The organism is Geminocystis herdmanii PCC 6308, assembly GCF_000332235.1.
Classification (GTDB): Bacteria; Cyanobacteriota; Cyanobacteriia; order Cyanobacteriales; family Cyanobacteriaceae; genus Geminocystis; species Geminocystis herdmanii.
The window spans coordinates 4,215,889-4,263,418 of sequence record NZ_CM001775.1 but is presented as its reverse complement, the minus strand read 5'-3'; the positions used below and the strand labels follow the sequence as shown (position 1 = coordinate 4,263,418).

The window sequence follows — 47,530 nt, the reverse complement described above, 5'->3', positions numbered from 1 at the left end:
AAGAGGTTTTAAGTAACTTTAATTTAGAGATTAGTTATGGAGAAATTTATGGCTTATTGGGGGCAAATGGAGCAGGAAAAACTACCACAATTAATATTATCTGTGGATTGTTAAATTATGATTCTGGAGAGATTTTAATTAATGGGCAAAAATTAAGTAAAAAATCTAAATCTTTATTAGGAGTTGCACCTCAAGAAAATTTACTTTATTCTCAACTTACCTGTGAAGAAAATTTAAGATTTTTTGGGCAAATTTATGGCTTAAAAGGCACTCAATTAAAAGCGAATATTTATGATAAACTAAAAGCCGTTAATTTATTAGACAAAAAAGATTCGATCGTATCGACATTAAGCGGAGGAATGCAAAGAAGATTAAATATAGCCATTGCCTTAATACACAACCCCAAATTATTAATTTTAGATGAGCCAACTACGGGATTGGATATAGAATCTAGGTATGAAATTTGGCAATTAATCTTAAAGTTAAAACAAGAAGGAATTACCATCTTATTAACAACTCATTTTCTCGAAGAAGCCGAAAAATTGTGCGATCGAATTGGTATCATGAAAGAAGGTAAAATCATCCAAGAAGGTACTTTAAACCAATTAAAACAAATCATTCCTGCTAAAGAATTAATTGTGATTAAAACCCTAGAAGAAGAAAAAGCCATTAGACAAGGAAAAAAACAAGGTTTTACTTATTCTTATTATCAAGATGAATTAGTCTTTTTAACAGCGGAAATATTAGATTTATCAGAAATAATCAAAGGTTTTGAGGGGGTAAATTTAACTTCTATCACCAAAAAACCCATTAACTTAGAATATATTTACCTCAAATTGACAAAAACCCAAGGTTAAAAATGAAATTTTTTTTTTCGGAAAAACCCTTGACATGACTTGACAAAAATGTTAAATTTATTATAATGGGAATATTTTAATTTTTGCAAATAGATACAAAGATTCCCATTATGATCTTTATATTTTCTATTATTACCAATTAATGATCAAAAGTCAAGGAAAAAAGCAAAATTTTTCATTGGCTTATAATCGTATCCGTTTTTCTTCTGTGTTTCCTAGTGAACAATTAATTTCTGTTACCTATATAACTTTTTTCATTTTTTTATTAAATCTTCACAAAATCTTCACAATTGTTCGTTCTAATGGAAATATCAACAAAAGATTTTAATGAAAATAAAGAGAAATGGCAAATCAAACACACTTAGAAAATATTACGTCATTATCAGCTGCGGAGTGGAATACTTGGAGACAAGAAAATCCTCATATTGTACCTGATTTAAGAGGTGCGGATTTAAGTGGTTTAAATTTGAGTCATTTCAACCTTAAAGAAACGAATTTAATCGAAGTTGATTTGAGTCAAGCGACTTTGATTGAAACTAATTTATCGAAAGCTAATTTGATGAAAGCTAATTTGACAAGAAGTTATGGTAGAGATGCCAACGTTAGTTTAGCTAATTTGCAGGATGCTAACTTTTATGGTGGTTACTTTACGGGTTCTGATTTTAGCAGATCATGTTTATTAGGGGCAAACTTTCAGGAAGCCAACTGCTCAGAATCTTTCTTTATCACGGCTAATTTAAGTTATGCTAATCTTTCTCGTGGTATTTTTCGGGGTGCAAGTTTCATGGAAGCCAACCTTAATGATGCGGATTTGAGAGAAACGGCTTTGAATCAAGCGGATTTAACTTTAGTCAAGGCTTATAATACTAATTTCAGTAAAGCCACCCTAACCGATGCAATTATTGAAAATTGGCAAATTAATAATGAAACTAAATTCGATTTTGTTGTCTGTAGTCATGTTTTCCTGAGTTATCAACAAAAAATTAGTACTGAAAATCAACTTTTTCTGAATACTGCTAAATTTTTAGAGTTTGTAGTTGCCTAAACTGTTAAACATTTATTACACATCTGGAAAAAATGAAATTTTTGATGTCTAAAACTATTGTAGAGAGGTAAAATTTTGCGTCTTTATCGAAATTATTGGGGATGTCTATCATTATTGTAATTAAATCCTGATACCTGATTCCTGCTACCTGACACCTATATTATTATCGGAAGACTTTTTCATCATAACCTAGATAATCCTAGTATCGATCGACAGATTGCTATAAGATTGATCAAAATATAAAAAAGATTTATAAAAGCAATAATGATCGATTTTTTAGTAGATTATATCTGGTTAATACCCCTTTACGGTCTATTAGGTGCAGTATTTAGTTTACCTTGGTGTTTTCGATTTATTCGTAAAACTGGACCGCGCCCGGCGGCATATATTAATATATTAATGACACTGCTATCTTTTGTGCATGATAGTATTGTTTATACCCATATTTGGGGAAAACCTGCCCAAAGTGTTGTTTTTCCTTGGTTTAGCATTGCTGATTTCGATTTATCTTTAGCGATTGAAATTTCCCCTGTGAGTGTCGGTGCTTTACAATTAGTTACAGGGATTAGTTTAGTTGCCCAAGTATTTGCGTTAGGCTACATGGAGAAAGATTGGGCGTTAGCTCGTTTCTTCGGGATGATGGGATTTTTTGAAGCGGCTTTAGGAGGTTTAGCTTTAAGTGATTCTCTCTTACTTAGCTATGGTTTATTAGAGTTACTCACCCTTTCTACTTATTTATTAGTGGGCTTTTGGTATGCACAACCTCTCGTTGTCACCGCCGCCAGAGATGCTTTTTTGACGAAACGGGTGGGAGATATTCTTTTACTTATGGGCATTGTTGCCCTTTCTAGCGATGGTGCGGGTTTGACTTTCTCTCAATTGCAAAGTTGGGCAGAAACTTCCCCATTACCCTATTCTACCGCAACTTTGATCGGTTTAGCCTTAATTGCTGGTCCTATCGGTAAATGCGCTCAATTTCCTTTAAATCTCTGGCTTGATGAGGCGATGGAAGGTCCAAATCCTGCTAGTATTATGCGTAACTCGATCGTGGTGTCTGCTGGTGCTTATGTACTAATTAAGTTAGAACCAGTTTTCTTGTTATCTCCTGTGGTAGCGGATACTTTAATTGTTATCGGGGCAATTTCTGCCATTGGTGGTTCATTAATTGCCATAGCACAAATAGATCTCAAGCGTACATTGTGTCATTCTACTAGCGCTTATCTGGGGTTGGTATTTATTGCGGTGGGTTTAGGTCATGTGGACATCGCCTTTTTGATATTATTTAGTCATGGGGTGGCAAAGGCTTTACTTTTCATGAGTGCTGGTTCTATTATTTTAACTACCAGTGGTCAAAATATCACAGAAATGGGGGGAATTTGGTCAAAAATGCCTGTCACAACCCTTTCTTATATGACGGGAAGTGCTGGAATTGTGGCTTTGTTACCCTTGGGAATGTTGATGACTTTTTCTCGTTGGTTTAATGGTAGTTTTACCGTGTCATGGTGGTTGTTAACGATTCTTCTCATCGTCAATATTGTTAATGCCATTAATTTTATGAGGGTTTTTCGTTTAGTCTTTTTAGGTAAACCCCAAGCAAAAACTCGTCGAGCGCCAGAAATCCCTTGGCAAATGGCTGTGCCTATGGTAAGTTTAATTATCCTTACCCTTGTTACTTCTTTTGTACCTTTAAACTATTCTCTGTGGTTAAGTCCTAATTCTCCTATACTTGAGAATGATTCGATCGTGATTGACTATGGTATCTATTTAATCATTGCTTCTGGTTTTATCGGTTGTGTCATCGGTGCATTTCTGCCTTTGCTTCGTGGTTGGAATCGTCCGATACAAAAACCTATTCGTATTATTCAAGACATCTTAGCTTATGATTTCTACCTTGATAAAATTTATCAGTTTACGATCGTGGCTTTTGTCTCTAATTTAGCTAAACTTACCACATGGTTCGATCGATATATCATTGATGGAGTAGTAAACCTAGTCAGTTTAGCGACAATTTTCAGTGGTAGCGCCCTTAAATATAACACCTCTGGACAATCACAATTTTATATCCTAACCATTATTATCGGCGTAAGTTTATTAATGTGGTCAATATTAAGTGGACAATGGGAAAATATTATCAATTATTGGTCACTTTATTAATTGATAATGGAAAATGGAGAATGGAGAATTAATAACTATGATTTTTAGGTATTTCTCCTTTCTCCTAGCCTTATCAAAATACTTTTTAAGCAACCTTTAATTAATAACAATGTTAAGTTTATTTATTTGGATTCCCATAGTTTCAGCTATAATAATTTGTTTTTTACCTAGTTTTAAAAATACTTTAATTTATCGCAACATTACTTTAATAATTGCAGGAATAATCTGTATTCTCAATATTATTTTAGGGATTAATTTTCAAACAGACATTATTGGTTTACAATTTACAGAAAATTTTACTTGGTTAACATGGTTAGGTTTAGGCTATGACTTAGGAGTAGATGGTTTATCTTTTCCCCTCCTATGCTTAAACAGTTTATTAACCTTAATTGCCGTTTATATTACCCCAAAAGATATACAACGCCCTCGCTTTTACTTTGCCATGATTTTATTTTTAAGTGGTGGAGTTGCAGGGGCATTTTTAGCACAAAATTTACTCCTCTTTTTCCTTTTCTATGAAATAGAAATCGTGCCGTTATATTTCTTAATTGCCGTATGGGGTGGTGCAAAAAGAGGCTATGCCTCCATGAAATTTTTAATTTATACTGTCACCTCTGGATTTTTTGTTTTAGTCTCTTTCCTCGGCTTGGTGTGGTTAAGTGGGGAGGAAACTTTTGCTTTTGAGCCTTTAAAATCCCATTCTATCCCCTTAAATAGCCAATTATTACTATTAATACCCCTTTTAATCGGTTTATTTATCAAAATCCCTATTTTTCCCTTCCATACTTGGCTACCTGATGCCCATGTGGAAGCGAGTACTCCAGTATCTGTACTTTTAGCAGGAGTATTATTAAAATTAGGCACTTATGGTTTACTGCGGTTTGGGGTTGGTTTTTTCCTTGAAGCATGGCAAATAGTTGCGCCCTACTTAGCATATTTAGCCGGAATTAGTGCGTTATATGGTGCTACTTGTGCGATCGCCCAAAAAGATATGAAGAAAGTTGTCGCTTATTCTTCCATTGCCCACATGGCTTATGTGTTGTTAGCGGCGGCGGCGACTACCAGACTCAGTTTAAATGCGTCTATTTTGCAGATGATAAGTCACGGTTTAATCTCCGCAATGCTATTTATTCTGGTAGGTATTGTTTATAAAAAGACTGGCAGTCGAGATGTCAATTATCTTAGTGGTTTACTTAACCCCGAAAAAGGTTTACCCATAACGGGTAGTTTGATGATTTTAGCAGTAATGGCTAGTTCTGGTATCCCCGGCATGGTAGGATTTATCTCAGAATTTCTGGTATTTAGGGGGAGTTTTCCTATTTTCCCCATTCCTACTTTACTATGTTTAGTGGGTACTGGATTAACGGCAGTTTACTTTTTACTCATGGTAAATCGAGTCTTTTTTGGGCGTTTAACTCCAGAATTGAGCAATTTGCCGAAGGTTTTATGGAGTGAGAGGATTCCTGCTTTGGTGTTGGCATTTTTGATTATTCTCTTTGGTTTACAACCTAATTTGATGATTCGTTGGAGTGAAACTCAAGGCACTGTCGTTTTATACAGCAGTCCTAATAATGTAGAATCAATTATTGATCATACTTAGGAATTAGGAAGATAGGGGAATTTAACAATTCTCAACTCTCCATTCTCCATTCTCCATTCTCCATTAATTATTGTGTTCGATCGAATTGTAGAATTAGAAAATATCGGGTTAATTAGCTATAAAAAAGCATGGGAATATCAACAAAAATTAGTCCAAGAAAGACTAGATAATCCCGATTTACCTGACAAATTATTATTAGTAGAACATCCAGCAGTTTATACCCTAGGTACAGGCTCAACCCTTGATAACCTCAAATTTGACCTAAATTCTTTTTCAGGGGAAATATATCGCACAGAAAGGGGGGGAGAAGTCACATTTCATTGTGAGGGACAAATAGTTGTTTATCCTATTCTAAATCTACACTATTATCAAAAAGATTTGCATTGGTATTTAAGACAATTAGAAGAAGTAATTATTCAAGTATTAGCCGAATATAATCTTAAATCTCACCGTGTGGAAGGGTTAACGGGAGTTTGGATTGGAGATGCAAAAATTGCAGCTATTGGTATTAAAGTTAAACGCTGGATTACTATGCACGGTTTCGCCTTAAATGTGTGTTGTGACTTATCAGGCTTTGAAAAAATTATCCCCTGCGGTATCAAGGGTAAATTTGTGACGACAATATCCCATCATAATCGTAATATTAATATTATAGAGGTAAAGAAAATGTTAGTCAAGATTTTTGCTGAAGTTTTTTCTGTTTCTATTAAATAGGCGTTGCTGAAAAAGTCTTTTGGTGATGGTAGTAGATAGGAGTTAAGAGACAGGAGATAGGAGAAATACTGAAACATCAAGGTTTTGATGCTGTTAATAGATAGAATAAGTATAGTTGTATTTTAAAAAATAAGGTTAAAAGTGTTGAATTTTTGAATAAAAATTCTTAAAACTGCACACTTTTTGGTGAATGTATTATGTCTAAACCTTTGATTTTTATAGCTTTCTGATTTATTCAGCTACCTTTAATATTCTGTCATCAAAATCTTCTATCTTTTTAGTAGTAAATTTTATCTGACTTTGCCTCAATTAAATCATAATAGTTGAGAGTTAAAAAAATCCATAATGGTTTTACTTCTAACCTTTTTTGTAAATTTTCTAGGGGGTGCAATGTCCAGAAAAATCTTTATTTATTATCATAACTTTTAAATATTCAAGAAAATAAAACTAATTTCTCTGATAAATACTCTCTTAATTTAACGATCGAAATTTTTAATTGTCAATAGTTGTTAAAAGTTGTTGTAAATCTTGACAATTTAGGTAAATATCTTCAAATCTGCAGTCAGGATACAACAGTTGATGAAAATGCTTACTACCCATAATTTCTCCTGTTAAATAATAGTAGTCTAAATTGACTAAATTACTCACTAACCAATAGCAAGGATAAACATAATTAGGGGCAAAAATTTCGATCACTTTAGTATTTGGTTGGCAAAAAACAAGGTTACTTAAACCGCTTCCATGGGGAGAAATTACTATTTTTGCTTGAGATAATAATTCAGCTTGTTTTGCTACGGTTAATAATTCTAAGTGGATAATTTCAAAACCATATTTTAAGAGTAAATTTATTACTTCTATCTCATTAATTATACGACGATTGCTCGATCGAACTCGACTAATATAAATCTTTTTTTGGGGATTTTTAACTATGGCTTTTTCTCCTAAAATTTTGTCTTTTAGATATTGACAACTCCAAGAAGGCATCCAAGCGATCGAACCGGGAAAAGAAGGTACAATTAAATTAGTTGCTTGTATATGTAGGGGAAAAGATAAGGGTAAAATTTTATGGGAAGGAATACCAAAAATTGCTAAAGTTTCTTGCTGAAAATTTGTCCTATTATCTACTAAGAAATAGTCTATATCTTGAAAATTAATGTTAGCTAATTCTAATAATTTAATTAAAGCACTTGAAGTTTCTACTCGTTTCCAACCATATTTAGATTTTAAGCGACTAATCCATTGAGGATGAGCTTTATCAACTAAATGGTATCTTCCGTTTTCTGCTTGATGAACTAATACATCTGAACCGGGGCAAAAACCACCGTCAGCGTGAAAAACAGCACCACTTTCGGTACGGATAAAGAGAATACTTCCACTTTTACCGATTACTCGCCCTAAAGTATAGTCTCCCCATTCTATTTGTTCACCACCATTATAAGTATCATGACCTTCTAACTGACTAATTAGGGTTTTAGTGTCAGAGTTAGATGTTTTGTCCTTTTTGATGCTAGAAGCCTCAACGGAAGTAACACCAGCACTAAGAAACAATCCAGCACCGATGACGGACAAGTATTGAATATTTTTTAAATTCATGATTTACCTTTGCTTTATTATTTGTTTTATTTATGGTTTTCTTATTCACATGATACTAATTTTTAGCAAAAGGTATTCAATTATTTTTTAAAATTAAATAATATCCCTCAAAATCACCTGAGTTCGACATAAAATGTTGGGTGCTGTAAAGGTATAGTTTTTTTTATTCTCCATTCTCCATTCTCCATTCTCCATTCTCCATTCTCCATTCTCCATTCTCCATTATTTTGCGACTCCTCTTAATTCTTCGGTTTCAATGGGTTTAATCAGGTATAAACAAATTAAATTCCAGAAGATAGCAATTTGTAAGGGTAATTTACGGAAAAATTTAACGATCGAACTACTATTACTTTCACTAATTTTAGATAATTGTAAATTATAGTCAGAACATCTTTCTAAACGAGGGAAAAATTCAGGATGTTCGGTATCTAAGATGACAGGAAAGGCTTTAGCGGATGTGCTATTAGTGTTTCTGGTAACGGCTCGATCGTACTCTTGAGCATCTAAACCGACAGATTCGTAAAAATCTGCTCTTTCATGAACCGTTAAAGTATGGGTAGCAAACACAGATAATAAGAAAAATCTTGACCATAATTTCGCTTTCCATCCCTTCCACATAGAAGATTGCGATCGAAGTAGAGCGTTAAAAATATCACCGTGACGGCTTTCATCTTGACACCAATGCTCAAATTTTTTGAAAATAGGATAAAACTGATATTGAGGATGGCGTTCTAAATGACGATACATGAGAATATAACGCCAATAACCGATTTTTTCTGAAAGATAAACCGCATAAATAACCCATTCAGGCTTAAAGAAAGTATAAACACGATGTTTTGTCAGATAACCCAAATCAAGGGAAATATTAAAATCACTCATTGCCTTATTAATAAAACCAGCGTGACGAGCTTCATCCCTTGCCATCAAATGAAAAATCTCCGCTAACATGGGATTACGATCTTTCAATTGACGAGATAATTCTTTAAACAGGATAAAACCCGAAAATTCTGAAGTACAAGACCTTTCTAAAAAGTCAATAAAAGCTGTGCGAGTAGTTTCGTCAATATTGCTCCAATCTTTCTCAAAATCTTCATCTCTGACAAAATGATTGCGATTGTAGTCGTTCTTCATTTCTGCAATCATCGCTTTTAATTCTTCCTCCTGACTAGACAAATCCATCTTTGCCATAGCATCAAAATCCGTAGTGTAGAATCTAGGAGTTAAAAGGGTTTCCTTTACGGCGGTTTTCTTAATGGGTTTAATTGCTACTGCTGTCATCTTTTATCGCTTAATAGTTATATTGCTTTTCACTATTTTATACATTAAAGAAATGATCTGCAAGAATTTTTACATTACTTAACTTTTAACGATTCTTGATTCAAAATTATTTTTAGTTGTATATAATTTTCTTTCACGAAGTGGTGCGATTGTGATCGAATAATCTGAATAGGCTGAAACATTACATTTGTTGTTACCCCCATAATTGGGGGAGCAAGGGAGCAGATGCCTAAGTATTATACTTATTCAGCAACGCCTAATTACTAAAGAACTCTAATAATACTAGGGATATTTTTAATGGCATTTAAACTGCGGATTTCTTCGATCGCACTTCTAAAGTTACCTTCTCTAACTTTATGGGTGACAACCACAATTTCTGCTAAATCTTCTTGGAAACCAATTTGTACCACAGATTCTAAACTAACACTATGATCTCCAAAAGCCATACCTAAATGACCAATTACCCCGGGTACATCGGCACAAAGGAAACGGGCATAAAAACGAGTATAAACATCTTCAATGGGAGTGACAACACAATAGTTTTGAGGGGAACAGCTTAACAAAGGATCAAGGTTTTCTGCTTTTTTATTGCTATGGAGAACCCCCACTATATTCATTATATCCGCTACTACCGCACTGGCAGTAGGTCCTGAACCTGCTCCGGGTCCATAAAACATTACTTGCCCTAATGGTTGCCCTTCAACCAAAATGGCGTTATTTACCCCGTTAATATTTGCTAAAGGGTGAGATTTGGGTACAAAGGTGGGATGAACTCTTAATTGTAATTTTTCCGTATCTGGTACTTTATGGGCGATCGCTAAAAGTTTGATGACAAAGCCGAGTTTTTCGGCGTAACTAATATCACTGCTAGTAATTTTTGTGATACCTTCACAATAGACATCCTCCCGTTTTACTTTACCGCCAAAGGCTAAAGAGGCTAAAATGGCAATTTTATCGGCGGCATCTAATCCTCCTACATCGGCAGTGGGATCGGCTTCGGCGTAGCCTAATGCTTGGGCTTCTTTTAATACCTCTTCAAAATCGACTCCGTTTTGAGTCATTTGAGTGAGGATATAGTTAGTTGTGCCGTTAACAATTCCAATGATATTTTCAAAACGGTTTGCGCCTAAAGATTGTTTTAAGGGTTCGACAATGGGAATACCACCGCCAACGGCGGCTTCTAAGAGTACATATACTTTTGCGTTATTGGCGGCTTCGTAGATTTCTGGACCAAATCTTGCCATGACGGCTTTATTAGCCGTTACAACGTGTTTGCCGTGTTCGATCGCGCTTAAAATAAGACTTCTAGCGGGTTCTAAACCGCCGATTAATTCGACTACAATATCAATGTCTGGATTAGTGACGATTGCTTCTAAATCAGTGGTAAAAATGTTTGTAGGGAGTTCGATCGATCGTTTCTTCTCTAAAGACTTTACCCCGATTTGTTCGATCGTTATATCTTGGATAAGGGGGTGTCTGCCTTCAGGATTTAATAATATTTCTGCTGTACCTGTACCTACAGTTCCAAGTCCTAATAAACCGATTTTAAAAGCCACAATATCTATCCTTCACAAATTAATCTTATTTTGGCTATTGTACAATAATTGTTCGCAATTAGGAATGAGAAAGTTTGTAGTGATGGCTTTAGCCATTAAGAAAGTTAAAATTTACGAACTTATAGAAGTAATCGTTTACCAGTTGCTAGTATCAAATTTCTGGGGAGGTTTTGGTTGAGATTGTATATATTTTTCTCGAAACTTAAATAATAAATCATCTACTTCGTATTGATGCAAAATAAATCCTTCATAATAAATAGTTGAAAGACATTTTCTAAACTGATTAGGTAATAAAGATTCGTCTAATAATTTGTTAAATAATTTAGGATAGGAAATTTTACCATTATCCATTAAGCGTTTTTTTGCTAAACCTGTGGGAGAAAATAAATAATGGTAGGTGAATATTTGACTATCGGATTTTTCTGAACAAAAGAAAGCTAATAATAAGATAAAGAAAGGGATAACAATGGGATTTTTTTCCACGGTATCTTTAACAATTTCTTCTACTTTTAGTCGATGATAACCAATATTACTATAATCTTCTGTGAGAATTTTATCTAAAGTAACGGTTTCTTCTGAGTCAGGAAATTTGATAATCATTCCTTGGGCATTTAAGCCTAAAATTAAATTTTGCCACTTGTCAAAAGTCAGATTATCTGTATTAAAATGTCGATCGCAATAGTTAACAATATCCTTAATAGCATCTTCAAAAGTTTGGGGAATAATAATATTATCAAACTTGTATAAATCGTCAGGAATAGGAGGAATAAAATAAGTTAAAAGTAAAATTTTGTGAGTACTTGGAGTTAAAAATCCCACGTTTAAAAGCTCTACTAACTTCTCAATATTAAAAGGAAACTTTTTGAAAGATAAGAAAATTTCTCCGCTTATTTCTTTTATAACAATAAGGGTTTCTGCTGGTTGTAAGTTAAAGGATTCCCGATAAATTTTTTGTTTTAAATTCTCTTTATGAATAGCAAAACTGTCTTCTAAAGACTTTTCAATAAAGGGAGCAAAATCCGTTTGTGGTTCGCTAAAATCTAACTCATATAAATTGACAATATATACTGGTGTCCAAATACCTGTTTCTATTTGTAAATTCAGTAAAGATTTTTCAAATTCGTTGATGATTTGTCTTTTTCTTTCTACTTGTAATTTTCTTTGTTGCTCTATAGAAAATTTATTCTTTTTCGGGACAATTTCTGTCTTGATTTGTTTATCATCAGCCTTTGAAGTCTCAGACAAAGTAGGAGTATTCTTAAATCGTTTACCAAAAAGTTTATCAAACATTTAACTGATCCAAGATAGATGATATAGATTATTGACACATTATAGAACAAACTTAAATTTTTTTGATACGCTGTAGCGAAGATATTTTGGTGGTTGAATTTTAAGACAACAAATAAAGATGATACTTAATACTGAAACTTGGTAAAGTACAAAAACTTTGCGTCTTTGCGTGAAAATTATAACTATTTAACCAAACCTGAATATTAGGGAGAGAAAAACCTCTAGGGGTAGAATATTATTTTAACCCTAGGAAAACAGAAAAAATAGACAAATGCTTGATTCTGATAGACAATTAATAACTGAACTTAATCATAAAATTTTCTTGATAATGAAACCAATTATATTTAGTATGGGAATAATTCTCGTGTGTGCAGGATTTTTGATTATTTCCCTGATATTTAATAATAGTAAACCAGAAGCGATCGCTTCAGAAATAAGTACAAATAATGTTACACTAACTCAGAATGTATCTGAAAAGTCAACTTTGATAGCAGATGCAAGTAAATTAAAACCTCAAGGAAATATGGACATAGATTTATCAACAGCGCAAACCTCCTCCACTGGATTAATGTATATTGAAACCACCGCAGGAGAAGGAGTTACTCCCCAAAGAGGGCAAAAAGTAACAGTACATTACACTGGTTATTTAGCAGAAGAAGGCTTTAAAAGAGGCAAAAAATTTGATAGCTCTCTCGATCGAAATCAACCTTTTACCTTTACCATTGGGGTAGGGCAAGTAATTAAAGGATGGGATGAAGGAGTAGCGAATATGAATGTTGGTACAAAAAGTACTTTAATCATTCCTCCCGATTTGGGCTATGGAAGTAGAGGTGCAGGAGGTGCGATTCCCCCCAATGCGACTTTAATTTTTGACGTAGAATTATTAGGAATTAAGTAAGTAAAGAGTAATAAGTAATAAGTAATAAGTAATGAGTATAGTTAATTCTACATGGGTTTTAGCTTATCTCCATTCTCCATATGAATTAACACTTTATTCCTCATTCCTTCGGTTGATAAATTTTGCTCAAATTATGGGAAGTGAAAAAAAAGCACAACATTGGCGATATTGGTTTGTTTTACCCCTTTACCCTTATCAAGTGCGCCCCACGGTGAGGGAAGAAATTATTAAGGATACCCTTTGGACATTTGAGCAACCTCATGGTTTATTATATGCTGTTGTGCCAATTCGTATGACGATCGTCAAATTAGCACAGGGTGGTTTATTGGTGTATTGTCCGATCGCACCCACTCCCGAATGTGTTAACCTTGTGAGAGAATTAGAAAATCAACACGGAAAAGTTAAATATATCATTCACTCTACCAGTTCAGGGCTAGAACACAAAATATTTGTAGGTCCTTTTTCTCGTTATTTTCCCACCGCCGAAGTTTGGAGTGCGCCGAGTCAGTGGAGTTTTCCTATCAATTTACCCTTATCATGGCTTGGATTTCCTGCCCAACGCACGAAAATTTTACCCCTTGATTATCGAGAATCTCCCTTTGCAGATGAATTTAAGTATCAAATTTTAGATATTGATTTAAGTCAAGGTTCGTTTGTGGAAGTTGCTTTATTACATCAAAACTCTAAAACTTTATTGTTGACAGATAGCCTGATTAAAATACCCTCATCGCCACCGAAAATTATTGAAATTAATCCCTTTCCCTTACTGTTTCATAGTCGAGAATCGGGGTTAGATAATCCTGAAAATACCGAAAAAAATCGTCTCAAAGGATGGTACAGAATCTGTTTATTTGCCCTTTATTTCCGTCCTAGCATGATTGATACAACCCCCCTCAAACAACTAATTCAAGAGGCATTCAGGGCGATCGATCGAACCCCTCGTAACTATTTTGGCTTGTACCCTTTTCGATGGAAAAATCAATGGCAAAAATCCTTTGAAGCCATTAAAGAAAGATTATTAGTTGCACCCATACTAGAGACTTTAATTTTACCTCAAGCCCCAAAAGAGGTGATTAATTGGGCGAATTATATTGCAACGTGGGATTTTGAGCAAATTATCCCCGCCCATTTTAGTGCCCCCATCAAAACTACTCCTTCAGAATTTCGTCAAGCCTTCTCTTTTTTGGAAAAAAAATCTCTTTATCCCAGTGGCAATGAGCAAATTTATCAACAAGATAGCCAGTTTATCAAGCAGTTAGAAAGACAACTCATTAAATTACGCATTGCAAAACCACCAAAAGAATGCAGAATTGAGAATTGAAAATTACTTATTACTCATTACTTCTTACTCATTACTCTTTACTTCTTACTTCTTACTCCTTACTCCTTACTCCTTACTTCTTACTTCTTACTCATTACTCCTTACTTCTTACTTCTTACTCCTTGCTTATTCCCTATCTGCCGATGCCAACGTAACGGAAACCTGCTTTTTCGATCGAGGTGCGATCGAGGAAATTACGACCGTCAATCATGAGAGGATTTTTCACTAAAGCATTCAGTTTATGTAAATCTAGTTTCAAAAATTCTTGCCAATCGGTGACTAAAACTAAGGCATCGCAACCATCCGCTAACATTTCGGCATTACTTTCGATGATGACTCCAGAAAGTCCATGACTTAAACCACTTTGAGAAACAATAGGATCATAAGCCTTCACTTTAGCACCAAGACGATTTAATTCGTGGATAATATTTAAAGCAGGGGCATCGCGCATATCATCGGTGTCAGGTTTGAAGGTTAAACCTAATAAACCAATCACTTTACCCTTGAGAATTTTTAACTCCTGTTGCAGTTTTTCAATGATAATTACCCGTTGACGTTCATTTACTTTCACGGCGGCATTCATTAATTCTGTTTCGTAACCGTAGTCATGGGCAGTATGAATTAAAGCCGACACATCTTTAGGAAAACATGAGCCTCCCCAACCGATACCTGCTTGTAAAAATTTACTGCCGATACGGGAATCTAAACCAATACCTTTAGCTACTTGGGTAACATCAGCACCGACTCGATCGCATATATTCGCTACTTCATTGATAAAACTAATCTTCGTGGCAAGGAAGGCATTAGCGGCATATTTGATCATTTCCGCCGAACTCAAATCTGTTACGACTACTGGCACTGGTGACATAGTGCTATCATGGGCAAAGGTTCGCTCGACCAAAGGTTCATATAATTCCTTCATCATACCGATAGCCTTGTCACTGCTACCTCCTAAGACGATTCGATCGGGATTAAAAGTGTCATAAACTGCACTACCTTCTCGCAAAAACTCAGGATTACTCACCACATCAAACAAAGGAGAAATTTCTTCCGTCATCACGAATCCTTCCCCTTGAATTTGAATTTGTCTTTCCTTAAAACCATCTAAAACAACCATTCTCACCCAATCTCCAGAGCCGATGGGTACAGTTGACTTATTAACAATTACTTTATAACCACCATTAAGGTTATTCCCAATACCCCTAGCCACCGCTTCCACATAACGGGTATCGCTTTCTCCCGTAGGTAAAGGAGGAGTACCCACAGCGATAAATAAAATTTCTCCATGATGAACTCCCGAAGCTAAGTCTGTGGTAAAATTCAACTTACCGTTGTTCATACAAGAGTGCATTAACTCTGACAATCCGGGCTCGTAAATAGGGGATTGTCCTTGTTTCATGAGCTTAACTTTTTCTTCGTTATTATCCACACAAATAACATCATGACCGATATGGGCTAAACAAACACCAGTAACTAATCCTACATATCCAGTACCGATGACACAAACTCTCATAAACATCTCCTCAATAATAAATTGTCAATATTTTAATGCCTTTCTTGACAGAATGTATATTATTATTTCAATTGTTGGTTTTATCCCATTAGAATTATCATGATTTAATTCTGAAATAATAAATTGGTATGACTTGAAAAGAAATATGTTTAATAAAATAATTCGTTTTTTATTTTCAATGATTTACCTGTATAATTTGTTGTTAAATTAATTGGAAATTTAACTTTTTCTTTTCATCTTCACCCCTTAAATTCGATTCTTTTTTTATTTCATCATGAGTAACAATATTGAGCAACCGTGCGATCGAGAAATACAAAAATTACATCAATTAATGACTTATGGAAGATGGATAGCTGTAGTTAGCGCATGGATTTTAATTGTACCTTTTGCTTTATGGGATATGCGGGAAACCATTCAATTATGTATAGATTATTGTACATGGTCAAGCATTCGTTTAGGATTAGAATTTCATCCCCTGTCAGCTTTGGGATTAAGTTTTTCTGTAGGGTTTGCCCTTTCGGTTTTAGTGTGGCAAAGTATTAATATTCTTCAAGGGGGAATTTCTGACAAACAAAGGTACTATCTTAGTCAGCAAGTACAAAAAATTCGTCAAAAAGGCAAAAAACATTGGCTTTATCGATGGGTTATTGATTAAATTCCTGATTTTTCATTATTCATACCATTAAAACAACAATTAATAAAATAACCCGCTTCGCAATAAATTGAAATCGCTAACAGCGAAAATCTCTCTTAGCGATTTCATAAATATCTTTTAAAATGATAAAATACAAAAAAAACACTTTAATCTCTTAAAATTAGTCGCTTTAGCCGACTTATGCTATGAATTCCATGAAATTTATTTCTTGGCGGTTTATGATACAATACCACCTCAGTGAACCATAAAGAAAATGATGAAAACTAGACAGGTAGACAAGTGGACAAGTGGACAGGTAGAAAAATTCCCAATATTTGTGGGTTTTAAAAATAATTTTATTGACTCAAAAAAACACAATCCTCCTGTCTGCCTGTCTGCCTGTCTTCCAAGTCACTCCTCACCTATTTTTATATCGAACTCAGGTAATACCTGACACCTACCCTCTTCAAAAGACGATGAGGCAACCCCTGATTATTAAAGGTGTTTGCGGAATGCTAAAGTTACGTTATGTCCACCAAAACCGAAGGAGTTGGATAAGGCAACCTCTACATTAACCTGACGACTTTCTTTTGCTACATAATCTAAATCGCAATCTGGATCAGGATTTTGTAAGTTGATTGTAGGAGGCACTCGATCGTGATAAATTGCCAATACTGTCGCCACTGCTTCGATCCCCCCAGAACCCCCTAGAAGATGTCCTGTCATGGATTTAGTGGAACTTACGACAATTTTATAGGCGTTGTTTCCTAAAGCCCGTTTAATGGCTTTTGTTTCTGTAGTATCATTTGCGGAAGTACTTGTGCCATGGGCATTGACATAGCTAATTTCATCAGGGGTTAAGTTACCGTCTTTTAAGGCTAGTTCGATCGCTTTCGTTGCCCCTAATCCTTCGGGTACAGGAGAAGTCATATGATAGGCATCGCAAGTCATGCCATAACCTACCATTTCAGCGTAAATTCTTGCTCCCCGTGCCATCGCGCTTTCTCTTTCTTCTAAAATGAGAATACCTGCACCTTCTCCCATGACAAAGCCATCTCGATCGACATCAAAAGGACGACTAGCAGTTTCAGGGCTATCATTACGGGTGGATAAAGCCTTAGCCGAAGCAAAACCTGCCATAGCTAAAGGAGTTATCGCTGCTTCTGTGCCACCGCAAATCATGGCTTTGGCATAGCCTCCTTGAATAAGACGAAAAGCATCCCCAATGGCATTTGAACCCGCAGCACAAGCCGTTACAGCACAGGAATTAGGACCTTTTGCTCCCACATGAATAGCAGTTAAACCTGCTGCCATATTAGAGATCATGGTTGGTACTAAAAAAGGGGTAACTCGCCCTGGCCCTTTAGTTAGTAATACTTCGTTTTGCTCTTCCATGACACTTAAACCACCAACTCCCGTACCGATGACGATACCCACATCATCGGCGTTATCATCATTAATAACCAAGTTGGCATCTTTAAGCGCGTCAACACTGGCAGCTACTGCAAATTGGGAAAATCTTGCCATACGTTTGGCTTCTTTACGTTCCATGTATGATAAGGGATCAAAATCTTTTATTTCTCCGGCAATTTTACAAGCATAATCTTTTGTATCAAAACAAGTAATCATACCGATGCCGTTGCGTCCTTCTTTTAACCCTGTCCAATAAGATTCTAATGTATTACCGATGGGGGTTATCGCTCCCATGCCTGTAACTACAACTCTTTTTAGTTGTCTATTACTCATAATTTTAAAAAAATAACTATATATATGCTGTTCGTAACAGCTATAATCCAGTGATAAAATGCAGAATTTAGGATTAAAATTTTTAAGTTCGATCGATAATTTTAAACACTTTTTTCAATTAGACACTTTACCACTAGGGGATTTTGTCCCTGATAACTTAATTAATTTGAATATGTTGTTAAGACTATTTTTCTATTTTTATTAGTAGAAATTAAGTCTTTATGGGATAAATGGAAACCAAGAAAAATTTAGTTTATCAGTATTAATTGATTGACAAATTATTTTCTTGCCTCCTGTTTGTAGTCTATTTTCCTATCCTTATCAGCCAGTTTTGAGGAGAATTAAGCTACTGCTTGAGTTTTCGCTTCAATATGATTTACAGCTTCCGCTACGGTAGTAATTTTTTCGGCTTCTTCATCAGAAATTTCAATCTCGAAAGCCTCTTCTAAAGCCATAACTAATTCCACTACATCGAGGGAATCAGCATCTAAATCATTAACAAAATTAGCATCAGGAGTTACTTTGTCGGCGGTAACGTCTAATTGTTCGACGACAATTTCTTGTACTTTTTCTAATATTTCTTGGTTCATATTTCTTTTAATATCGATTTTAACTATTAATCCGTTTGTTATTTTGACTTAAATGAGTAACAAAAATCAAGACAGACTATTTTACTGTTTATTAGTTTACATTTTTTTGGTAATTATCAATTATCAATTTAATTAGAGAGACAGGAGTTAGGAGAGAGGAGTTAGGAGGAGAAGAAGAAAATTTGATGATTTTAAATTCTCCATTATCCATTCTCAATTCTCCATTATTTGTGGTTATAGTTCTTTTTTTACTTCGGCAACGCTATCTAATTTACCTTGTTGTTCATAAATATTTTTGGCTGTTTCTAGGACTTGTTTGGCTTCTGCGGTTCTGCCTCTTTGTTTTAATAGTAAGCCTAAACGATGATAACCATAGGGATTTTGTGGGGCTAATTCAATAAAACGACGATAAGCAACGATCGCACGAAAATCATCTTGTTTTTGTTCTAAAACTCTAGCAATGCCCCCGTAGGCTTGTATGGAATTGTTATCAAGGGCGGATGCTTTTTGGTAGGCGGTTAAGGCTTTATCTAAATCTTGTTGTTGTTCATATACCATCGCCATTTTTAAGACGATTTTAGGATTATTGGGCTGGTTATCTTCTAAAATTTTGAGTTGTTGTAATCCTTCGGCGGATTTTTCCCCTTTAAAGTAAGCGGTGGCTAATTTTAATCTTAAATCACTGTTGTCGGGGAATTTTTCGATCGAACTCTCTAAAAAGGTGATAGCTTCATCATTTTTATCTTGTTGATAAAGAGCGGTTGCCATCATATCATAGGCAGTTTCATTCTTGGGATCGATAGATATAGCCCTTCGATAGTAATTTTCAACTTGTCCATACTGTTTATTTCTTAGTAATAATACCCCTAAAGCGGTCAAATTATCGGCATTATTAGGTTGTAGGGCGATGGCTTTTTCATAGGATTCGATCGCCTTAGCATTGTCACCAATTTGAGCAAAAGTATAACCTAAAGCCGAATAAAAATCTCCATTATCAGGAGCAAGAGTGAGAGCTTGTTGATAGGCATTGACTGCCGAGGGAAAATCACCTAAAGAGGCATAAAGATAACCCATGCCCGAAAATATTTTGGGATTATCACCGTCTAAAACTGCTGCTTGACGATAAATAGATAAAGCACTATTCCAATCCCTGATGGAAACATACTGTTTACCTTGTTGAAGTAAACTATATAACTGTTGTCTTTGTTGGGGATTCAATCTAGTGGCAACGGTTTGAGACGTTTGAGCCTGTGCCGTCAATGCTACGGGAAATAACCCCATACCTCCTAAAAGTAAAGAGATAATTATTTGAGGGATAATGTGCTTATACACTCGGTTTTCAACCTCCATTAAACTTAAAGAATCTTAATGATAACATCAAAAGGGCATTTTTACCGCAAGAAATGTTGAATAATAGTTCAACTGATTTGCTACCTTTTGTTGAACCTTTTCCCTCAATGTCTCAAGAGTTTTTGAATGTCAATCAGGCATATTTTTTACTTCCAAGAATCAGTTGATTTTTATAGTGATTTTATGGGGGGGTAATAACTACCCTATTACTACAAACTGATAAAACATTTTTTTCAGGTAAAATAATAATTGTAAGAAAGTTATACCACCGTTAAATATGGGCAATAAGCCAACCATCGCCGTATCTCATTTAGGATGTGAAAAAAATCGTATTGACTCTGAGCATATGCTAGGGTTACTCGCTCAATCTGGTTATCCCATCGATAATACTGAAGAATTAGCCGATTATGTCATTGTCAATACTTGTAGTTTTATTGAGTCTGCTCGTCAAGAATCCGTGAGAACTTTAGTCGAATTAGCAGAAAACCAGAAAAAAATTATTATCTCTGGTTGCATGGCACAACATTTTCAAGAAGAATTATTAGCAGAATTGCCCGAAGCCGTGGCGATCGTGGGTACAGGAGATTACCAAAATATTGTCGATGTGATTAAACGAGTGGAAGCAGGGGAAAGAGTCAAAGCGGTTTCCGCTACCCCAACTTTTATCGCCGATGAGAATATACCCCGTTATCGTACCACCACCGAAGGGGTTGCTTATCTTCGAGTGGCAGAGGGTTGCGATTATCGTTGTGCTTTTTGCATTATTCCTCATTTACGAGGTAATCAACGATCGAGAACCATCGAATCCATTGTAGCAGAAGCTCAACAATTAGCAGAACAGGGAGTACAAGAGTTAATTTTAATCTCTCAAATTACCACTAATTACGGTGTTGACTTATATGGTGAGCCGAAGTTAGCAGAATTACTTAGGGCTTTGGGTAAAGTTGATATTCCTTGGATTAGAATACATTATGCTTATCCTACGGGTTTAACAGATAAAGTTATCGAGGCAATGAGAGAAACTGCCAACGTTTTACCCTATTTAGATTTACCGTTACAACATTCTCACCCTGACATTTTAAAAAGTATGAATCGCCCTTGGCAGGGTAAAGTTAATGATGAAATTATCCACAGAATTAAACTAGCTTTACCTGATGCAGTAATGCGTACAACTTTTATTGTGGGCTTTCCGGGTGAAACAGAGGAGCATTTTGAGCATTTATTGCAGTTTGTGAAAAGACATGAATTTGATCATGTGGGAGTGTTTACCTTTTCCCCCGAAGAAGGCACAAAAGCCTATGATTTAGAGAATCAAGTACCTGATGACATCAAAGAAGATCGCCGTAATCGCTTAATGGAGTTACAACAACCCATTGCCGCCAGAAAAAATCAAGCTGAAGTAGGTAAACTTGTCTCTGTGTTAATTGAACAAGAAAATCCTAGTACTGGTGAATTAATTGGTCGATCGAGCCGTTTTGCCCCAGAAGTAGATGGTTTAGTCTATGTAACAGGTTCGGCTACTTTAGGTTCGATCGTACCTGTTAGAATTACATCTTCTGACGTTTATGATCTCTATGGTGAAATTGAAGTAAATTCTTAAAGTTAGTAAAATATTGCTGAAAATCAATTTAACTAATGTTTAACTCAATTCTTACTACTATCTTCTATCTCCTGTCTCCTATCTCCTATCTTCATCAAAAATTTTATGTCAAACTCAGGTTATAATAAACGTTGTTAAAAATTTTAGGCAAAGATAAACAAGATGCAAACTGGTGCAGATGCAGTAGATAAGGCGATCGCGCTTGGAATCGACTTAGATGGTAGCCCTATCCCTGAAGCTAAGTTAAACTTATATAATCAGGTAATGGGGTTAGAAGGACAACGGCAACGCAGTGGGGTTACAAATACCATGCGATCGAGAATAGTACGCATTGGAGCGAAACATATAGCCCAAGTGGAATTGAATCAAATGCTCATCGATAGTGACTTTACTCCTTTAAAAGAAAAAGAAATTGCTTTTTATTATGGTAAATAACAAAATATCACCATAGAGAAAGACGCATTTAACCGACAAAAATACTCTTAACGGTGGATTCATTTTCTTTGATCCACTGGTAAATATCTGTTAAATTCGAGATTAAAAACCTTTTAAAATAAGGGTTATTGAGTAATAACTGTTCAAATTTTAGTCAAAGAAAATAATTAAACAAAGGTAAATAATTGCCAAAAATGAATTTTACATAAGTTTAAATCAATTCTTACTACTATCTCCTGTCTCCTATCTCCTATCTCATACCCTTATCTAAAATTTTATGGTTCACTCAGGTAATATTGTTGGCAACAAAGGCACTAATTCCCCCCAGAATAGCAATAATAACCTGATTCACAGTATTTTCCTATAGTGACACTTTCTTTATTTTACCTAAGAATGAATGTCGATCGAACTGAAAAATTCATCATCATTTCTCCTTCTTGGAAAAATTAAACTGCTACAGAAGTATTGGGGAAACTCTTAACACGGCTAGGTTTAATATATACAGTTTGATTACGCCGTAAACCTAATCGATCGAACTTTTCTCGATTCAAATGGGCAGTAATTTCCCAATTATCAATAGATAATTCCGCTTGAATTTCCCATCCTAAGTGAATAATACGTTGGACGATCGCACGACTACTTTGACCATCATCCTCTAATAATATCTCTAATTCGTGAGGTCTGACAAATATATCATCCCCTAAATTATCAAGAGTATTTTGACCAAATAAAGATGCGTGACGGGGTAAAATATTCACCTCCCCGATGAATTTCATCACAAAAGATGACGCAGGATTATCATAAATTTCTGCTGGAGTGCCGATTTGCTCAATGCGCCCTTGATTCATCACAACAATCTCGTCAGCTACTTCCATAGCTTCCTCTTGATCATGGGTTACAAATACGCTAGTAATATGAACTTCGTCGTGTAGCCTTCTTAACCAAGCTCTTAATTCCTTTCTTACCTTAGCATCCAATGCCCCAAAAGGTTCATCTAAAAGTAATACTTGCGGTTGTACTGCTAAGGCACGAGCTAAGGCTACCCGTTGTCTTTGTCCACCTGATAATTGACTAGGATAACGATCGCCCAATCCTTCCAGTTGTATTAAATTTAACAATTCAGCAACTTTTTCTTTTACTTGTGTTTCTGGTGCTTTACGAATGCGTAAGCCAAAAGCGATATTTTCACGAATAGTTAGATGTTTAAATAAAGCATAATGTTGAAAAACAAAACCAATATTTCGTTTACGAATATCAACTCCCGTGGCATCTTTTCCGTTAATAATAATGTTCCCCACATCAGGATTTTCTAACCCCGATATAGTGCGTAACAGTGTTGATTTACCTGAACCAGAAGGACCTAATAAAGCCACTAAGGTATTAGTTTTAACTTCTAAATTGATATTATCTAAAGCTAGATAACTACCAAAATTTTTAGAAACATTATTAACAAGAATACTCATAATTTTTTACCTATTTATTTTTGATTTAAAAGTTTAATTAATTGTTCGTAGTGACGACTTTAGTCGTTAACCCCTTGAGGGAATTTGTTGGGTTACGTTATCACTAACCCAACCTACGATTAAGTGTCCACAATTTTGGTTTTTTGCTCTAAAATTTCTTTGAAAATCAGGGTTAAAGCACCTAATAAGCCTAATACCACCGCCGCACTAAAAGCCGCTTCCGTTTGATAGTTTTTATAGGCTAACTCTACAAATATCGGTAAGGTTGCCGTTTGCCCGATAATACTTCCAGAAACTACCGCCACTGCTCCAAATTCCCCCATAGCACGAGCATTAGTCAGTAACACCCCATAGAGTAAGCCCCAGCGTACCGTTGGTAAAGTGACACGCCAAAATATTTGCCAGTCTGTAGCGCCTAAAGTACGAGCAGCGTCTTCTAGTTCGGGTCCGACTTCTTCCAATACGGGGATTACTTCTCTAGCTACAAAAGGGAAAGTAACAAAAATAGTCGCCAAAATCATACCGGGTAAAGCAAAGATGATTCTAACGTCAAAATACTCGATTAAACCACCAAACCATCCATTTCTACCGTATAACAACACCAGCATTAAACCTGCTACCACAGGAGAGATAGAAAAAGGTAAATCAATCAAACTCACTAAAAAGGCTTTTCCCCTAAACTCATTCCTAGCAATTACCCAAGCGGCACAAAGTCCGAAAATGGTATTTAAGGGTACACTGACAAAGGCAATGATAATGGTTAGTTTTACCGCTTCTCCAAATTCTCTCTGTTGTAAAGCCTCAAGAAAAGGCTGTACTCCTTTATGGAAAGCCTCAAAAAATACTGATATAGCAGGAATAACCAAGATTAAGGCTAAATAGATTAAAGAGATGATGATTAACCACGTTTCCACAGATTTAATTTTCTGCATAACTACGTCCCCACTGTTGTAAGAAGTTAATGACGAATAAAATTATTAAAGAAATAAGTAAAAGCACTGCCCCGATGACAGTAGCACCTACATAGTCGTATTCTTCAAGACGTTGAAAGACTAACACTGGGGCAATTAAGTCTTGAAAAGGGATGTTAGAGGCGATAACTACAACTGAGCCATATTCTCCTACAGCCCTCGAAAATCCTAAAGCAATTCCCGTTAAAATCGGGGGAATTAGAGGAGGTAAAATGACAAGGCGAAAAGTATCCCAATCGTCTGCACCTAAAGCCCAAGCGGCTTCTTCCGTTTCTTTCTCTAACTCTTGCAATACTGGTTGCAATGTTCTTACTACGAAGGGCAAAGAAATAAATAACATCGCCACAAATACCCCTAATTGAGAAAAGGCGATTTTAATGCCAAAAGGTGTGAAAAATTGCCCAATCCAACCACTAGGGCTATAAACGGTGGCTAAAACTAACCCAGCTACGGCGGTAGGTAGGGCGAAGGGAATATCAATCATGGCATCGAAAATTTTGCGCCCCGGAAATGTATATCTAACTAAAACCCATGCTAATAATGTTCCCATTAAGCCATTAATAGCCCCGGCAAAAAGGGCGGTAACAAAGGTTACTTGATAAGCTGACATTGCCACATCGGAAGTCGCTATTTCCCAAAATCTAGCAAATCCTAACTCTGAAGATTTTAAAATTAATGCAGCCATCGGTATTAATAACATAATCGTTAAATATCCAATGGTGACAGTCCAAGGTAAGGATATTTTTGAAAGAAAATTAGTAATACTATTTACTTTAATTTCTATGGGAGGTTCGTAAAAAATATTAGTCATAAAAAAATTGAGAATTGAGAATTGAGAATTGAGAATTGAGAATTGAGAATTAAGAATGGAGAATGGAGAATGGAGAATGGAGAATTAATTATTATTAGCTTCTTAATACCTATAATAAGCAAGATTTTAACCACCTAATAACCAGCCTTCAAAATCCCAATCTTTAATTAAAGTTTGTCCCTTTTCATTGTTTGTCCAAACTTCAATATCTAGTTGTTTAAGGTAATTTAACCCCTCTTTTAAATGTTGGTTTTCCCCTGATAAAACTAAGTTAAACCAACCATCTCCATCTCCATATTCACCTAACAAAGCTGAGGTTATATTAACTTCTAATTTATAGTTAACTGCTAAATCAAAAATTATCGGTTTTTCCAAATATTTGGGAGGAATATGTAAGGATATTTTTAGGGATTTTTTTTCTGGCTCGATCGAGCTATTTGTCATAAATTTATCCTGATTTATTAATAGTAATTTTTACTTACGGAGATTGGCAAAAATTCGATCGAATACAGCACCATCATCAAAGAAATCTTTTTGAACTTGATCCCAACCGCCAAAGGCTTCTACGGTAAATAAATTATCCACTTTGGGATATTGATCCTTAAATTCCTCAAATATTGCCTCATCCACAGGGCGAAAACCGACTTCAGCAAAGGCTCTTTGAGCTTCGGGAGTATATAAAAATTGCACAAAGGCTTCAGCTACCTCCCTTGTACCTCTTTTATCTACATACTTATCTACAACTGCGATCGGTCCATCAATAGAAATATTTTTGTCTGTAGGTATCACATAAGGTTGAGTTTCTCCCTTTAACTTAGCTAGTAAAATTTCATTTTCGTAATTCATTAATATATCTCCTTGCCCTTGTTTATAAAATACGTCCGTTGCTTCTCTAGCATCTTTGGGCAATACGGGGACATTTTTATAGACACTGGTAACAAATTCTTCGGCTTTTTGAGCATCCCCTCCTGATTGGGTAATAGCTCCCCATAATACTAAAAAGTTCCATCTAGCACCCCCTGAAGTTTTGGGGTTAGCGGTGATGACTTTAATATCGGGATTAGCTAAATCTGCCCATGTGTTAGCGGTTTTACCTCCCTCTCTACTTACCAAAGCTACCACCGATCGAGTTACAATACCATTATTAGGTACTTCTTGTTCCCAACCCGGCTCGATTAATCCTGCTTGTTGAATTTTGAGGGTATCTGCGGATAAGGCTAAACCCACGACATCGGCTTCTAATCCGTCAATAACTGCCCTAGTTTGCGATCCAGACCCGCCATAACTCTGTTCCACTACAACTTTTTGACCTGTTTTTTCTTCCCATTCCTGAGCAAATTGAGGAATGATTTTTTCATAAGCAGCTTGTGTTACAGCATAACTAACTAAGGTAATTTTTACTTCTGGTTTCGGGCTAGTTTGATTACTGGTTTCTGTAGTGGTGCTTGTATTGTTTGTATTGGTACAAGCGGTAATCACACCGCTAATAGCTAAACCAATGATAAATCCTTTAATTAACTTATTTTGTTTTTTCATCCCTTTTGTTTCTACATTTTCTTTGACTACTATCTTAATTGATAATTAAAAATTTTTCAATACATTTTTGATGCAGATTTAATTTATATCCAAATAACTCCATAGTAAAAAAACCTGAGTTCGACATAAGTAAGTGAGTAAAATTAATTGTATATTTACCTTAAGAAAGGCAAGAGGCAACATGGTATTGAGAAAATTTTATTAATTTCAAAGTCCACAATCTATTTTGCATCAGTACTTAAAAATAGATGATGAATGACTTGGAAGACTCCGAAGACAGGGAGATAAAGAAGTGATATAATTTTAGATAAAACCTTTTTCCCTTTTGATCTCAAATGGTGGGAATCTTCAACTCAAACAAATAGAATCGGTGAAAAATAATCACAACTATATTCAAAAAACAATCCTTAAAAACGGTATTACTTTAATCGTTATCGAAAATCCTACCACCGATATTATTGCCGGGCGCATCTTCTGTCGCAATGCAGGTAGTTTATGGGAAGCAACTTCTCAAGCTGGTATTTTTCACCTTCTCGCTAGTGTTATTTCTAAAGGCACTCGTAACCTATCTTCTTTAGAAATAGCAGAAAAAGTCGAGTCGATCGGTGCGGCTTTAGGTACAGATACCTCCAGCGACTATTTTTTGGTTAGTATGAAGACTATTACGGAAGATTTCCCCGAAATTCTTACCCTTGCTTCCGAAATCCTCCGTTATCCCTCTTTCCCTGAGTCAGAAATCGAATTAGAAAAAAAGATTACTCTACAAAATATTCTCTCTCAAAAAGAACAACCTTTTAACCTTGCTTTTACTCAGCTACGGGAAATGATTTACGGTGAGCATCCCTACGGTTTTTCTGTGTTAGGTACGGAAGACACTGTTAATAATTTAACCGCCGATGACTTGAAAAAATGTCATCAAAGGCACTTTACTCCTGATAACTTGATTATTAGTTTAGCAGGAAAAATCAATTTAGCTCGATCGATCGAACTGGTAGAAAATATCTTCGGTGACTGGCAACAAAACCCTAATGAAACTCTACAACTAAAACCTTATCATTTATCTTCTCGATCGAACTTCCATAAAATAGAGCAAGATAATCAACAATCTATCATTATGATGGGATACCTCGCCCCCGAAATCACCCATCCAGATTACCCCATACTCAAACTCTTAACTACCTATTTAGGTAATGGCTTATCCAGTCGTTTATTTGTAGAATTGAGAGAAAAACGAGGTTTAGCTTACGATGTCTCGGCATTTTATCCCACCAGATTAGATAAATCTCAATTCGTGTTATATATGGGTACTGCTTCCCAAAATACAGAAGTCGGACAAGAAGGACTCTATAACGAAATTAAGAGGTTAAGAGAAGAAAAACTGAGTATGGAGGAGTTAGAGGTAGCAAAAAGTAAACTTTTAGGGCAATATGCCCTAGGAAAACAAACTAATGCCGAATTTGCCCAAATTTTTGGCTGGTATGAAACCCTCGGCTTAGGCATCGAGTATGATGATATTTTCCCTCAACTTATCACTAACATCACCCTTGAGGATATACAACCAGTAGCGAATCAGTATTTACAAGATAGCTCTCTTTGTGTTTCGATCGTGGGTAAATAAGGCATTTAACCTTTACCACAAACTAGAGACTCTCTCAAAGATTAGGCATACAGCGAATTTTTGGAAAAAGAATAATCATCTTCTTGGGTAGTGGAAGAAGGGATATGATTTTGAATCATTGTAACTAAATTGTCTAAATGTGACTTTTTACAAAAAATATCATTTGCCTTAATAAAGGTAGCGTATTCCCTTTCCGATTTATTGTCATATTCCGTTAAAAGAATAATCGGTACATCTTTAAAAGAAGAAGTCGATCGTAAAAACTTACACACGCTATAACCATCTATAGTGGGCATTTGTGTATCTAGTAAGATTAACTGTGGTTGTTCATCTAATAATTTTCCCATACCAGCCATAGGTTCATCAATACCTAATATTCTATGATCTAATTCTTCTAAAAATTTTCCCACTTTTGACATAAATAGTGAACAATCATCTATTACTGCAATCACGGATTGTTTCACATATTGGGATTTTGTTTCAATGCTATTAACTGGCTCTACAACTGATTTTGAGTAACTCATGCTCCAATCCTCACAGTGATTGATTTCTTTAATGGCTAAATCATAGCTTAAAATTGTGAAGAAATTGTGTAGAAAATGTAAATATATTAATTTTTTTTAAGTAACTCATGAATGAATTAATAATGGTGAATTAGGAGAGATGCGCCACAACTGATCTAATTTGGTGGCGGGCATGGTTAAATAGAGAACATCATTACTTTTCAGCTCTGTTTCTAATAAGTTCCAACCATGAATATTTTTCCCGTTTCTGGAGATATAAAGAGGTACAAAATCTGATTGGGTGGCTATTTGTTGCACTAATTTATCACAAAAAGGATGATTTGGGGTGATCATAGTGGCTAATGCTACCCATAATAAATCATCGGTCATGCCGTTGCCCAAAATTCTTCCTCCCAAGGCGGCAGCGGCAAAGGAATAAGTGGCTAATTCGGTGGGGGATAAGACATTCTCGAATTGAAATACTTGTTTGACGGATTCGGCGAATTGGTTATCTTGTACCCTGAGAATGACAGGAATTTGCGCAGATAGGGCTTTGACGGTTAAGGCAATTTCTACGTTAATCATGTCATTACTGGTGACAATAATGATGGCTTCTGCGTCTTCGACATGAGCACTTTTCAGGGTGTCAGCGAGGGAAGCATCTTCCACGATGACGGGAATCCCCATCGATCGAACGGAGTGCAAAAATCGGTTATTATAATCTGGTTCGATAACGACTATTTCATGCCCTTGGGTGTGCAATTCTCTGACAACTTCCATGGCAACATTACCTAAACCACAGATAATATAATGGTGTTTAGTTGGCACTCTTGCCGCATCCCAAAATTGTTTTAAACGACTACCTAAAACGAAATCATTGATTAAAGCGTAACAAATACCCACAATTCCAGCGCCCACAATCATCATAATGGCGGTGAATATTTTAATAATATCTGGTGCGGATTCGGCGACTTCTTCTTTTCCTCCAGCGCCTGTTATCATGCCAACGCTAAAATAAAGAGCATCTACGGGGGAAATTTCCCAATTTACACATAAATAGGTAAAAGTCGCTATCAAAATTAGGGTTAACAGGGTTAATGTCACCATAATCATGGATTGAGCATATTGTTTGTAAGTGTTTATATTAACTAATACTTTCCACCATCTCCACAGAAAAAAAGCTCGTTTTTTCTTCATTTTGGCTTTGTCAGCTACAATTAAATGATCTCCTAATTGTAATTCTCGATCGTTTACTACTGCGGAAATTAAATCTGTTTCTTGATGTTTGGGTAAGTAATAAATCAACATTTGATCGAGATTATCCCATAGTTGAGCTAAACTTAATCCATACCAAGGATGCTCTAAAGTAATAACTTCTTCATGTAATGCCCATGTTTGGTCAAATAATTTTAAATGTCCAATGGCTTTATTTCCCAAGGCAGAAAAGGCAAAAATGGGAGCGGCTAAAGATGGTACACTCATACTAAAGTGATCCGTTAAGGTTCGATCGAGCCTCGCCCCTAGGGTATGATTATAGATACGATTAACGATGCGTATTTTCGGATTTAATACCCTCGCTTGAGTCAAAATTGCCACATTCAAAGCATCATCGCTATTAGCCAAAACAATGGTAGATGCTTTTTTAATTCCTGCTTGGATTAATACTTGGGGAGAGCGTAAATCGCCTATGATGATATTATCATCGATTTGAGTAGTCATGGTTCGATCACGAAGTGGCGCTGCGCGATCGCTAATACCAATAACATTCGCCCCCTGTTGTTTTAATAAATTATAGATTTTATAACCCGTACATCCTAAACCAGAGACAATTATTAAAGGTTTCATATTTTTCCACTCAACTATTTATTAACCAATCATTGACAGTTGCTCTCTCACACTGCACTATAGATATTATCTCTGACTCCTGTGATAGTAAATGTAACAAGACAAACAAATCCACAGTTGACAGTTGATAATTAATTGTTCTATAGTTTCGATATAAAATTTATTGGTGAAAATAAGGTATCAGATTAAAAAAATTAACCTAAAACCTCAAACCTCAAACCTCAAATATCCTCCGCCTTGTCTCATTAAATCAGTGAAAAATAATAGTTTACCACCACAGAAAATATCCGCTATCAACGAATTTTTTTGGGCATTAATTGGTTTAATGTTGACCATTTTTGGTACTTTTGTAGAAGTATTCGTGGTTTTACCCGTCACCAGCAGTGATTTAGAAAACTTAAAACCTTCATCCCTTGGCATCACCTATCAATTAGCAGGGGTATTTTTTACGGGATTAGTCGGAGGAAAAAATGCCGCCGCCTACGCTCAAATTTCCTACGTTATCATGGGATTATTCAAACTACCCATTTTTTATCAAGGAGGAAGCGTAGAGTATTTTCAATATCCCAGTTTCGGTTATATTTTGGGCTTTATTCCGGGCGCTTGGTTATGTGGTTACTTAGTCTTACCCGGTAAACGCCGTTTAGAATTATTTGCCATGAGTGCCTTTTTGGGCTTATTAGTTATTCATCTTTGCGGTATTATTTATCTTCTGCTTTATACTTTTATTACTCCTTTATTTGGTAATGTTTTAAGTGATACCTATTTATGGGATGCTATTAACTGGTATTCCATAACTCCTTTTCCTGCACAGTTAGCTTTAATTTGTGCCGTGTCAGTAATTGCTTTTATTCTCAGATTGTTTTTATTGTATTAATTAAATAGTTAGTAAGAATTAATGAAATATTAGTCAATAAATTCTCAATTCTCAATTTTCAATTCTCAATTAATTATATGTTTTTATCTAAAAATAAATTAGATTATTCCCTTGATTTAGATTATCAATATCCCCTTGTGGAGATGTTTCACTCTATTCAAGGAGAAGGTTTTTGGAGTGGTGTAAATGCCTTTTTTATTCGTCTGGCAGGATGTGATGTTTTTTGCCCTTGGTGTGATCAAAAAGAAACTTGGAGTATGAAAAAATATCCTTCATTAACTGTAGAAAATATTGTTAATAATCTCCAAAATATTAATACTAAACATATTATTATAACTGGAGGAGAACCGTTATTACATAATCTTTTTCCTTTGACAAATGTGCTAAAAAAACAAGGCTATACAACTCATTTAGAAACCTCTGGCACTCATAATTTTACTGGAGATTTTGATTGGGTAACTTTCTCTCCAAAACCCTACAAAAAAATCCATGAAAGTATTTATGATAGTGTAGGAGAATTAAAGGTTGTTATTGATAATGAAAATGACTTTATTTTTGCGGAATCAGAAGCTAATAAAATAGCTAATAATATCCCAAAATATTTACAACCCCAATGGGAAAATCCTCTCAGTCAAGAGTTAATTTTTAACTATATTCTCCATCATCCTCAATGGCGTTTAAGTTTACAAACTCATAAATTTTTAGGAGTTAGATGAATTAAGAATTAAGAATTAAATCCTAGTTTTTTATTCTCCTATAAAATGCAACAGATAATAATAATGGTATATAGGATTTTTTAATAATTTATTTTTTATGAGTTTTAATCTATCTATTTATGTGATTTGTGGTGGTTTTAATTCTCCTATTTTAACTACTAATTTTTATCATTATTTAACGACTATTAATAATAAGATTAACCTTAATAATACTGTTATTTTTCAGTTCGATCGCACAGCACCACTTCGTGCTCGAACTCCTAATATTTTGCCTTATGATGGTTATAATATATATCAATATCTGAGGAAAAAATATCAAAATTTATCCTTATATAACTTGACATTTATCGGTTTTAGTGCAGGGGTTATTGGTGCAATTATTGCAGGAAATTTATGGAAAAAAAACGGTGGAAACGTAAAGAAATTATTGGCTTTTGATGGTTGGGGAGTGCCTTTGATTTGCGATTTTCCTTGTTATCGAATTAGTCATGACTATATAACTCATCTTAGTTATTTAGGCGGTGAAAAAAATGCCTTTTATTGTTATCCCTCAGTATCTCATGAACAATTATGGCACAATCCACAAAATATACAAGGTTGGTGGCAAATAGAGTTAGGAATAAAAACTAAAAGCACTATATCAGAGTTTCTTTCATCTCATCTTTAACTGAATGAGAAATGAAGATTAAGCTAAATAAATCCTTCAAAAATAATTGTTTATTTTTTCGTAGGGGTTGAATAATATTCAACCCTGACACCGTTTTAACCTAAATTCTCTTTCTGGTTTTCACAAAAATAAGAGAATTATCAAAAATTGTAAATTTTTACTCACAAAATCTTTAATTTTCTAATAATTAACTTATAATTATGAGTCATATTTAAAAATTATATTAATCAAAATTTAGCCCAATTATGAGTAATCTCTTAACCCTTGATTTATCCCATATTCGCAACGGTGAAATTCAAGATTTACAAGGAGTAAATTTAAACGGATGTAATCTGTCAGGTGGAAATTTAGCTAAGGTTAATTTTTCTAGTGGTACGTTAATGGGAGCAAATTTGACGGGGGCAAACCTACAAGGTGCAATCTTACGTTGCAATCTCAGGGGGGCAGATTTGACAGGGGCAGATTTACAGGGTGCAGATTTACGAGGTGCAGATTTACGAGGTACAATTTTGTTATCGGCACAAGTCAATAATATCAGTTTAGCAGGAGCGTTTTTAGGCGGTGCGATTCTAACTCATTTAGATTTACGAGGTGCAGATTTACGAGGTGCAGATTTACGAGGTGCGAATCTGGTAGGAGCTTGTTTACAAAATACAGATTTAAGTAATTCTAATCTTAGTGGTGCAGATTTGTCTCAAGCAGACATGGAAGAAGCTAATTTGATAGGCGCTGTTTTTCTCGGTGCAAATTTACAAGGGGCAAATCTCTTATGTGCTTCGATCGAAGTTAGTGCTTTAGACTATTGTTTTAAAGAGGGAATTTGTCTTGAGGGCATTTATAATTAGGTGTTGTGGAAAAAGTGTTTTGATGGAGGTAGGAGTTAGAAGACAGGAGACAGGAGCTTTTAACTGTTAACTAATAGTTTATTATAGTTGTTTATACCTACTCACGGGATAAAGGTTGACATTTTTTTAAAATATGTTAGCTTTTAATGAAGTCGATAACCAAGACTGTTAAAACTATTTAATTTAAAGATTAAATTAAATAAAAAATTAGTTATTATTCAAGATTAATCAATTAATTAGAATAATAAAAGTAGGGTGGGTTACACCCGAATCAACGCTTGTGGACAGTATCAAGCCGACTTGACTGGTAGAAGCAAGAAGTAAACGTCATAGGTAACTATGAGTAAGTTTTATATAACAGACAGGATACAGAAAATTAAACGTAACGAAATATTGCTAAGAATTAGATAGAAGGGTGCGATCGCCTTAAACTAAGAAATGGTCATTATTTTATCACTTTATATTAACTATGTTTCCTATTAATCGTCCTCGTCGTTTGCGCCAAAATCCTCAACTGCGACGCATGGTGCAAGAAACCATTTTAACGGCTAATGATTTGATTTATCCCTTGTTTGCAGTACCCGGTAGTTCGATCGCCAAAGAAGTTGTATCCATGCCCGGTGTCTATCAATTATCCGTGGACAAAATTGTGGAAGAAGCCAAAGAAGTCTATGATTTAGGCATTCCTGCCATTATTTTATTTGGTATTCCCACCGAGAAAGACAATGACGCTACGGGAGCATGGCACGATTGCGGAATAGTACAAAAAGCCGCTACCGCCGTTAAAGAAGCTGTACCCGATTTAGTAGTCATTGCTGATACTTGTCTTTGTGAATACACTCCCCATGGGCATTGTGGTTATTTAGAAGTAGGAGATTTAGCAGGGCGAGTATTAAATGATCCTACCCTTGAGTTACTGAAAAAAACCGCCGTTTCCCAAGCAAAAGCAGGGGCGGATATTATTGCGCCATCGGGCATGATGGATGGTTTTGTTACGTCCATTCGTCAAGCCTTAGATGAGGCAGGTTTTGAAAATACTCCTATCCTATCCTATGCCGCTAAATATGCTTCAGCCTATTATGGCCCTTTTCGAGATGCCGCTGAATCTGCGCCTAGTCATGGTGATAGACGCACTTACCAGATGAATCCCGGTAACGCCCTTGAAGCCTTAAAAGAAGTGGAATTAGACATCGCTGAGGGTGCAGATATGCTCATGGTAAAACCTGCTTTATCCTATATGGATATAATTTGGCGTGTTAAAGAAATGACTAATTTACCCGTAGCCGCCTATAACGTTTCCGGAGAATATTCTATGGTGAAAGCCGCCGCGCTCAATGGTTGGATTGACGAGAAAAAAGTTACCCTTGAAACCTTAACCAGTTTTAAACGTGCTGGTGCAGACTTGATTTTAACTTATCATGCTAAAGATGCGGTACGTTGGCTCAATGAGGTGACTTTTTAGTCGTTTTTGAAGGAGGTGTTGAGGAGTTGGGGAGATGGGAAGATGGGAAGATGGGGAGAGGGGGAGATAGGGAGAAAAATTGTTAATTGTTAATTGTTAATTGTTAATTGCTAATTCTTAATTCTTAATTCTTAATTCTTAATTCTTAATTGATTAATAACTCGGCAATTTGTACAGCATTTAAAGCCGCACCTTTACGAATTTGATCACCACATAACCAGAGTTCGATCGAATTTTCGTTAGAAATATCTTGTCTAATTCTTCCTACTAAAACATCGTCTTTTCCTGTGGCATCCATAGGCATAGGGAAATAATTTTTATCCCAATCTTCTAATAATTTTACCCCTGCTGATTTAGCGATAATTTCTCTAGCTTTATCCACAGAAAAAGGTTGAGCAAATTCAATATTAATGGCTTCCGAATGTGCCCTTAATACTGGCACTCTCACACAAGTAGCACTGATACGCAAAGAATCATCATGAAAAATTTTGCGTGTCTCATTAACCATTTTCATCTCCTCCTCACAATAGTTATTATCCATCAGGGGGGAATTATGGGGAAAAAGATTGAAGGCTAAAGGATAAGGTAACACTTCTGCTATGGGATTTTCAGCGTTTAAGATAGCTTGGCTTTGGATTTTTACTTCTTCCATCGCCCTTGCTCCTGCACCACTAGCGGATTGATAAGTAGAAACTATAATTCTTTTTATGGGTTGAATTTGATGTAAGGGATAGAGAGCAACCCCCATTAAAATAGTTGTGCAATTGGGGTTAGCAATGATTCCTTTGTGCTTAAAAGCATCTTCAGGATTGATTTCGGGTACAACTAGCGGAACATCGTCTCTCATGCGAAATGCACTGGAGTTGTCAATCATAACTGCTCCTGATGATACGATCGAATCTGCCCAGATTTTAGAAGTTGAGCCTCCTGCGGAAGCTAAGACAATATCGACATTTTTAAAGGAATTTTCATCAACGGCTTGAACTTCAATTAACTCATCTTTAAAGGCGATTTTTTGTCCCGCCGAGCGAGGGGAAGATAATAATTTTAACTCTTTAATGGGAAAATTACGTTCAATTAATAAATCAATAATTTCTGTACCAACTGCACCCGTTGCTCCTAAAATAGCGACATTCACTGGATTAGACAAATATTTTTCCTCCTGATAATTAGAATAAATTTAACAATAAAAAAACTTTGAAAAAAAGCACAAATTAAATTATAATCTTTGACTCTTCTACTTTGAGTATGATAAATTATTGATGAAGGTAGGCAAAAGGTAACAGAGAATTTCAAAATTAATAATTTATAAAAATTAGATTTTGATTTTAGTGTAAGCCTTATTTAGTAAAAATTATAGCTTTTATTTTTTATTAATTTATCATAACTACTGTAGAAGAGCCTAATCTTTTTTGTATATTACCTCAGTTCGATATAAGAAAAGTGGTGAAAACGAGACAAGTGGACAAGTCGAATGGTAGAAAAATTCCTAATATTTCGATGCCCTTGAAAATAATTTTATTGATTCAGGCAAAATATAATCTTCCTGTCTTCGGAGTCTTCCAAGTCATTCATCATCTATTTTTATAGTTGACTCAGGTTGCCTTTTGCCTTTTGCCTTTTGCCTACCTTTATCAAAATACTTTTTCAGCAGACCCTAATTAATAATTTATGTCTCTACAATAACTGAACTTTAATGCTAATGACAAGACGATCGAGCTTTGTGAAATCTAGTAAATTCTATGATTTTCAATATTATTATAAATACTGTCATTATTACAATAATTCTTAAATTTTCACCCTTAACCAACCAAAAATATCCCCTAAAGTTAGCTTTAATTCTTGAGCAAAATCTGGCACGGGGACTACTTCATTTTCAACCTCAAAATATAAAGGATGACTATTATTGGCGTAGGTAAAAATTATTTTCTGATTAGGATCAATTAACCACCCTAATTGAGTACCATTAGTTAGACAATGAACAATTTTTTTCGTAACTAAACTCATGGATTGTTCAGGACTTAATATTTCAATTATCCAATCAGGAGGCAACAAAAATTGATTAGATATTGTACCATCATCATTGACGGGTAAATGCTCCCATGTGAAAACCGCCACATCTGGCACAATGGATTTATCAGTGAAAGTACATCTCAACTCAGGAAAAGCCCATGCAATTCGTGCTTTTTTTGTGACAGCGTTAATGGTGGTGACGAGTTCACCTTGAATCGTGCTATGTTGTCCTTGAGGCATAGGTTTTGTGTAAATATTTCCGTCTATATATTCTTGAGGTGGTTTTGTTTCTGGCTGTTGCAAAAATTCCACTAAGGTAATGGCTTTGGAAAGGGTTTGAGTCATAGCTTTTTTGACTTTGGCTATAGCAATAATGGTTTATTTTAACATTTACATTAAGTATTTGAACGGTTCGATCGAGCAGAACCGCCCTTGGCGATCGAGTTTTAAAGGTTTTATTACAACCTTCTTTTGTCGAACTCCGAATCAACCATCAAGAAATATGGAAAATTATTACTCTACCAAAATTATATTATTAATTTCAATATTTAAACTAAATTAATTACCTGTTCTAAAATTTTAGTAATATTGCTCATACTATAATTATTTACACATCTTTCTCTAGCTAAATTTCCTTTATTTTGTGCCTGAGTATAATCAGCAAAAATATCTCTTATTTGTTGTGCAATTAACCCCGAAGATTGAGGTTCAATTAAATATCCTGTATCCTGTAAAATATTAGGAATTTCTCCCACTTTTGTCGCAATAATTGGTTTTGCCATTGCCATTCCTTCGATTAATTCTAAAGGAAACTTAGCACAATTTGTTGAAGTTGCTCTTGGTGTCACCATAATAATATCACTCATAGCGATCGAGCGTGGCATATCATCAAAGCCTTGAGGTTGAACTTTTATAATCCATCTTCCCCACTTCTCTATTAAAGTCTTAACATAACTAGATTGACTTTTATTTCCTCCTACTAATACTAACTTTAAATCATCTTCATTTAAACTATCTAAAGCGATTAATATATCTTCTAAACCTTGATCTGGTTTTGCTGTACCTGTGAACATTAATAATCTATTATTAGATAATCCTAATTGAGTTTTGATCCCATCTCGATCGCACAGCGCCACTTTGTGATCGAACTTGAGAGGATCAAATAAATCCGTATCTTTAACATTAGGTAAATAAGTTCCACCATAGCGATATTCTAAAAATTTACTGCTCACAGTGATACCATTTGCTTTTTCGATCGCTTTTTCTAACCACTTAATATATAAAGGATATTGAGGTTTTTTCAACTCACTATTACTAGCTAAAAGATCATTAATTAAACTTCCTTGATATTGCCAATCATCACCACCAAATTGTGCCATTTCCCAATCATCAAAATCTAAAATTATGGGTTTTTTATTACGCCAAGCCTTAATTAATGCCATACCAAAGCTACTTAGTTGGGGCTTAATTACATATAAAATATCTCCATCAATTTCTTTAATAAAATCTAACGTTGTGGTAATAAACTTAGGTAAATTTACCCCATGAAAATAAGTAATTGGTAAAGAATAAGGAGGCTCTGGGTATATTTGTTCTCCATATAGATACCCAAAAATAGTGACTTGATAACCTAACCTTTGTAACCCTTGGGCGATGACATAACCTCTTGTTGTACCTTGATTCGCCAAGTCAGGAATGATTACAGAGATTTTAGTAGGATTTGTCATAATTAGGGTTTAGTGAAAAAGTCTTTTCTGAATTATAGAACTTATGAGTCAACTCTAAATGTAGGGTGGGCGATGCCCACCTTATGATTTTATTAAGCAATTAAACTTTCTGCATAGAGGTAATTTTGTTTATTTTCTCTCATTTCTAAAGGTGTTACTATATCCGTAACGGTAGTGATAGAGGGTAAATAAACTTTTTCTACGGTGGGGGTGAATCCTAACCACTGTTTAGAAATTTTAGCAAAATCTTCAGGCTCACCACTAACACAAAAGCGAGTAGGTAAAACTAGATCATGATTTCGTAAATTCATTAACTCTAACTCTTTTTCCATAGCCTTAACCACATAATCCGCAGGATCGATTAATGCAACGGAAGATGGTAAAATATCTTTGAATAGTCCTTGTAAATGAGGATAGTGGGTACAACCATAGATAAGACTATCAATATCATTTTTGATTAAAGAAGATAAATAATCTTCGGCTACTTTTTTCGTATAAGGATCATATACTCTATTTTGCTCAATTAATGGCACAAATTCAGGACAACCTACTTGCCACACATCCACTTGAGGATTAATTTCTTTAATGGCGTTACGATAAGCATTACTTTTTGCTGTCGCTACAGTAGAAATAACCCCGATTTTTTTACCTCTTTTAACCGCACCTTTTGCACCGGGGTGAATTAAACCTAAAATAGGGAAATTATATTCTGATTGCACTTCTTCTAAGGCTAAAGCGGAACTTGTATTACAAGCCATAATCACCATTTTAACTTGTTCATTAGACATCCAATCAAGAATTTCTCTGACAAATAAAATAATCTCCGCTTTGGAACGAGTACCATAAGGAAGACGTTCAGTATCGGCAAAATAGAGGATGGATTCTTGAGGTAAATGACGATAAAGTTTCCGAAGTACCGTTAACCCACCGACTCCACTATCAAAAACACCAATTCTATTACCCAAACTATGTTTCATATAATTATCATGATTGCGATTAAAATTATCTTAATTTAAGCAAAAGTACTTAGAAAAGTAAATAGAATTGTCAAAAAAACCGAGCTGAGAGATAAATTTCTCGATCGAGGTAGGTAATCGTTAACTTTTAAAGTCGATTGGTACGAATATACTCGATAATACCAGCAGCGATCGCTTCCGACATTTGACGTTGAAAACTAGGATTACTGAGTTTAGAAGCATCTTCTATCCCCGTAACAAAACCTGTTTCTAACAAAACCGAGGGCATATTGGAAGCGCGTAAAACATAAAATCGAGCCTGTTTCACCCTTCGATCGCGCACATCAACTCTGCGTATGACATTACGATGAATAGTATCAGCTAAGGCTCTACCATTCTGAAAATAATAAGTTTCATAACCACTGACTTGAGGTTTTCCAGCTCCAGCAGAATTAGCATGAATACTCACAAATATATCAGCATTCATCCGATTAGCCATCGCCGATCGTTCCTGTAAACTGACAAAATAATCACTATCTCTAGTCATTCTTACCTGTATTCCCTGTTGCTCTAAAATACGAGCTACCTGTTGAGAAATAGCTAAAACAACTTGTTTTTCTTGAAGACTATTGATACCCACTGCCCCTGGGTCTTTTCCACCGTGTCCGGGGTCTATTACAACTAAAGTTTTTCCTCTGGTGGGAGGGCGATTATTGGGAGAAGGATTATTATTAATGGGGGGTAAAGGTTGGGGTTGCCAAGTACTACCTCCCGGAGTTTGATTAAAAGGATCGGGCGGTGCTTGAGTTATGGGTATAGATGTATTGGGATTTGGTCTCCAATTACTTTGAGGAGTATTGGAGGAACTCAGACGATTAAAAGATAATGCTAAAAGTCTGTCACTAGGTTGATTTAGTCGATCGATCCTTGCTCCCACAGCAGTTTCTATCAACAATACAACAGTTTTATTATCGGGTTGCCAAATGCGCATTCTGGAGATAGGACTGCCAGAAGGTAAAGAGGGGTTTCTAAAATTAGGAGCTAAATCAGTATTTTCTAAGCGAATTTGATAAACCGTATTTCCTTGAGTCCAACTACCTTGCCCATTAATGGGTTGATTACCCCTAATCAATAGCTGATTATTGAGCAACTCGATCGACTCAATGCTAGTTTTAGCGGTATTAACAGGGTTATTTATCGCTGTTTGTGTTCTAATAGAATTATTGGGAGGATTTGCATTTGGTTCTCTTGACTGGTTATTATTGGTGTTAGAAGCACCAGAAGGCAAGTCCACCACTCGACTAATGCCCCCTTGAGGCCATAAAACTAATCCGCCCATACGACTAAAACTCGCTTGCCAGTCAGGGCTATCAGGATTAACATTTAAAGTTAATAAAGTCGATCGTTTTTGTTGACTAATTTCCACATCAGACACCCCATATTGATTTACATTCCAAGACTTGGGGAGAGTATTGGGAATCGTCAGATTGGCAATCTCAAAATTAATTTTACGGCGATCTTGACTACGTTTGACACTAATCTTATTATTATTTCCCCCATCAATACCCACAATAATACCGCTAGGAGTTACTTGCAATCCTGAACCTGAAGCATTATTGCGATTAGTAGTGAGAGGAGGATTCGTGTTCGTGTTATTAGATTGATTTGGTACGTTAGTAGGAGGATTAGAGGGAGTAGGAGAGTTCGATCGTTGAGGAGGAGGTAATTCTACAGACCACTGAGTAGGAGACATTCCTTTAATTTTAATACCTTGAGGATCAACTATATATCCGGGGGCTAATTCAATGACAACCCTAGTGGTTCTTGCATCAAACTGACCTATTCTTAGATTAGTCACAACTCTCCCTAAACTCTCATTAACAGTGGGTCGTCCCAAAGTAGTACCGGGCAAATCAATAACTAAACGAGTCGGGTTAGTAATCAGTTGAGCAGTGGGTTGTACCCCTTGATCTGTGGTAAAAATCAAGCGATTTTGATTAGCTTCAAAACGCCAAAATAAAAGTCTTCCAGCATAGGCAGGAGTGGCTAACATGAGAAAGGTTAGACAACTTAAAATTAAAGAATAAAATTTCATCATAGTAGTTACTCCTCACAATAATTCTGAATAGGGTTTAGTTAAGTATAAATAAGAAAATATTTTAATAAAGATAATATATTTTAATGACAGATTAAAAAAGTTTTTGTTTCTACTGCCAAGAAATAATATGGAATGGATGACTCTAAGAATTGCACCATAGAAACAGATATATAATAACCTTTATTTCTCATTTTTTATCAATGCTTGATTTTATATCTAATAGATTTCTCCAAAAAACATTTTTTATTTGCTCCTATGGGGTTTAATGTTTCCTATCTTCACCAAAATACTTTTTTAACACCCCTAATTATCTTTTGCCGATCGTATTCATAAAAGCGGGTCTTTGGGTGATATTCTGGATATATTTAGTTATAGCAGGATAATTACTTAAATCTAGTTTTAATAAAATTTGAGTATAAGCTAACATTGAACCTACAGCCACATCAACAAGGGTAAATTTTTCCCCTAATAAATATGAATTATCTTTCAAAATATTTTCTAAGGGTGGCAATAATTTTGACATTTCTTTTTCTCGATTTGCCTCAATAAATAACCCTGTGGCTAAAGTGGAATTAGCAAATAAAATCCATTGATTGAGGATGCTTCTTTCTTCTAAAGTATCAATTTCATTACCATATTTTTCGGCTAAATATAGTAAAATTGCTCCTGATTCCCAGAGTTTAAAATCACCATCGACAATTACGGGAACTTTTCCCATAGGATTTAACTCTAAAAAAGCGGATTGTAAATGTTCTTGTTGTGCCATATCAATCAAAATATAGTCATAGTTAAGATTAATTTCTTCTAAATACCATTGAATAATGGAAGCACGACTACGACTACCACCGTATAATTTTAATGTGGGATTTGAATTATTGATAACTTGATTCATGGATTTTTTTTCTTGATTTTTGATAAAAATGAAGGAGTTTTCCGAATATTTTTTCTCTGAAGGAATTATTTTTTTAGCGTAAACTGGAAGTTGTACAAAACAAATAAATAATAGAAAACTTAAACTAAATGAATGATATTTCACTAGGGAAATTAGGGGAAATTTTTTAGAGGATTTTATGAGTATGGGAATGTTGTTTTACGTTATCATCATCAGAAACTTTATGAACACTATTTAAGACTCTTTTTCTTTCTAGGGAGTAGTTAAAATCACCTTTTGATGTACCTAATTTGATATATTCTTGGGCGCTTGGTTTACTTTTGTAGGTACGGGTGGCGGCTAAAGTTCGATCGACAAAATCATCACAAAATTGACTATCTGCTGGAAATTCCGAAGGTTTTTGTATGGCATCTTCCCGAATAACTTGCCCGATAGTGGTGGCGATCGCCAATTGATAGGAAGTAGGAATTTCTTTAAATAAGGCTTCTAAGGCTGCGGATGGTATAGGCTCAATTACTTTTATTTCTTTGATTTCGCCTTCATCTCGAATAAAACAAGTTGCCAACCCAAAGACGCAATAATCTTCTTGAGATATACCTAATTCTGACAATTTACTGCTCATAAATATAATTTACTTAATTCTTTCTCCAAATTATAACTGAGTTTTACGGCGTTGCGTCATTGCTGATTTGTCATTAGATTTGTTTCATTCTCCATTATTAATTCTCCATTAGACATCTCCATTAATTCTGAAAACAAGGACTGAAGCCCTTACTACAAACCAATGAAAAATAATTTTTGGAGAAGTCTATTCTTAATTCTTAATTCTTAATTCTTAATTCTTAATTCTTAATTCTTAATTCTTAATTCTCCATTCTTAATTCTTAATTCTTAATTCTTAATTCTTAATTCTCCATTCTTAATTGTCTTTGATATTCTCCCAATAAAAAAGCAGTGGCGATCGCAACATTAAGAGATTCAACACCATTATTAAGAGGGATTTTCACATTTTCCGTTGCCAAACTAGCCAACTCTGACGATAAACCCTGCGCCTCGTTACCCAACAATAAGATAGTCGGTTTCGTAAAATCTATTTGCCAATGGGTTTTTTCCCCCTCCAAAGATGTAGCTACAATCTGATAACCTTGGGATTGATATTTTTTGACTAAAGAAACGAGATCATTTTCTACCTTAGCTTGAATCTTAAACCATTCTCCTACGGACGATCGCATCACTTTGGGGTTATCTAAATCGACACTATCACCACTCAACCAAAGAAAGTCCACATTCATCGCCACGCTAGTACGAATTATAGTACCTAAATTGCCGGGGTCTTGGATTCGATCGAACACTAACCCCAAATTAATCTTATCAGGAGGTAAGCTCGATCGAGCAGTACGAGAAGCCGTAGCAATTACCCCGTCTGGATTAACCGTAGTTGCCATATTTTTCATCAACTCAGGAGAAACCGTTTCTAATCTTTGCGCTTGAATTTGTAAAGTTTGCCAAAGAGAATAATTTTTTTTCTGCCATAACTCCGTAGTTAATACCGTCATCAAAGGATAATTAACCTTACTAGCAACTTCTAATAAATTTGTACCTTCCAATAAATGTAAATTTTGTCGATGCCTTTCCTGCGGTTTATGTAACTTCCGAATTTCTTTAACAAGGGGATTTTGCAAACTGGTTAACATATTATTTAAAATAGTAACGTAATTGTTACCTTATTCTATGATTACTATAAAAGAGTATATTGATGTATTGGGAGTAAATCATTTTAGTAAGTGGTTTAAAAACCTAAATGCCCAATCTTCGGCAAAAATTGTTATATATTTAACTAGAATAGAACAAGGCAACTTTTCTACAGTTAAAAGTGTTGGACAGGGTGTTTTTGAGTCTAAAATAGATTTTGGACAAGGGTATCGTATTTATTTTGGAAAAGATGGTGAACAATTAGTTATTTTACTAGGCGGAGGCACAAAAAAAAGACAGCAACAAGATATTCAAAAAGCACAATCTCTTTGGCAAGAATATAAACGCAGAAAAACAGGAGGAAAATAGTTAATTATGGCTTTAACTAAAGATTTTAAAGATACTATTCTAAAAAGAGTACAAGAAGATTCAGAGTTTCGTATTTGTCTATTAACTGAAGCCATCAACTGTTTTTTAGAAGGTGATACAGAAACAGGTAAAATTATTTTAAGAGACTATATTAATGCGACTATTGGTTTTGAAGAATTAGCAAATTTAACTCAAAAATCTTCTAAAAGTTTAATGAGAATGTTGAGTGTAAATGGAAACCCTTATGCTACTAACTTATTTGAAATTATTTATTATCTTCAAAAAAAAGAAGGGTTAACTTTAAAAGTCTCAGTTTTAAAATAATACAAGTTACGCATCATAGAAAGAAAAATCGTAGCTTTAAAGATGCCTCAACAAACTCTATTAGCACAAAATTTCGTTTCACCTTTCATAATCTAATGGCATCCTCCAAAACTTGTTTCTTAATTCTTTCCTTTAAAGAAGTTTCTGTAGCAACATCAATTTTATAATTTAATAACTTCTCTAAATCTAATATTAACCCTGATGGAAACCATGAACTAATTTTATCTAAAGAATAATCTACTAAAAAATCAATATCACTTTTTTCATCGGCTTCTCCCCTAGCAACTGAACCAAAAATTCTGATATTAAATGCCCCGTGATTCTCAGCAATTTTTATAATTTCTTCTCTTTTAGAGTGCAATAGTTTTTCTATTTCAGACTGAATATCAGGCTTAATTTTTTTATTCACTAATTTTTAATGACTAGAAATTAAACTTACTATTGTTAATTGTTAATTGTTAATTGTTAATTAACGGATATATTCTTTAAGAATACTATTGCGGTTAGGATGACGTAATTTGCGCAACGCTTTAGCCTCAATTTGACGGATTCTTTCACGGGTGACATTGAAGATTTGACCAATTTCTTCTAATGTCTTCATGCGTCCATCATCTAAGCCATAACGTAATCTTAAAACATCGCGCTCACGAGGGCTTAAAGAATCTAAAACATTTTCTAAATCTTCTCGTAATAAATTTTTCGATACTTCATCTTCAGGAGTTTCCCCGTCAGCTTCAATAAAATCCCCCAATCGAGAGTCTTCTTCTTTCCCGATGGGGGTTTCTAGGGAGATAGGTAATTGAGCGGATTTGGCAATAAAACGCAACTTTTCGATCGTCATCTCCATATCTTCAGCGATTTCCTCCTCTGTGGGTTTACGCCCCATTTTTTGAGAAAGCATCTTAGTGGTTTTTTTGATGCGAGAAATAGTTTCGTAAAGATGCACGGGAAGCCGAATAGTACGGGATTGATCAGCGATCGCACGAGTAATGGCTTGACGAATCCACCATGTAGCGTAAGTGGAGAATTTATAACCCTTTTCGTGATCAAATTTTTCGGCGGCACGAATTAAACCCAGAGAACCTTCTTGAATCAAATCTTGGAACGACAAACCACGATTCATGTACTTTTTAGCGATCGAAACCACTAAACGAAGGTTAGACTGTACCATCTTATCTTTTGCTCGTCGTCCGATATGTAAACGGCGGTTAAACTGACGCAGATTAGGAATATCACAAGCGATCGCCCATTCTTGATCCGTAGGAATACGCCCAAGGTGTTCCATCAAAGTAGCCCTGATATATTCTAAATCTAATAAATCAGCAATTTGTCGGGCTAACTCAATTTCTTCCTCCGCCCGAAGTAACCTGATTCTACCAATTTCCTGAAGGTAAATACGGATAGAATCTTCCGTAAATGGTTTTTTCTTCGTCGTAGGAGTGCGACGGCGAGTAGCGGGTAATTTACGGGCTTTTTTACCATTTAGATCACTTTCTCCGATGGAATCAGCCTCTGGAATCATCTCTGATAGTTCACTTTCCATCGTTACCATGGAACTATGAAAATTACTATCAGAACTAAAGTCGAACATTTCCTCGAAATCATTACTGGGGGAGATAGTTGCGAAAATTTCTTGTGTCTGAGTCATGCCGTTTTCCTCTTACTCCTTCTGAAAATTTAGCTAGAAGATGAATTTTTAAAATCAAAATGTTAACAAAAAACACAAATAGCACAAAACCCTCGATCAACATAATTTAACTATTCAAAGTCATTAATTCCATCCATCGTAATCGATGAACAAAAAAAACAAAATAATTAGAATAAAGTAAAATCATCGGTATCGAATTAAAGTACTGTTGTGATAGATATTCTTCAGGAAAATTCCTGAAACCCTTAAGAAAATCACGAGTTTAACGTAAATTTCTAAAGACTGCTTTCTCGATCGTCCACAGTCTGATATAGTTAGTAATT

General features: G+C 35.2%; 43 protein-coding genes and 1 pseudogene. 18 read left to right on the top strand and 26 right to left on the bottom strand.

Going from position 1 to position 47,530, the window contains the following annotated elements:
• Positions 1-5: 5 nt before the first annotated feature.
• The 5 genes and pseudogenes from SYN6308_RS23165 to lipB all read left to right on the top strand — a co-directional run.
• Positions 6-857 (top strand): annotated as a pseudogene (locus SYN6308_RS23165) (ABC transporter ATP-binding protein); the annotation flags it as partial.
• 343 nt (positions 858-1,200) lie between these two features.
• A complete protein-coding gene (locus SYN6308_RS23160; RefSeq protein ID WP_017296486.1) occupies positions 1,201-1,902 on the top strand; it encodes a pentapeptide repeat-containing protein in 702 nt (233 codons plus the stop codon).
• Positions 1,903-2,166: 264 nt separating this feature from the next.
• Entirely contained in the window at positions 2,167-4,056 is a 1,890-nt protein-coding gene (locus tag SYN6308_RS21235) for an NAD(P)H-quinone oxidoreductase subunit F (RefSeq protein ID WP_017296485.1), read from the top strand.
• Positions 4,057-4,165: 109 nt separating this feature from the next.
• A complete protein-coding gene (locus SYN6308_RS21230; RefSeq protein WP_017296484.1) occupies positions 4,166-5,656 on the top strand; it encodes an NADH-quinone oxidoreductase subunit M in 1,491 nt (496 codons plus the stop codon).
• A 72-nt stretch (positions 5,657-5,728) separates the two neighbouring features.
• Entirely contained in the window at positions 5,729-6,370 is a 642-nt protein-coding gene (gene lipB, locus SYN6308_RS21225; RefSeq protein ID WP_017296483.1) for a lipoyl(octanoyl) transferase LipB, read from the top strand.
• Positions 6,371-6,862: 492 nt separating this feature from the next.
• Here the strand turns inward: lipB and SYN6308_RS23640 are convergent, their stop codons facing one another.
• The 5 genes from SYN6308_RS23640 to SYN6308_RS21205 all read right to left on the bottom strand — a co-directional run bounded on the left by SYN6308_RS23640 (position 6,863) and on the right by SYN6308_RS21205 (position 12,087).
• Positions 6,863-7,963: a glycosyltransferase family 61 protein gene (locus SYN6308_RS23640; protein WP_017296482.1), complete on the bottom strand. Its 1,101-nt coding sequence runs from the start codon at positions 7,961-7,963 to the stop codon at positions 6,863-6,865.
• Positions 7,964-8,056: 93 nt separating this feature from the next.
• Positions 8,057-8,179, bottom strand: coding sequence for a hypothetical protein (locus SYN6308_RS25885; RefSeq protein WP_272943046.1), 123 nt, complete (start codon positions 8,177-8,179; stop codon positions 8,057-8,059).
• 6 nt (positions 8,180-8,185) lie between these two features.
• Positions 8,186-9,241 (bottom strand): magnesium-protoporphyrin IX monomethyl ester (oxidative) cyclase, encoded by a 1,056-nt coding sequence (gene acsF / locus SYN6308_RS21215; protein WP_017296481.1) that lies wholly within the window; start codon positions 9,239-9,241, stop codon positions 8,186-8,188.
• Positions 9,242-9,504: 263 nt separating this feature from the next.
• On the bottom strand, positions 9,505-10,797 hold the full coding sequence (locus SYN6308_RS21210) for a homoserine dehydrogenase (RefSeq protein ID WP_017296480.1): 1,293 nt from the start codon (positions 10,795-10,797) through the stop codon (positions 9,505-9,507).
• Between the two features lie 135 nt (positions 10,798-10,932).
• A complete protein-coding gene (locus tag SYN6308_RS21205; RefSeq protein ID WP_017296479.1) occupies positions 10,933-12,087 on the bottom strand; it encodes a hypothetical protein in 1,155 nt (384 codons plus the stop codon).
• Between the two features lie 328 nt (positions 12,088-12,415).
• On the opposite strand from SYN6308_RS21205, the gene SYN6308_RS21200 reads away from it, so the two are divergent.
• Positions 12,416-12,985 carry an FKBP-type peptidyl-prolyl cis-trans isomerase gene (locus SYN6308_RS21200; RefSeq protein WP_026102206.1) on the top strand — a complete coding sequence of 190 codons (570 nt, stop codon included), beginning with the start codon at positions 12,416-12,418 and terminating at the stop codon, positions 12,983-12,985.
• Between the two features lie 133 nt (positions 12,986-13,118).
• Positions 13,119-14,306 carry a DUF4336 domain-containing protein gene (locus SYN6308_RS21195; protein ID WP_017296477.1) on the top strand — a complete coding sequence of 396 codons (1,188 nt, stop codon included), beginning with the start codon at positions 13,119-13,121 and terminating at the stop codon, positions 14,304-14,306.
• 133 nt (positions 14,307-14,439) lie between these two features.
• Here SYN6308_RS21195 and SYN6308_RS21190 read toward each other — a convergent pair whose 3' ends face one another.
• Positions 14,440-15,819: a UDP-glucose dehydrogenase family protein gene (locus SYN6308_RS21190; protein WP_017296476.1), complete on the bottom strand. Its 1,380-nt coding sequence runs from the start codon at positions 15,817-15,819 to the stop codon at positions 14,440-14,442.
• Between the two features lie 274 nt (positions 15,820-16,093).
• Here SYN6308_RS21190 and SYN6308_RS21185 point away from each other — a divergent pair, with 274 nt between their 5' ends.
• Positions 16,094-16,474 (top strand): hypothetical protein, encoded by a 381-nt coding sequence (locus SYN6308_RS21185; RefSeq protein ID WP_017296475.1) that lies wholly within the window; start codon positions 16,094-16,096, stop codon positions 16,472-16,474.
• Positions 16,475-16,948: 474 nt separating this feature from the next.
• Here the strand turns inward: SYN6308_RS21185 and fabF are convergent, their stop codons facing one another.
• From fabF to SYN6308_RS21170, 3 genes are all read right to left on the bottom strand, one after another.
• Complete coding sequence (fabF, locus tag SYN6308_RS21180) at positions 16,949-18,199, bottom strand: beta-ketoacyl-ACP synthase II (RefSeq protein ID WP_026102205.1); 1,251 nt, start codon at positions 18,197-18,199, stop codon at positions 16,949-16,951.
• A 341-nt stretch (positions 18,200-18,540) separates the two neighbouring features.
• The gene (gene acpP / locus SYN6308_RS21175) at positions 18,541-18,789 is read right to left on the bottom strand and encodes an acyl carrier protein (RefSeq protein WP_017296473.1); all 249 of its coding nucleotides are present in this window, start codon (positions 18,787-18,789) and stop codon (positions 18,541-18,543) included.
• Between the two features lie 234 nt (positions 18,790-19,023).
• Positions 19,024-20,139 carry a tetratricopeptide repeat protein gene (locus tag SYN6308_RS21170; RefSeq protein ID WP_017296472.1) on the bottom strand — a complete coding sequence of 372 codons (1,116 nt, stop codon included), beginning with the start codon at positions 20,137-20,139 and terminating at the stop codon, positions 19,024-19,026.
• Positions 20,140-20,416: 277 nt separating this feature from the next.
• Between SYN6308_RS21170 and rimO the strand changes: the two genes are divergently transcribed.
• The gene (gene rimO, locus SYN6308_RS21165) at positions 20,417-21,739 is read left to right on the top strand and encodes a 30S ribosomal protein S12 methylthiotransferase RimO (protein ID WP_017296471.1); all 1,323 of its coding nucleotides are present in this window, start codon (positions 20,417-20,419) and stop codon (positions 21,737-21,739) included.
• Between the two features lie 162 nt (positions 21,740-21,901).
• On the top strand, positions 21,902-22,174 hold the full coding sequence (locus tag SYN6308_RS21160) for a small RNA NsiR4-regulated ssr1528 family protein (protein WP_017296470.1): 273 nt from the start codon (positions 21,902-21,904) through the stop codon (positions 22,172-22,174).
• 446 nt (positions 22,175-22,620) lie between these two features.
• Here SYN6308_RS21160 and SYN6308_RS21155 read toward each other — a convergent pair whose 3' ends face one another.
• From SYN6308_RS21155 to SYN6308_RS21135, 5 genes are all read right to left on the bottom strand, one after another.
• Entirely contained in the window at positions 22,621-23,637 is a 1,017-nt protein-coding gene (locus SYN6308_RS21155) for a sulfate/molybdate ABC transporter ATP-binding protein (RefSeq protein WP_017296469.1), read from the bottom strand.
• Positions 23,638-23,756: 119 nt separating this feature from the next.
• The gene (cysW, locus tag SYN6308_RS21150) at positions 23,757-24,569 is read right to left on the bottom strand and encodes a sulfate ABC transporter permease subunit CysW (protein WP_017296468.1); all 813 of its coding nucleotides are present in this window, start codon (positions 24,567-24,569) and stop codon (positions 23,757-23,759) included.
• A complete protein-coding gene (gene cysT / locus SYN6308_RS21145; protein ID WP_017296467.1) occupies positions 24,556-25,419 on the bottom strand; it encodes a sulfate ABC transporter permease subunit CysT in 864 nt (287 codons plus the stop codon). Before cysT ends, cysW begins: the two co-directional genes overlap by 14 nt.
• A gap of 126 nt (positions 25,420-25,545) precedes the next feature.
• Positions 25,546-25,863, bottom strand: coding sequence for an NIL domain-containing protein (locus tag SYN6308_RS21140; protein WP_017296466.1), 318 nt, complete (start codon positions 25,861-25,863; stop codon positions 25,546-25,548).
• Positions 25,864-25,893: 30 nt separating this feature from the next.
• Positions 25,894-26,955 carry a sulfate ABC transporter substrate-binding protein gene (locus SYN6308_RS21135; protein ID WP_017296465.1) on the bottom strand — a complete coding sequence of 354 codons (1,062 nt, stop codon included), beginning with the start codon at positions 26,953-26,955 and terminating at the stop codon, positions 25,894-25,896.
• Between the two features lie 370 nt (positions 26,956-27,325).
• Here SYN6308_RS21135 and SYN6308_RS21130 point away from each other — a divergent pair, with 370 nt between their 5' ends.
• Positions 27,326-28,573, top strand: a complete 1,248-nt coding sequence (locus SYN6308_RS21130) for a M16 family metallopeptidase (RefSeq protein ID WP_026102204.1) — start codon at positions 27,326-27,328, stop codon at positions 28,571-28,573.
• Positions 28,574-28,614: 41 nt separating this feature from the next.
• Here SYN6308_RS21130 and SYN6308_RS21125 read toward each other — a convergent pair whose 3' ends face one another.
• Both SYN6308_RS21125 and SYN6308_RS21120 read right to left on the bottom strand, forming a co-directional pair.
• Positions 28,615-29,097, bottom strand: a complete 483-nt coding sequence (locus SYN6308_RS21125) for a response regulator (RefSeq protein WP_017296463.1) — start codon at positions 29,095-29,097, stop codon at positions 28,615-28,617.
• A 105-nt stretch (positions 29,098-29,202) separates the two neighbouring features.
• Entirely contained in the window at positions 29,203-30,921 is a 1,719-nt protein-coding gene (locus SYN6308_RS21120; RefSeq protein WP_017296462.1) for a potassium channel family protein, read from the bottom strand.
• 253 nt (positions 30,922-31,174) lie between these two features.
• Between SYN6308_RS21120 and SYN6308_RS21115 the strand changes: the two genes are divergently transcribed.
• From SYN6308_RS21115 to hemB, 5 genes are all read left to right on the top strand, one after another.
• Entirely contained in the window at positions 31,175-31,798 is a 624-nt protein-coding gene (locus tag SYN6308_RS21115; protein WP_052312656.1) for a biotin transporter BioY, read from the top strand.
• Positions 31,799-31,875: 77 nt separating this feature from the next.
• Positions 31,876-32,514: a 7-carboxy-7-deazaguanine synthase QueE gene (locus SYN6308_RS21110; RefSeq protein WP_017296460.1), complete on the top strand. Its 639-nt coding sequence runs from the start codon at positions 31,876-31,878 to the stop codon at positions 32,512-32,514.
• Positions 32,515-32,611: 97 nt separating this feature from the next.
• Entirely contained in the window at positions 32,612-33,181 is a 570-nt protein-coding gene (locus SYN6308_RS21105; protein ID WP_017296459.1) for a hypothetical protein, read from the top strand.
• 245 nt (positions 33,182-33,426) lie between these two features.
• Positions 33,427-34,026 (top strand): pentapeptide repeat-containing protein, encoded by a 600-nt coding sequence (locus SYN6308_RS21100; RefSeq protein WP_017296458.1) that lies wholly within the window; start codon positions 33,427-33,429, stop codon positions 34,024-34,026.
• A gap of 469 nt (positions 34,027-34,495) precedes the next feature.
• Positions 34,496-35,488, top strand: a complete 993-nt coding sequence (gene hemB / locus SYN6308_RS21095) for a porphobilinogen synthase (RefSeq protein WP_017296457.1) — start codon at positions 34,496-34,498, stop codon at positions 35,486-35,488.
• A 145-nt stretch (positions 35,489-35,633) separates the two neighbouring features.
• Here the strand turns inward: hemB and SYN6308_RS21090 are convergent, their stop codons facing one another.
• The 8 genes from SYN6308_RS21090 to SYN6308_RS21055 all read right to left on the bottom strand — a co-directional run bounded on the left by SYN6308_RS21090 (position 35,634) and on the right by SYN6308_RS21055 (position 44,868).
• Positions 35,634-36,638 (bottom strand): aspartate-semialdehyde dehydrogenase, encoded by a 1,005-nt coding sequence (locus tag SYN6308_RS21090; protein WP_017296456.1) that lies wholly within the window; start codon positions 36,636-36,638, stop codon positions 35,634-35,636.
• Positions 36,639-37,276: 638 nt separating this feature from the next.
• The gene (locus tag SYN6308_RS21085; protein WP_017296455.1) at positions 37,277-37,846 is read right to left on the bottom strand and encodes a Uma2 family endonuclease; all 570 of its coding nucleotides are present in this window, start codon (positions 37,844-37,846) and stop codon (positions 37,277-37,279) included.
• Positions 37,847-38,049: 203 nt separating this feature from the next.
• Positions 38,050-39,228, bottom strand: a complete 1,179-nt coding sequence (locus SYN6308_RS21080) for a glycosyltransferase (RefSeq protein ID WP_017296454.1) — start codon at positions 39,226-39,228, stop codon at positions 38,050-38,052.
• 92 nt (positions 39,229-39,320) lie between these two features.
• Entirely contained in the window at positions 39,321-40,205 is an 885-nt protein-coding gene (gene murI, locus SYN6308_RS21075; protein ID WP_017296453.1) for a glutamate racemase, read from the bottom strand.
• A gap of 127 nt (positions 40,206-40,332) precedes the next feature.
• Entirely contained in the window at positions 40,333-42,279 is a 1,947-nt protein-coding gene (locus SYN6308_RS21070) for an N-acetylmuramoyl-L-alanine amidase (protein ID WP_017296452.1), read from the bottom strand.
• 310 nt (positions 42,280-42,589) lie between these two features.
• A complete protein-coding gene (locus tag SYN6308_RS21065) occupies positions 42,590-43,174 on the bottom strand; it encodes a glutathione S-transferase family protein (RefSeq protein ID WP_026102203.1) in 585 nt (194 codons plus the stop codon).
• 166 nt (positions 43,175-43,340) lie between these two features.
• A complete protein-coding gene (locus SYN6308_RS21060; RefSeq protein ID WP_017296450.1) occupies positions 43,341-43,796 on the bottom strand; it encodes a hypothetical protein in 456 nt (151 codons plus the stop codon).
• A gap of 283 nt (positions 43,797-44,079) precedes the next feature.
• On the bottom strand, positions 44,080-44,868 hold the full coding sequence (locus tag SYN6308_RS21055) for a TrmH family RNA methyltransferase (protein WP_017296449.1): 789 nt from the start codon (positions 44,866-44,868) through the stop codon (positions 44,080-44,082).
• A 37-nt stretch (positions 44,869-44,905) separates the two neighbouring features.
• Between SYN6308_RS21055 and SYN6308_RS21050 the strand changes: the two genes are divergently transcribed.
• Positions 44,906-45,235, top strand: coding sequence for a type II toxin-antitoxin system RelE/ParE family toxin (locus tag SYN6308_RS21050; RefSeq protein ID WP_017296448.1), 330 nt, complete (start codon positions 44,906-44,908; stop codon positions 45,233-45,235).
• 6 nt (positions 45,236-45,241) lie between these two features.
• Complete coding sequence (locus SYN6308_RS21045) at positions 45,242-45,559, top strand: helix-turn-helix domain-containing transcriptional regulator (RefSeq protein ID WP_017296447.1); 318 nt, start codon at positions 45,242-45,244, stop codon at positions 45,557-45,559.
• An 85-nt stretch (positions 45,560-45,644) separates the two neighbouring features.
• Here SYN6308_RS21045 and SYN6308_RS21040 read toward each other — a convergent pair whose 3' ends face one another.
• Together SYN6308_RS21040 and rpoD are read right to left on the bottom strand one after the other, a co-directional pair.
• On the bottom strand, positions 45,645-45,968 hold the full coding sequence (locus tag SYN6308_RS21040; protein WP_017296446.1) for a nucleotidyltransferase family protein: 324 nt from the start codon (positions 45,966-45,968) through the stop codon (positions 45,645-45,647).
• A gap of 60 nt (positions 45,969-46,028) precedes the next feature.
• A complete protein-coding gene (gene rpoD, locus SYN6308_RS21035; RefSeq protein ID WP_017296445.1) occupies positions 46,029-47,207 on the bottom strand; it encodes an RNA polymerase sigma factor RpoD in 1,179 nt (392 codons plus the stop codon).
• Positions 47,208-47,530: the final 323 nt, after the last annotated feature.

What these genes read in the sequence shown, in the direction of transcription:
- SYN6308_RS21120 (WP_017296462.1), bottom strand. Translation starts at nt 30,921, where the DNA reads ATGAAACCTTTAATAATTGTCTCTGGTTTAGGATGTACGGGTTATAAA.
- acpP (WP_017296473.1), bottom strand. Translation starts at nt 18,789, where the DNA reads ATGAACCAAGAAATATTAGAAAAAGTACAAGAAATTGTCGTCGAACAA.
- SYN6308_RS21080 (WP_017296454.1), bottom strand. Translation starts at nt 39,228, where the DNA reads ATGACAAATCCTACTAAAATCTCTGTAATCATTCCTGACTTGGCGAAT.
- SYN6308_RS21230 (WP_017296484.1), top strand. Translation starts at nt 4,166, where the DNA reads ATGTTAAGTTTATTTATTTGGATTCCCATAGTTTCAGCTATAATAATT.
- SYN6308_RS21070 (WP_017296452.1), bottom strand. Translation starts at nt 42,279, where the DNA reads ATGAAATTTTATTCTTTAATTTTAAGTTGTCTAACCTTTCTCATGTTA.
- cysW (WP_017296468.1), bottom strand. Translation starts at nt 24,569, where the DNA reads ATGCAGAAAATTAAATCTGTGGAAACGTGGTTAATCATCATCTCTTTA.
- SYN6308_RS21125 (WP_017296463.1), bottom strand. Translation starts at nt 29,097, where the DNA reads ATGAGTTACTCAAAATCAGTTGTAGAGCCAGTTAATAGCATTGAAACA.
- SYN6308_RS21170 (WP_017296472.1), bottom strand. Translation starts at nt 20,139, where the DNA reads ATGGAGGTTGAAAACCGAGTGTATAAGCACATTATCCCTCAAATAATT.
- SYN6308_RS21140 (WP_017296466.1), bottom strand. Translation starts at nt 25,863, where the DNA reads ATGACAAATAGCTCGATCGAGCCAGAAAAAAAATCCCTAAAAATATCC.
- SYN6308_RS21135 (WP_017296465.1), bottom strand. Translation starts at nt 26,955, where the DNA reads ATGAAAAAACAAAATAAGTTAATTAAAGGATTTATCATTGGTTTAGCT.
- SYN6308_RS21110 (WP_017296460.1), top strand. Translation starts at nt 31,876, where the DNA reads ATGTTTTTATCTAAAAATAAATTAGATTATTCCCTTGATTTAGATTAT.
- SYN6308_RS23640 (WP_017296482.1), bottom strand. Translation starts at nt 7,963, where the DNA reads ATGAATTTAAAAAATATTCAATACTTGTCCGTCATCGGTGCTGGATTG.
- SYN6308_RS21185 (WP_017296475.1), top strand. Translation starts at nt 16,094, where the DNA reads ATGAGTAACAATATTGAGCAACCGTGCGATCGAGAAATACAAAAATTA.
- SYN6308_RS23160 (WP_017296486.1), top strand. Translation starts at nt 1,201, where the DNA reads ATGGCAAATCAAACACACTTAGAAAATATTACGTCATTATCAGCTGCG.
- cysT (WP_017296467.1), bottom strand. Translation starts at nt 25,419, where the DNA reads ATGACTAATATTTTTTACGAACCTCCCATAGAAATTAAAGTAAATAGT.
- rimO (WP_017296471.1), top strand. Translation starts at nt 20,417, where the DNA reads ATGGGCAATAAGCCAACCATCGCCGTATCTCATTTAGGATGTGAAAAA.
- SYN6308_RS21190 (WP_017296476.1), bottom strand. Translation starts at nt 15,819, where the DNA reads ATGAGAGTTTGTGTCATCGGTACTGGATATGTAGGATTAGTTACTGGT.
- SYN6308_RS21100 (WP_017296458.1), top strand. Translation starts at nt 33,427, where the DNA reads ATGAGTAATCTCTTAACCCTTGATTTATCCCATATTCGCAACGGTGAA.
- SYN6308_RS21105 (WP_017296459.1), top strand. Translation starts at nt 32,612, where the DNA reads ATGAGTTTTAATCTATCTATTTATGTGATTTGTGGTGGTTTTAATTCT.
- SYN6308_RS21060 (WP_017296450.1), bottom strand. Translation starts at nt 43,796, where the DNA reads ATGAGCAGTAAATTGTCAGAATTAGGTATATCTCAAGAAGATTATTGC.
- SYN6308_RS21195 (WP_017296477.1), top strand. Translation starts at nt 13,119, where the DNA reads ATGGGAAGTGAAAAAAAAGCACAACATTGGCGATATTGGTTTGTTTTA.
- fabF (WP_026102205.1), bottom strand. Translation starts at nt 18,199, where the DNA reads ATGAGTAATAGACAACTAAAAAGAGTTGTAGTTACAGGCATGGGAGCG.
- SYN6308_RS25885 (WP_272943046.1), bottom strand. Translation starts at nt 8,179, where the DNA reads ATGGAGAATGGAGAATGGAGAATGGAGAATGGAGAATGGAGAATGGAG.
- SYN6308_RS21160 (WP_017296470.1), top strand. Translation starts at nt 21,902, where the DNA reads ATGCAAACTGGTGCAGATGCAGTAGATAAGGCGATCGCGCTTGGAATC.
- SYN6308_RS21055 (WP_017296449.1), bottom strand. Translation starts at nt 44,868, where the DNA reads ATGTTAACCAGTTTGCAAAATCCCCTTGTTAAAGAAATTCGGAAGTTA.
- hemB (WP_017296457.1), top strand. Translation starts at nt 34,496, where the DNA reads ATGTTTCCTATTAATCGTCCTCGTCGTTTGCGCCAAAATCCTCAACTG.
- murI (WP_017296453.1), bottom strand. Translation starts at nt 40,205, where the DNA reads ATGAAACATAGTTTGGGTAATAGAATTGGTGTTTTTGATAGTGGAGTC.
- SYN6308_RS21205 (WP_017296479.1), bottom strand. Translation starts at nt 12,087, where the DNA reads ATGTTTGATAAACTTTTTGGTAAACGATTTAAGAATACTCCTACTTTG.
- SYN6308_RS21085 (WP_017296455.1), bottom strand. Translation starts at nt 37,846, where the DNA reads ATGACTCAAACCCTTTCCAAAGCCATTACCTTAGTGGAATTTTTGCAA.
- rpoD (WP_017296445.1), bottom strand. Translation starts at nt 47,207, where the DNA reads ATGACTCAGACACAAGAAATTTTCGCAACTATCTCCCCCAGTAATGAT.
- SYN6308_RS21045 (WP_017296447.1), top strand. Translation starts at nt 45,242, where the DNA reads ATGGCTTTAACTAAAGATTTTAAAGATACTATTCTAAAAAGAGTACAA.
- SYN6308_RS21050 (WP_017296448.1), top strand. Translation starts at nt 44,906, where the DNA reads ATGATTACTATAAAAGAGTATATTGATGTATTGGGAGTAAATCATTTT.
- SYN6308_RS21200 (WP_026102206.1), top strand. Translation starts at nt 12,416, where the DNA reads ATGAAACCAATTATATTTAGTATGGGAATAATTCTCGTGTGTGCAGGA.
- SYN6308_RS21155 (WP_017296469.1), bottom strand. Translation starts at nt 23,637, where the DNA reads ATGAGTATTCTTGTTAATAATGTTTCTAAAAATTTTGGTAGTTATCTA.
- SYN6308_RS21065 (WP_026102203.1), bottom strand. Translation starts at nt 43,174, where the DNA reads ATGAATCAAGTTATCAATAATTCAAATCCCACATTAAAATTATACGGT.
- acsF (WP_017296481.1), bottom strand. Translation starts at nt 9,241, where the DNA reads ATGACAGCAGTAGCAATTAAACCCATTAAGAAAACCGCCGTAAAGGAA.
- SYN6308_RS21235 (WP_017296485.1), top strand. Translation starts at nt 2,167, where the DNA reads ATGATCGATTTTTTAGTAGATTATATCTGGTTAATACCCCTTTACGGT.